At 65.7% G+C, this 56,037-nt stretch carries 57 protein-coding genes and 1 pseudogene (2 of these 58 cut by a window edge); 32 read left to right on the plus strand and 26 right to left on the minus strand.

Annotated elements, in window-relative coordinates; translation table 11 throughout:
- Positions 1–667 carry the 3' portion of a sugar porter family MFS transporter gene (locus tag O6Y00_RS15090; protein WP_353443401.1) on the plus strand. It extends 620 nt beyond the left edge of the window, so the window shows 667 of its 1,287 coding nt (coding positions 621–1,287); its start codon lies off the left edge, out of view; the stop codon is at positions 665–667.
- 162 nt (positions 668–829) lie between these two features.
- Positions 830–3,394, plus strand: coding sequence for a TonB-dependent receptor (locus tag O6Y00_RS15095; RefSeq protein ID WP_353443402.1), 2,565 nt, complete (start codon positions 830–832; stop codon positions 3,392–3,394).
- A 129-nt stretch (positions 3,395–3,523) separates the two neighbouring features.
- Here O6Y00_RS15095 and O6Y00_RS15100 read toward each other — a convergent pair whose 3' ends face one another.
- Positions 3,524–5,062, minus strand: a complete 1,539-nt coding sequence (locus O6Y00_RS15100; protein ID WP_353443404.1) for an ABC transporter permease/substrate-binding protein — start codon at positions 5,060–5,062, stop codon at positions 3,524–3,526.
- Positions 5,059–5,820, minus strand: coding sequence for an ABC transporter ATP-binding protein (locus tag O6Y00_RS15105; protein ID WP_353443405.1), 762 nt, complete (start codon positions 5,818–5,820; stop codon positions 5,059–5,061). The genes O6Y00_RS15100 and O6Y00_RS15105 overlap by 4 nt, the downstream gene beginning before the upstream one ends.
- Positions 5,821–5,887: 67 nt before the next feature.
- On the opposite strand from O6Y00_RS15105, the gene O6Y00_RS15110 reads away from it, so the two are divergent.
- A complete protein-coding gene (locus O6Y00_RS15110; protein WP_353443406.1) occupies positions 5,888–6,682 on the plus strand; it encodes an SDR family oxidoreductase in 795 nt (264 codons plus the stop codon).
- 314 nt (positions 6,683–6,996) lie between these two features.
- Here O6Y00_RS15110 and O6Y00_RS15115 read toward each other — a convergent pair whose 3' ends face one another.
- Positions 6,997–7,293: a 4a-hydroxytetrahydrobiopterin dehydratase gene (locus O6Y00_RS15115; RefSeq protein ID WP_056019031.1), complete on the minus strand. Its 297-nt coding sequence runs from the start codon at positions 7,291–7,293 to the stop codon at positions 6,997–6,999.
- A gap of 48 nt (positions 7,294–7,341) precedes the next feature.
- On the opposite strand from O6Y00_RS15115, the gene O6Y00_RS15120 reads away from it, so the two are divergent.
- From O6Y00_RS15120 to O6Y00_RS15130, 3 genes are read left to right on the plus strand one after another with little or no spacing between them, the layout of a single operon-like run.
- Positions 7,342–7,764, plus strand: coding sequence for a metallopeptidase family protein (locus tag O6Y00_RS15120; RefSeq protein ID WP_435368637.1), 423 nt, complete (start codon positions 7,342–7,344; stop codon positions 7,762–7,764).
- A gap of 26 nt (positions 7,765–7,790) precedes the next feature.
- On the plus strand, positions 7,791–8,333 hold the full coding sequence (gene ccmA / locus O6Y00_RS15125; protein ID WP_353443658.1) for a heme ABC exporter ATP-binding protein CcmA: 543 nt from the start codon (positions 7,791–7,793) through the stop codon (positions 8,331–8,333).
- Positions 8,330–8,971: a heme exporter protein CcmB gene (locus O6Y00_RS15130; RefSeq protein ID WP_353443410.1), complete on the plus strand. Its 642-nt coding sequence runs from the start codon at positions 8,330–8,332 to the stop codon at positions 8,969–8,971. Before ccmA ends, O6Y00_RS15130 begins: the two co-directional genes overlap by 4 nt.
- 124 nt (positions 8,972–9,095) lie before the next feature.
- Here O6Y00_RS15130 and O6Y00_RS15135 read toward each other — a convergent pair whose 3' ends face one another.
- A complete protein-coding gene (locus O6Y00_RS15135) occupies positions 9,096–9,221 on the minus strand; it encodes a hypothetical protein (protein ID WP_353443412.1) in 126 nt (41 codons plus the stop codon).
- Positions 9,222–9,287: 66 nt separating this feature from the next.
- On the minus strand, positions 9,288–9,701 hold the full coding sequence (locus O6Y00_RS15140; RefSeq protein ID WP_353443413.1) for a DUF1810 domain-containing protein: 414 nt from the start codon (positions 9,699–9,701) through the stop codon (positions 9,288–9,290).
- Between the two features lie 101 nt (positions 9,702–9,802).
- Between O6Y00_RS15140 and O6Y00_RS15145 the strand changes: the two genes are divergently transcribed.
- On the plus strand, positions 9,803–10,315 hold the full coding sequence (locus O6Y00_RS15145) for a hypothetical protein (protein WP_353443415.1): 513 nt from the start codon (positions 9,803–9,805) through the stop codon (positions 10,313–10,315).
- A gap of 3 nt (positions 10,316–10,318) precedes the next feature.
- Complete coding sequence (locus O6Y00_RS15150; RefSeq protein WP_353443416.1) at positions 10,319–10,936, plus strand: YbhB/YbcL family Raf kinase inhibitor-like protein; 618 nt, start codon at positions 10,319–10,321, stop codon at positions 10,934–10,936.
- A gap of 416 nt (positions 10,937–11,352) precedes the next feature.
- Here O6Y00_RS15150 and O6Y00_RS15155 read toward each other — a convergent pair whose 3' ends face one another.
- Together O6Y00_RS15155 and O6Y00_RS15160 are read right to left on the minus strand one after the other, a co-directional pair.
- Positions 11,353–12,381, minus strand: a complete 1,029-nt coding sequence (locus tag O6Y00_RS15155) for a GGDEF domain-containing protein (RefSeq protein WP_353443418.1) — start codon at positions 12,379–12,381, stop codon at positions 11,353–11,355.
- 121 nt (positions 12,382–12,502) lie between these two features.
- A complete protein-coding gene (locus O6Y00_RS15160; protein WP_353443419.1) occupies positions 12,503–13,039 on the minus strand; it encodes a peroxiredoxin in 537 nt (178 codons plus the stop codon).
- 90 nt (positions 13,040–13,129) lie between these two features.
- Between O6Y00_RS15160 and O6Y00_RS15165 the strand changes: the two genes are divergently transcribed.
- Positions 13,130–13,981 carry an inositol monophosphatase family protein gene (locus tag O6Y00_RS15165; protein WP_353443420.1) on the plus strand — a complete coding sequence of 284 codons (852 nt, stop codon included), beginning with the start codon at positions 13,130–13,132 and terminating at the stop codon, positions 13,979–13,981.
- Between the two features lie 556 nt (positions 13,982–14,537).
- Here O6Y00_RS15165 and O6Y00_RS15170 read toward each other — a convergent pair.
- Positions 14,538–16,673: an AsmA family protein gene (locus O6Y00_RS15170; RefSeq protein ID WP_353443422.1), complete on the minus strand. Its 2,136-nt coding sequence runs from the start codon at positions 16,671–16,673 to the stop codon at positions 14,538–14,540.
- A gap of 168 nt (positions 16,674–16,841) precedes the next feature.
- Here O6Y00_RS15170 and rpmI point away from each other — a divergent pair, with 168 nt between their 5' ends.
- From rpmI to O6Y00_RS15205, 7 genes are all read left to right on the plus strand, one after another.
- Positions 16,842–17,045 carry a 50S ribosomal protein L35 gene (rpmI, locus tag O6Y00_RS15175; protein ID WP_031395289.1) on the plus strand — a complete coding sequence of 68 codons (204 nt, stop codon included), beginning with the start codon at positions 16,842–16,844 and terminating at the stop codon, positions 17,043–17,045.
- Between the two features lie 19 nt (positions 17,046–17,064).
- Complete coding sequence (gene rplT, locus O6Y00_RS15180) at positions 17,065–17,430, plus strand: 50S ribosomal protein L20 (RefSeq protein WP_307087254.1); 366 nt, start codon at positions 17,065–17,067, stop codon at positions 17,428–17,430.
- Positions 17,431–17,757: 327 nt separating this feature from the next.
- Positions 17,758–18,087, plus strand: coding sequence for a GIY-YIG nuclease family protein (locus tag O6Y00_RS15185; RefSeq protein WP_353443424.1), 330 nt, complete (start codon positions 17,758–17,760; stop codon positions 18,085–18,087).
- A gap of 22 nt (positions 18,088–18,109) precedes the next feature.
- Positions 18,110–19,204 (plus strand): phenylalanine--tRNA ligase subunit alpha, encoded by a 1,095-nt coding sequence (pheS, locus tag O6Y00_RS15190; protein ID WP_435368643.1) that lies wholly within the window; start codon positions 18,110–18,112, stop codon positions 19,202–19,204.
- Positions 19,201–21,699 carry a phenylalanine--tRNA ligase subunit beta gene (gene pheT, locus O6Y00_RS15195; protein ID WP_353443427.1) on the plus strand — a complete coding sequence of 833 codons (2,499 nt, stop codon included), beginning with the start codon at positions 19,201–19,203 and terminating at the stop codon, positions 21,697–21,699. The genes pheS and pheT overlap by 4 nt, the downstream gene beginning before the upstream one ends.
- 228 nt (positions 21,700–21,927) lie before the next feature.
- Positions 21,928–22,851: an aldose 1-epimerase family protein gene (locus O6Y00_RS15200; protein ID WP_435368638.1), complete on the plus strand. Its 924-nt coding sequence runs from the start codon at positions 21,928–21,930 to the stop codon at positions 22,849–22,851.
- A 291-nt stretch (positions 22,852–23,142) separates the two neighbouring features.
- The gene (locus O6Y00_RS15205; RefSeq protein WP_353443429.1) at positions 23,143–24,711 is read left to right on the plus strand and encodes a peptide chain release factor 3; all 1,569 of its coding nucleotides are present in this window, start codon (positions 23,143–23,145) and stop codon (positions 24,709–24,711) included.
- Positions 24,712–24,720: 9 nt separating this feature from the next.
- On the opposite strand, the gene O6Y00_RS15210 is transcribed toward O6Y00_RS15205, so the two are convergent.
- From O6Y00_RS15210 to rpmF, 5 genes are all read right to left on the minus strand, one after another.
- Positions 24,721–25,107 carry a MerR family transcriptional regulator gene (locus O6Y00_RS15210; RefSeq protein WP_353443430.1) on the minus strand — a complete coding sequence of 129 codons (387 nt, stop codon included), beginning with the start codon at positions 25,105–25,107 and terminating at the stop codon, positions 24,721–24,723.
- 8 nt (positions 25,108–25,115) lie between these two features.
- Positions 25,116–25,412 (minus strand): integration host factor subunit alpha, encoded by a 297-nt coding sequence (locus tag O6Y00_RS15215; RefSeq protein ID WP_353443431.1) that lies wholly within the window; start codon positions 25,410–25,412, stop codon positions 25,116–25,118.
- 98 nt (positions 25,413–25,510) lie between these two features.
- Positions 25,511–26,479: a beta-ketoacyl-ACP synthase III gene (locus tag O6Y00_RS15220; protein WP_353443432.1), complete on the minus strand. Its 969-nt coding sequence runs from the start codon at positions 26,477–26,479 to the stop codon at positions 25,511–25,513.
- Positions 26,476–27,504, minus strand: a complete 1,029-nt coding sequence (plsX, locus tag O6Y00_RS15225; protein WP_056054397.1) for a phosphate acyltransferase PlsX — start codon at positions 27,502–27,504, stop codon at positions 26,476–26,478. Before plsX ends, O6Y00_RS15220 begins: the two co-directional genes overlap by 4 nt.
- Before the next feature lie 41 nt (positions 27,505–27,545).
- The gene (gene rpmF, locus O6Y00_RS15230; protein ID WP_056054400.1) at positions 27,546–27,725 is read right to left on the minus strand and encodes a 50S ribosomal protein L32; all 180 of its coding nucleotides are present in this window, start codon (positions 27,723–27,725) and stop codon (positions 27,546–27,548) included.
- A gap of 215 nt (positions 27,726–27,940) precedes the next feature.
- Here rpmF and O6Y00_RS15235 point away from each other — a divergent pair, with 215 nt between their 5' ends.
- Together O6Y00_RS15235 and O6Y00_RS15240 are read left to right on the plus strand one after the other, a co-directional pair.
- A complete protein-coding gene (locus O6Y00_RS15235; RefSeq protein WP_353443433.1) occupies positions 27,941–28,384 on the plus strand; it encodes an MAPEG family protein in 444 nt (147 codons plus the stop codon).
- A complete protein-coding gene (locus O6Y00_RS15240; RefSeq protein ID WP_353443434.1) occupies positions 28,381–30,006 on the plus strand; it encodes a M28 family metallopeptidase in 1,626 nt (541 codons plus the stop codon). Before O6Y00_RS15235 ends, O6Y00_RS15240 begins: the two co-directional genes overlap by 4 nt.
- Positions 30,007–30,436: 430 nt before the next feature.
- On the opposite strand, the gene O6Y00_RS15245 is transcribed toward O6Y00_RS15240, so the two are convergent.
- The 3 genes from O6Y00_RS15245 to O6Y00_RS15255 form a co-directional block, all read right to left on the minus strand.
- Entirely contained in the window at positions 30,437–31,834 is a 1,398-nt protein-coding gene (locus tag O6Y00_RS15245) for a M20/M25/M40 family metallo-hydrolase (RefSeq protein WP_353443660.1), read from the minus strand.
- 80 nt (positions 31,835–31,914) lie between these two features.
- Positions 31,915–32,868 (minus strand): aspartyl protease family protein, encoded by a 954-nt coding sequence (locus tag O6Y00_RS15250; protein WP_353443435.1) that lies wholly within the window; start codon positions 32,866–32,868, stop codon positions 31,915–31,917.
- A 182-nt stretch (positions 32,869–33,050) separates the two neighbouring features.
- The gene (locus tag O6Y00_RS15255; RefSeq protein ID WP_353443661.1) at positions 33,051–35,504 is read right to left on the minus strand and encodes a ligase-associated DNA damage response DEXH box helicase; all 2,454 of its coding nucleotides are present in this window, start codon (positions 35,502–35,504) and stop codon (positions 33,051–33,053) included.
- Between the two features lie 103 nt (positions 35,505–35,607).
- Here O6Y00_RS15255 and O6Y00_RS15260 point away from each other — a divergent pair, with 103 nt between their 5' ends.
- Both O6Y00_RS15260 and O6Y00_RS15265 read left to right on the plus strand, forming a co-directional pair.
- Positions 35,608–36,213, plus strand: a complete 606-nt coding sequence (locus tag O6Y00_RS15260; protein ID WP_353443437.1) for a hypothetical protein — start codon at positions 35,608–35,610, stop codon at positions 36,211–36,213.
- Positions 36,214–36,502: 289 nt separating this feature from the next.
- Positions 36,503–36,631: a hypothetical protein gene (locus tag O6Y00_RS15265; protein ID WP_353443439.1), complete on the plus strand. Its 129-nt coding sequence runs from the start codon at positions 36,503–36,505 to the stop codon at positions 36,629–36,631.
- A 442-nt stretch (positions 36,632–37,073) separates the two neighbouring features.
- Here O6Y00_RS15265 and O6Y00_RS15270 read toward each other — a convergent pair whose 3' ends face one another.
- From O6Y00_RS15270 to O6Y00_RS15280, 3 genes are all read right to left on the minus strand, one after another.
- Positions 37,074–37,286, minus strand: a complete 213-nt coding sequence (locus O6Y00_RS15270; RefSeq protein ID WP_353443441.1) for a hypothetical protein — start codon at positions 37,284–37,286, stop codon at positions 37,074–37,076.
- Positions 37,287–37,441: 155 nt separating this feature from the next.
- A complete protein-coding gene (locus tag O6Y00_RS15275) occupies positions 37,442–37,945 on the minus strand; it encodes a hypothetical protein (protein ID WP_353443443.1) in 504 nt (167 codons plus the stop codon).
- Positions 37,946–38,005: 60 nt separating this feature from the next.
- Entirely contained in the window at positions 38,006–38,179 is a 174-nt protein-coding gene (locus O6Y00_RS15280) for a hypothetical protein (protein WP_353443444.1), read from the minus strand.
- 315 nt (positions 38,180–38,494) lie between these two features.
- On the opposite strand from O6Y00_RS15280, the pseudogene O6Y00_RS15285 reads away from it, so the two are divergent.
- A pseudogene (locus O6Y00_RS15285) lies at positions 38,495–38,572 on the plus strand.
- A gap of 79 nt (positions 38,573–38,651) precedes the next feature.
- On the opposite strand, the gene O6Y00_RS15290 reads toward O6Y00_RS15285, so the two are convergent.
- The gene (locus O6Y00_RS15290; protein WP_353443445.1) at positions 38,652–38,996 is read right to left on the minus strand and encodes a hypothetical protein; all 345 of its coding nucleotides are present in this window, start codon (positions 38,994–38,996) and stop codon (positions 38,652–38,654) included.
- Between the two features lie 165 nt (positions 38,997–39,161).
- Here O6Y00_RS15290 and O6Y00_RS15295 point away from each other — a divergent pair, with 165 nt between their 5' ends.
- Positions 39,162–39,830 (plus strand): HAD family hydrolase, encoded by a 669-nt coding sequence (locus O6Y00_RS15295; protein WP_353443446.1) that lies wholly within the window; start codon positions 39,162–39,164, stop codon positions 39,828–39,830.
- A gap of 32 nt (positions 39,831–39,862) precedes the next feature.
- Here the strand turns inward: O6Y00_RS15295 and O6Y00_RS15300 are convergent, their stop codons facing one another.
- Positions 39,863–40,192 (minus strand): hypothetical protein, encoded by a 330-nt coding sequence (locus O6Y00_RS15300; RefSeq protein ID WP_353443447.1) that lies wholly within the window; start codon positions 40,190–40,192, stop codon positions 39,863–39,865.
- Between the two features lie 386 nt (positions 40,193–40,578).
- Between O6Y00_RS15300 and O6Y00_RS15305 the strand changes: the two genes are divergently transcribed.
- The 5 genes from O6Y00_RS15305 (at position 40,579) to O6Y00_RS15325 (ending at position 46,640) form a co-directional block, all read left to right on the plus strand.
- A complete protein-coding gene (locus O6Y00_RS15305) occupies positions 40,579–42,540 on the plus strand; it encodes an alpha/beta hydrolase family protein (protein ID WP_353443449.1) in 1,962 nt (653 codons plus the stop codon).
- Positions 42,541–42,777: 237 nt separating this feature from the next.
- Complete coding sequence (locus O6Y00_RS15310; RefSeq protein ID WP_353443450.1) at positions 42,778–43,122, plus strand: hypothetical protein; 345 nt, start codon at positions 42,778–42,780, stop codon at positions 43,120–43,122.
- Between the two features lie 80 nt (positions 43,123–43,202).
- Entirely contained in the window at positions 43,203–43,556 is a 354-nt protein-coding gene (locus tag O6Y00_RS15315; protein WP_353443451.1) for a hypothetical protein, read from the plus strand.
- Between the two features lie 228 nt (positions 43,557–43,784).
- Positions 43,785–44,795 (plus strand): ligase-associated DNA damage response exonuclease, encoded by a 1,011-nt coding sequence (locus O6Y00_RS15320; RefSeq protein ID WP_353443452.1) that lies wholly within the window; start codon positions 43,785–43,787, stop codon positions 44,793–44,795.
- 204 nt (positions 44,796–44,999) lie between these two features.
- Positions 45,000–46,640: a S10 family peptidase gene (locus O6Y00_RS15325; protein WP_353443453.1), complete on the plus strand. Its 1,641-nt coding sequence runs from the start codon at positions 45,000–45,002 to the stop codon at positions 46,638–46,640.
- 179 nt (positions 46,641–46,819) lie between these two features.
- On the opposite strand, the gene rpoN is transcribed toward O6Y00_RS15325, so the two are convergent.
- The 5 genes from rpoN to O6Y00_RS15350 all read right to left on the minus strand — a co-directional run bounded on the left by rpoN (position 46,820) and on the right by O6Y00_RS15350 (position 51,247).
- Complete coding sequence (gene rpoN, locus O6Y00_RS15330; RefSeq protein ID WP_353443454.1) at positions 46,820–48,319, minus strand: RNA polymerase factor sigma-54; 1,500 nt, start codon at positions 48,317–48,319, stop codon at positions 46,820–46,822.
- A gap of 156 nt (positions 48,320–48,475) precedes the next feature.
- Positions 48,476–49,258, minus strand: a complete 783-nt coding sequence (gene lptB, locus O6Y00_RS15335) for an LPS export ABC transporter ATP-binding protein (RefSeq protein ID WP_353443455.1) — start codon at positions 49,256–49,258, stop codon at positions 48,476–48,478.
- A 126-nt stretch (positions 49,259–49,384) separates the two neighbouring features.
- The gene (locus tag O6Y00_RS15340) at positions 49,385–49,957 is read right to left on the minus strand and encodes an LptA/OstA family protein (RefSeq protein ID WP_353443456.1); all 573 of its coding nucleotides are present in this window, start codon (positions 49,955–49,957) and stop codon (positions 49,385–49,387) included.
- Positions 49,958–49,962: 5 nt separating this feature from the next.
- The gene (gene lptC, locus O6Y00_RS15345) at positions 49,963–50,619 is read right to left on the minus strand and encodes an LPS export ABC transporter periplasmic protein LptC (RefSeq protein ID WP_353443457.1); all 657 of its coding nucleotides are present in this window, start codon (positions 50,617–50,619) and stop codon (positions 49,963–49,965) included.
- A 7-nt stretch (positions 50,620–50,626) separates the two neighbouring features.
- Entirely contained in the window at positions 50,627–51,247 is a 621-nt protein-coding gene (locus O6Y00_RS15350; RefSeq protein ID WP_353443458.1) for a ribonuclease D, read from the minus strand.
- 304 nt (positions 51,248–51,551) lie between these two features.
- On the opposite strand from O6Y00_RS15350, the gene O6Y00_RS15355 reads away from it, so the two are divergent.
- The 5 genes from O6Y00_RS15355 to O6Y00_RS15375 form a co-directional block, all read left to right on the plus strand.
- Complete coding sequence (locus O6Y00_RS15355) at positions 51,552–52,409, plus strand: cold-shock protein (protein ID WP_353443459.1); 858 nt, start codon at positions 51,552–51,554, stop codon at positions 52,407–52,409.
- Positions 52,410–52,455: 46 nt separating this feature from the next.
- The gene (locus O6Y00_RS15360; RefSeq protein WP_353443460.1) at positions 52,456–53,325 is read left to right on the plus strand and encodes a glutaminyl-peptide cyclotransferase; all 870 of its coding nucleotides are present in this window, start codon (positions 52,456–52,458) and stop codon (positions 53,323–53,325) included.
- Between the two features lie 978 nt (positions 53,326–54,303).
- Positions 54,304–54,933, plus strand: a complete 630-nt coding sequence (locus O6Y00_RS15365) for a hypothetical protein (RefSeq protein WP_353443461.1) — start codon at positions 54,304–54,306, stop codon at positions 54,931–54,933.
- A 187-nt stretch (positions 54,934–55,120) separates the two neighbouring features.
- Positions 55,121–55,972, plus strand: coding sequence for a hypothetical protein (locus tag O6Y00_RS15370; protein WP_353443462.1), 852 nt, complete (start codon positions 55,121–55,123; stop codon positions 55,970–55,972).
- A 14-nt stretch (positions 55,973–55,986) separates the two neighbouring features.
- Positions 55,987–56,037 carry the 5' portion of a hypothetical protein gene (locus tag O6Y00_RS15375; RefSeq protein WP_353443464.1) on the plus strand. The gene runs 582 nt beyond the window's last position, so the window shows 51 of its 633 coding nt (coding positions 1–51); the start codon lies at positions 55,987–55,989; the stop codon falls past the right edge of the window.

The raw sequence follows: 56,037 nt of genomic DNA on the forward strand, positions 1-56,037 counted from the left end.
GAGCCCGGACATGGCGAGGGCGGATCTCGATGCGCCTAAGGGCGACGCCAGCCTGTCGTGGACGCGGCACCGCAAGCCGATCACGCTCGCCTTCCTGGTCGCGATGTTCAACCAGTTCAGCGGCATCAACGCGTTCCTCTATTACCTCAACGACATCTTCAAGGCATCCGGCGGCAGCCTTTCGCCCGATCTGCAGGCAGTGATGATCGGCGTCGCCAACATGGTCTTCACGCTGCTCGGGATGCTGCTGATCGACCGGATCGGTCGGCGCACCCTCTTGCTTTGGGGCTCGGCCGGTATGACCGGCGCGCTCACCGTTGGCGGTCTCGCGCTGCTCGGCGTACTGCCGCACGGGCTGCTGCTGCCGTCGCTTATAGTGTTCATCATGTTCTTCGCGCCTGGGTCGGGTGCGGTGATCTGGGTGTATATCTCCGAAGTGTTCCCGCAGAACGTCCGCGCGCGCGGATCAAGCATCGGCTCGTCGAGTCACTGGGGATGGAACGCGGTGATCGCGCAACTCTTCCCGATCGCCGCGGCGTGGTCGGCAGGGCTGCCATTCCTGTTTTTCGCCGGCATGATGGCGGTGCAGTTCGTAACGGTGTTCCTCTATTTCCCCGAGACCAAGGGCGTACCCTTGGAAGAGATGGACGCCCTAATGACGCGGTAAACGGGCGACCGGCGTGACCGATGTCGGGATGAGCGCCCGCTTGCGACGAAATCGTCGATGAACGGGCACAATCCTGCGACAATTGACGGCTAGTTCGGCCCCCTGATCGACGGTCGATCATCGGGGTGGAATGGTATGCGTACTCTAGGTTTGGTTCTGGCGATGAGCGCGCCCGCGGGGGCGATTGCGCAACAGGCGCCAGCGACGCCTGCCAGCGGGGCGGTGCCACAGACAGCCGAGCAGGACGAGGCAGCGGATGCCGAAGAGATCGTCGTCACCGGATCGCGCAAACTGCCGGGGTCGGTGGTCGGCGATATTCCGCCCGACCAGACGCTGGGCCAGGCCGAGATACGCTCCTATGGAGTCAGCTCGGTCTCGGACCTGCTCAACGAACTGAGCCCCCAGACCACCAGCGGTCGCGGCAGCGGCGGTGCGCCGGTGGTGCTGCTCAACGGCCGCCGCATCTCCAGCTTCAGCGAGATACGCGACATCCCGACCGAGGCGATCCAGCGCGTCGAGATACTGCCCGAAGAGGTCGCGCTCAAATACGGCTACCGCGCCGACCAGAAGGTCGTGAACTTCGTCCTGCGCCGCCGTTTCCGCGCGGTGACCGCGGAGGCGACCGACAAGCTTCCGACCGAGGGCGGCAGCAACACGCCGCAGGGCGAGCTCGACCTGTTGACCATCGCCCGCGACCGTCGCGTGAACCTGCACGCCGAATACACGTCCACTTCGCTGCTGACCGAAGCCGAACGCGACATCACTCCGATCGGTACCGGTGCGGTCGGCGCCAACGGCGCGGCCATCGATCCCACGCCGTTCCGCAGCCTCCAGGCCGAGAGCAGGACGTTCACCGCGAACAGCGTGTATGCGCGCAACATTTTCGGCAACATTGGCGCGACGATCAACGGGCGGCTCGAATCGACCGACAGTCGCAGCCTCAACGGGCTGCCCGTCGCCGCCTTGACGCTCGCCGACGGTACCACAGTGATCAACCGAGCGCTCGACGACGACGGCTTCCTGCCGCTGACGCAGCGCACCTCGTCGATTGCGGCGCACCTCGGCGCCACGCTCAACGGCGACATCGGCACGTGGCGCTGGAACGTCACAGGCAATTACGATCGCAGCGACACGCAGACCTTCACCGAAACGGGCGTCGATGCGACCGCGTTCAACGCGCGGCTGAGAGCCGGCGATCCGACCGCGAACCCGTTCGGGCGGCTGACCGCCGGCGATATCGGGCCTGCTCCAGGCAACCGCGCCTATGCGAGCCAGAGCACTGGTGGTGTCGATGCGGTGATCAACGGCACCGTCTTCAGCCTGCCTGCGGGCGCGGTATCGACGACGATCAAGCTGGGCGCGGAAACCGCCGATTTCGACAGTCGCTCGTTCCGCTACGACCCGCGGCAGAGCGCGCTGGTGGTAGGGCGCGGCCAGGTGTCGCGCGATACCGTCAACGGGCAGGTCAATGTCGACGTGCCGATCTCCAGCCGGTCGAAGGACGTGCTGCCGTTCCTCGGCACGCTGTCCGCGAACTTCAACCTCGCCGAGGACCATCTCTCTGATTTCGGCACGCTGACGACGCTGGGCTATGGCGCGAACTGGTCGCCGATCGACGGCGTGCGGGTGATCGCGTCGGTCACCGATACCGACGAGGCGCCGACCGCGCAGCAACTCGGCAACCCGTCGATCACCACGCCCAATGTGCGGATCTTCGATTATGTGCGCGGGACGACCGCGACGGTGACCACGATCAGTGGCGGCAATCCGGGCCTCATCGCGGACAACAACCGGGTCCGGAAGATCGGGCTGACGCTGAAGCCGTGGACCGCCAAGGACCTGTCGATCACCGCCAACTATGTCGAGAGCCGGGTCGACAACCCGATCGCGGCGTTCCCGTCGGCGACCGCGGCGATCGAAGCGGCGTTTCCTGGTCGCTTCGTCCGCGACGGCACCAACACCCTCACCCAGGTCGACCGCCGACCGATCAATTTCGCGCGCAGCGATCGCTCCGAGCTGCGCTGGGGGATCAATTTCTCGGCGCCGCTCAAGTCAAAGGTCCAGAAGGAGCTCGAAGCCTATCGGGCGGGCACCGGGCCCAATCCGTTCGAGGGGATGCAGCCGCCCGGCGGGCTCCGCCGCCGTGAGGGTGGTGGGGGCGACGGTCCGCGGGGGGCAGGCGGTGGTCCAGGCGGAGGCGGCGCGCGTGGCGGGTTCGGCGGCCGGGGCGGGCAGGCTGGCGGTCGCATCCAGTTCGCGGTCTATCACACCTGGCATTTCACCGACCGGGTGCTCGTCGCACAGGGCGGCCCGAGCCTGAACCTGCTCGACGGCGACGCGATCGGCAACAATGGCGGACAGGCGCGCCACGAACTCCAGGCGCAGGCTGGCTATACCAACAACGGCCTCGGTGCGCGCCTGTCCGCCAATTACGCAACCGGCACGCGGGTCAATGGCGGGACGCTGGCGGCGCCCGAAATCCTCAATTTCGGTGGGCTGGCGACCGCGGACGTGCGGCTGTTCGCCGATCTCGGCCAGCGGCTCGAATGGGTGAAGGCGCATCCGTGGCTGCGCGGCATGCGCGTGAGCCTGTCGGTCGACAATGTGCTCAACACCCGCCAGCGGGTGACCGACGCGACCGGTGCGACGCCGAACAACTACCAGCCGAATTACCTCGATCCGCTGGGTCGCACGGTCAGGCTAAGCATCCGCAAGCTGTTCTTTTGAGGCGAGGCCTTCTCCCGCGGGGAAAGGGAGGGTAAGGGGAGTTAGGCTCGGATCATCCGCGACAACAGCCCCTTACCCTACCGTCGCCAAGCGGCTCTTCCTTCCCTCTCCCCGCAGGGGCGCGGGAGATTAAAGCCCGATCTTCGCTGCCAGCCATCGCGCAGCGGCTTCCGGCGTCTGCTTGTCGGTATCGCGGTCGACCTGATAATTCGCGGTGCGCATCGCCTCGACCGGGATCTTCCCGACCAACGGCTTCAGCGCCGCCACGAACTTCGCATCGCCGGTCCGCTTCGGCGCGACCATGAGGATCGCGTCGTATCCGGGGATCGCGCGGCGCGGATCGCTCAGCACGGTCAGCTTGTCCGCCGCGATCCGCCCGTCCGACGAGAAGGCCGAGATCACGTCGACATTTCCGCTTTCGAGTGCACGGTACATGAACGTCGGGCTGTACGGCGTCGTCCTGGCGAACCGCAGCGGATAGGCGCGCTTCACCGCCGCCCATTCCGGCCGCTCGAGAAACTCCAGGTCGCTGCCGAGAGTCATGCTCGATGATGCCCTCGCCAGATCGTCGAGGCTGGCGATCCCCTTCGCCTTCGCCGCGTCCGACTGCATCGCGAACGCATAGGCATTCTCGAAGCCGAGCGACCCGATCAGCCCGACGCCGTGCTCGCGCTTCGCCCAGGCGCCGATCGCCGCGACCATTGGTGTGCGCTCCGGCACGTCGTGGCGCTTCATCTCGTTCGCCCAGATCGTCCCGGCATAATCGACATACACGTCGATATCGCCAGTCGAGAGCGCCCCGAACACCACCGCCGAGCCCAAGCCGTCGCGGTACTGGACGGTGTAGCCGGCGCGTTCCAGCCGATCGCCGATCAGCCGCGCGAGAATATATTGCTCCGAGAAGTTCTTCGCGCCGACCACCACCGTCCGATCGCCGCCGCCCCTCGGCCACAGCGGCGCGGTCGCCACCGCGGTTCCTGCCACCAGCACCGCGGTGCAAGCGATCCACAGCCAGCGCCGCCGCGCGCGGATGCCGTATTCGATCCCGCCGATCAGTGCGTCGACCGCCAGTGCCAGCGCCGCGGCGGACATGCAGCCGGCCAGCACCAGCGCCCAGTTCTGCGTCTGCAGGCCCGCGAAGATCATATCGCCAAGGCTTGGCTGACCGACCGTCGTCGACAACGTCGCTGCGCCGATCGTCCACACCGCCGCGGTCCGAATGCCGGCAACCAGCACCGGCGCGACCAGTGGCGCCTCGACCAGCCGAAGTTTCTGCGCAGGCGTCATGCCGACCGCATCCGCGGCCTGGATCACCGCCGGGTCGATGCCGTGCAGGCCCGCCACGGCGTTCCGGATGATCGGCAGCAGCGCATACAGTGTCAGCGCGATCAGCGAGGGTAGGAACCCAAGTGCGGGAATGCCGCCGCCGACCAGCGCGGACAGGCTGAGCAACACGGGGTAGAACAGCGCAAGCAGCGCGAGGCTCGGAATCGTCTGCACTAGGCTCGCAAACCCGAGCGAGACGCGCGCGACGGCGGCGTTGCGTGCCGACCAGATCCCCAGCGGCAGGCTGATCGCGATCCCCAGCAGCAGCGCCGACGCCGACAGGAGCACGTGCGCGGCGAGCAGCGGCGGCACGCGGTCGAGCACATCGAGAAACGCGCTCACGACACCAGCGCCTGCAGGCGTTCGGCCTGTGCGCGCGGCACCTGCACCAGTGCCTGCGCATCGTCGCCGCCTTTGCCCGCGACCAGTTCGGTTGGCGTCGCATCGGCAACGATCCGGCCCGCCTTCATCACCAGCACGCGGTCCGCCAGAAGCAGCGCCTCCGCCATGTCGTGCGTGACCAGGATCGTCGTCAGCGCGAGCCGGTCGTGCAACTCGCGGATCCGCGTGCCGAGCGCATCGCGCGTCACCGGATCTAGCGCGCCGAACGCCTCGTCGAGCAGCAGCAGTTTCGCTCCCGGCGCGAGCGCTCGCGCGATCCCGACGCGTTGTCGCTGGCCGCCCGACAACGCAGCGGGCATCCGCTCGGCGATATCGCGCGGCAGGTCGACCAGGTCGAGCAGTTCGCCGACCTTGGCCTCATCGCGTCGTCCCGCGATCCGCAATCCGATTGCGATATTCTCGCCGATCGTCATGTGCGGGAACAGCCCGATATTCTGGAAGACGTAGCCGATCCGGCGGCGCAGTCCGGGCGCTGGCTCGGCGGCGACGTCGGCACCGTCGATCGTCACGCGGCCTTCGCTGGGCTCGACCAGGCGGTTGATCGTCTTAAGCAAGGTCGACTTGCCCGACCCCGACGTCCCGACCAGCGCGACGAACGCTCCGCGCGCGATCTCAAGCGAGACGTTGTCGACCGCGATTGTCGACCCGTATCGCTTGGTGACCCGTTCGAAAGCGAGCGCTGGTGAATTGTCTGGCATCTGTGCGCAGGATGCGGGAAACATACCGGAAAATCAAATGACTAGAAACGATCAGGGGAGGCCATTTGTGAGCCAGCAGAGCATTTTCATCACCGGTGGTGGATCGGGCATCGGCCGCGCCACCGCGATACTGTTCGCACGGAAAGGCTGGCGGGTCGGGCTTGCCGACGTCAACGTCGCCGGGCTTGTCGAAACCGCTGCGCTGTTGCCCGCCGGAATGGCGACCACCTACCAGATGGACGTGCGCGACCGCGACGCGTGGGTCGCCTGCCTAGACGCGTTCGTCGCCACCACCGGCGGCCGGCTCGACGTGCTGTTCAACAATGCCGGGATCGGCTCGGGTGGCGCGCTGGCGGACACCGACTTCGCCGAGATCGACCGCGTGATCGCGATCAACCTGGTCGGCGCGCTGAATGGCGCGCGGATCGGTCATGCGTATCTCAAGCGCACGCCCGGCTCTTGCCTGCTCAACACCGCGTCCGCGTCGGCAATCTACGGTTCGTCCGGCCTCGCACCCTATTCGGCGACCAAGTTCGGCATCCGCGCGATCACCGAGGCGCTCGACGGGGAATGGGCGGCGGACGGAATCAAGGTGCGCTCGATCGTGCCGAGCTTCATCGATACGCCGCTGCTGGACTCGGCCGCAGGCGGCAGTAACCGCTCGATCCGCGACACCGTGACGAGCGCGGGAATGGAACTGACCGGTGTCGACAAGGTCGCCGATGCGGCGTGGGCTGCGGTCCATGGCGACAAGGTCCACACCTATGTGGGTAAGACCGCCCACCGCATGGCGTTCGCTGCACGGTGGATGCCGGGGAGCCTCCGCAAGCGGATGCGCGCCGATCGGCATACGGAGGGGTAGGCCTTGTTGGTTGCGCCGAGGCTGACGGTCGCCCCGTCCGTGACAGGGGGGCAGGGGAGGGGCGGTCCGTTGTCTGACGATGTCATCGCCAAGCGGCCGACCAACCCCAACCCCTCCCTTTCAGGGGGGAAGAATGGAGACGCGGCTTGGTTTAGGACCATCCCGGCGGAGACCAGGGCCCAATGGGAAAGGCCGCAGTAACTGCGTGCTGCCTTAAGTCAGCAACGTTCCCCAACTCGGCCCCGGCCTCTGCCGGGGAGGTGCGTCAGGGGCGGGCGCATCTTGGGGCGACCGACCTGACTTTAACGCTTTCCTCAAGCATCGCCGACGATCGCGTCGATCGCCTCCGCCATCTCGATGTCTCGCGGGCTGAGGCCGCCTGCGTCATGCGTCGTCAGCAGGATTTCCACCCGGTTCCAGACGTTCTTCCATTCAGGGTGATGGTTCGCACGCTCGGCGATCAGCGCGACCTGCGTCATGAACCCGAACGCCTCGACGAAATCGGCGAATACGATCGTGCGGGTGATCGCGTCGCGCGCATCGTCGTAATCCCACTCGTCCAGGCCATCGAGCGCCTCGGCTCGCTCGGTTTCGTTCAGCGCTTCGATCATCCGCATGTCCCTTGCCGCTATCCTCCGCCACCGCGTATGGCTGCGCGCATGAGCGGGCAAGCGACATTCTACGGCGAAGCACCCGATGCCGACGCGATCGAGGCGATCGGCCGCGCGACGATCGCCCGACTGCCGGTGCAGTTCGCGGAACATCTCAGCGACATCGTGTTCGCGGTTGAGGAATTCGCCGACGACCAGACGCTCGCCGAACTCGGTCTGGAGCACCCGCTCGATCTGTCCGGCCTCTACCATGGCCGGCCGCTCGGCGAGAAATCGTCGATGGACTCCGGCGCGATGCCCGACCGCATCGTCCTTTATCGTCGCGCCATCCTCGAAGAGTGGATCGAGACCGGCGTCCGCCTAGACGACCTCGTCGCGCACGTGACGATCCACGAAATCGGCCATCATTTCGGTCTCAGCGACGACGACATGCACGCCCTTGAAGAATCCGCCGGAGACGCGGCGCCGTGAGCCTTCGCTTCGAGGACGTGGCATGCATGCGCAGCGGAAGATTGCTCTTCTCGAAACTATCGTTCGATCTCGCACCCGGCGACGCTGCCATCGTCACCGGCGCCAACGGCATCGGCAAGTCGAGCCTGATCCGTCTCGCCGGCGGCCTGCTCGTACCGTTCGAGGGATCCGTGACCTGCGCCACGGACAAGGCACTGCTCACCGAAGCCAGCTCGCTCGACATCGACCGAACGCTCGCCGCCGCGCTTCGCTTCTGGGCCAGTCTCGACCGCGCGCCTGATCCCGAGGCCCGTGTTGCCCGCGCCTTGACCGCGCTCGATCTCGACGCTTTGGCCGATATCCCCGTCCGCCTCCTCTCCACCGGCCAGCGCCGCCGCGCCTCGATCGCGCGCGTTGCCTCCAGCGAAGCGCCGGTCTGGTTGCTCGACGAACCCGCCAACGGGCTGGACGCGGTGTCGGTCACGCGCTTGGCGACCCTGATCGCGCACCACCGGGCCGGCGGCGGTATCGCCCTCGTCGCCACGCACCTGCCGCTGGCAATGCTCGATGCGCAGGAGATCGCCCTGTGATCGCGATCATCCGCCGCGACCTTCGCCGCAGCGTGGCGAGCGGCGGTGCCACTTTGGTCGTCGCATTCTTCCTGCTGGTCGCCGTGCTGTTTCCGTTCGCGATCGGCCCCGACGCGGCGTTGCTCGCACGGATCGGTGGCGGGGTGATCTGGACCGCGGCGTTGCTCGCGGCGCTGCTCCCGGTCGAACGCCTGATCGGACCGGACCTGGAGACGGGGATCTTCGACCAATTCGCCGTCCGCGGACTGTCGATGACCTCGGTCGCGTTGGCCAAGACGATCGCGCACTGGCTGAGCTTCGGCCCCCCGCTGATGCTCGCCGCGGTGATCGCCGCCGGTTTGCTCAATCTGTCCGCCGAAACGCTGTTGCGGGTCGAGCTCGGCCTGTTGATCGGCACGCCAGGTCTTGCGGCGCTGGCCGTCGTCACCAGCGCGCTCGTCGCGGGCGTTCGCGGCGGCGGTGCAGTCACCGGACTGGTGATGCTCCCGCTTGCGGTGCCGCTACTGATCTTCGGAGCGGGCGCGCTCGATGTGGCAAGCGGCGCCGGTGCGTTGAAACTGCTCGCATCGGTCAGCCTGGTGCTGGTCGCAGGCGCCCCGTTTATTGCCGCCGCAGCGATTCGCGCAAGCTTCGACTGACACGACGACGAACATAATCCCCGCGAAGACGAAAGCCCTGACCGGGCTGCCGTCTTCGCGCGAGAATAAGGATCATCCGCTACACATCGGTCCGATCGTTACGATCGGCCCATGCCCGCTTGCCTCAGTTGAGCGTCGTCATATCCACGGGCTTGCCCTTGCTGGTCGGGTTCGACGCATTTGCCTTGGGCGCCTTTTCGGCCTTGGGCTTGCGGACTTCCTTGTTCGTCTTTTTCTGGCTCTTGGCCATGTCGTCACCTCGCGAGGCGGGAAGCCTCGGGAGCTTGATATACCGTTGTTGGCGCGTACGCCCGTCTTATCGCAGCAAGCGTATCGTCGCCTGGTCCGCAACCCCGTCGAAGAACCGATCAAGTGCCGCGTTGAACGGCGTCGGGTCATCCGCCACCGCGGCGAACAGCGTCATCGACGATCGCAGTTTCACCGCATCGATGCCGCCCATGATGACGTCGGCCGGACCTTGCGCGGCGATGATTGCGTTCGTCGCTTCGATCAGCCGCGGCCCGAGCACCGGATGCGCGAGATAGGCCTGTACCTCGTCCGTGTCGCGGATCGCATAGGTCCGTGCCATCTCGCTGTGACCGAGACCGGCGATCTGCGGAAACACGAACCACATCCAGTGGCTGCGTTTCGAACCGGCGCGCAGTTCGGCGAGCGCCTGTGGATATACGCCGGCCTGCGCAACGACGAAGCGGTCGAGATCATGCATCATCGTCACCAGATGGTCGCGGCCTGCCGGGCTCGCAACCGCGCTACGCGCAACCGGGGCGGGGGGCGGTGCGTTGCACCCGTAACGACCGAGGAGACTGGACGATGAAGACGATGATCGCGGTCGCGCTGCTGGCGACATCGCTGAGTCTGGGAGCGTGCAGCCGCAACGACGATCCGACCAACACTGCGTCGCCGGACGGCTTCAAGCCGCCCGAGACGCGCGCGCCGACCCCGATACCGGGGCAGGCCCAGACCACGCCGATCACCGCCTATGTCGGCAAATATCCGCATGATGCGTTGGCGGGCGTGGACTTCTACGACCGCACCGACGTCGCCACCGGCTTGGTGAACGCCGTCGGCGATGCCAAGTTGCGCGAGACGATCCGCGGACGGTCTGGACCGGAAACACCGATCTTCAGGCTTGGGGAACGGGTCGTCGCCTGGGGCTGCGAGGAGCATAACTGCGGCGATCACAACTGGGCTGTGCTTGTCGATCCCAAGCGTGGCAAGACCCAGGTCTGCTACCATGACGCAGCCAAGATGGGTCCGCAGAGCGACTGGTATGATGGCGCGGCTCCTGCGCGTCGTGCCGAAACCTGCCCGTCGGAAGGATAAGTCATGCTCGAACATATTCCCGCTTGGCTCGGCCAAGCGATGAGCGGCCTGCGCGCTGGGATGGACAAGCTTGCGATCGTCCAGTTGGGCGAAAACTTCGAGACGTTGACCCTGACCAGTCCAGCGTTCGCGCACGAAGCACGCATGCCGCCGCGCTTCACTGCGGACGGGGAGGGCGTGTCGCCACCGCTCGTTTGGAGCGAACCGCCGGCAGGGACTGAGCGCATGGTACTGATCGTCGAGGATGCCGATGCTCCGGCGCCGCAACCCTTGGTCCACGCGATCATTTGGGGACTCGAAGCAGATGCGGGGCAGCTAGCCGAAGGCGCGATCGCTGCGGACGGTGGGGGCGACGCGAAAGGTCGCGATGTCGGTCGCAATTCCTATCTGCGCGAAGGCTGGCTGCCGCCCGATCCGCCCAGCGGACACGGCGAGCATCGCTATGCGTTCCAGGTCTTCGCGATCGGCGCGGGGGCAGGGGATGTCGGCGCGACGCCCGGCCGCTCGGCGGTGATCGAGGCCATCACCGGGCATGTGCTGGCAGCGGGGCTGTTGATCGGGACCTATTCTCGCGAAGAAAAGGCCCCCGTAGGGCCGGCGGGACTGGCTTCGCCCGCCTGACCGTGAAGCTCGGCAGGCGCCTCGTCGTTCAGGCGAGTGCGCCGCCGGTCTGTGTTGCGATCAGCAGGATCGTGGTGGAAAAGGCAATGAGGCCGATAAGGATGCTGCGGTTCATGATGATGGGTGTCTTGCTCAGGCGATGGGGATGATCGGGACGGCGGTGCCGACTGCGATGGCTGCGAAGAACAGTGCTCCGACGAGCGAGAAGGCAATGCGCTGGGCGGTTTCGAAACGGATCGACATGGGATAGTCCTTCGATGGTCGGGCGCCGGACCATCCGGCTGCCGATATCGAATGAATTGCATGGCGCGTGCCAGTTTCGTACATTGTTGAAAACGCTGGCTAATCTTGATCCCGGGCGATGGAGTTGGGAAAACTCACCATGGCGCGGTCGCAAATTACGCCAATTGCCGGGATCAGCCCGTACAAACCCGATCGCGGCCATTCGACTTGGCGGTATAGAGCAGACGATCGGCACGTTGGAATGCAGTGTCGACCGTTTCGTCTGCATGCACGGCAGTGACGCCGGCCGACACGGTGATGACGCCAAGCGCGGTGTCGGTCTCGCGATTGCGAAAGCGCTTGGCAGCAACGGTCGCGCGAGCCGAGTCGAGCACCGCCGCGGCGTCGACCAGGTCGACGCCGCGTAGCAGCATCGCGAACTCCTCGCCGCCGTGTCGCACGACGAGGTGCGGCGCACAGGCATCGGCCATCGCCTGGCCGATCGCGACGAGCACGCGATCGCCGACCGCGTGGCCATGCACATCGTTGACGCGCTTGAACCGGTCGACGTCGCACAACGCAATGCAATAGGGTCCGGCATCCTGATCGCGCGCCGCGAAAGCCTCCTCGAACGCGCGTCGATTGGGCAGGCCGGTCAATACGTCGCGCCGTGCCGTGTCACGCGCCTCGGCCAATTTCGACCGCAGCAAATCCGTTTCCGCCGTTGCCGCCGCCAAGCGGACTTCGCTGTCATGGATGCGCTGGATCATCGCGCTCGTGATCTCGGCAACGCCGTCGATTTCGGCCAATTGGGTGATCGCTGCCGCGCTGTCGGCCAGGTCGCGCCCGAAACCGTACGTCTCTTCGCGTATCGTTCGGACGATCTGCGCGAAGCCGTCGACCTGCTGTTGCGTCTCGATCACCAACGCTACGGCGGTGTCCGGCAACGTATCCGCCCCGGCCCGCTTCTTATCGCCCGCGCGATGTGGCAGTGCGAGTGGAGGGCCATCTACGACCGTTCCGCCAAGTTGCTCGATATCCGACCGGGTCATCCGGACGCCGTTGCTCGTTATCCGTTCGACAGCCTCTGCGAGGACACCGTTGGGGGTCGATAGCACGGCGAACGCGAACGCGTAATGAGCGGGGTCCGGACTGAGCTTCTGCTCGTGCAGGAACAGTCCAATTTGCTCGAAAAGCGCGCCGTTCGGTTCCGCGTTCGACAACGAGCCTGCTATTTTAACACCGCGCATCTCATCCCCCGCGTCCTCGCCGAAGCGATAGACCCGAAAGCGTTAGCATAAGGTCACCGGACCGGCAGGTATTTGCCGGTCCGGTTTCGATCGATTACTTACCCGTCAGCTTCTGGACCGCAGCAAGCGTCGTCGAAACATGCGCCTCCGGGTTCATCTCGTCATGCACGAACGCGATGCGGCCGTTCTTGGCGATGACGTAGCTGGTGCGCTTGGTGATATCGCGCCCCGCCATCTGCTTGCCGAGCGCGACGTCGTAGCCCTTGACGACATTAGGTCCGGCGCTGGCGACCGCGAACTTGCCCGCGCACTTCTCGGCGGAGAACTTGCTGAGCGTCTCGACATTGTCGGCCGACATGCCGATCACGGTCGCGCCCGCCTTGGTGAACGCCGGGATTGCTTCCGCAAACGCATGCGCCTCGGCATTGCAGCCGCCGGTGTAGGCCGCCGGGAAGAAGTAGAGCACGACCGGGCCTTTCTTGAGCTGCTCGGCGAGGTGGACGGTGAACACCTTGCCGGCGATGGCCCCTCGCGTCGTAAAGTCGGGCGCCTTCGCACCGGGCGCGAGCGCCGCAAAGGCCGGCGTGGCGGCGAGCAGGGCAGCGGCGGCAAAAGTCGAGACGAGGCGCATGGATGATACTCCGGTTGGATTGCAATGACCTACGCTGGCACGAACGATCCGTCCATTGCCCGTGACGCTCGCGCTCGATAGGCTGGAAATATGCCAGTAACCCAAGCCGATATCGATCTCGCGCACCGCCTCGCGGATGCCGCAAGCCACGTCATCCGACCGTATTTTCGCCACGAGCACGGCGTCGAGATCAAGGACGACCAATCTCCCGTCACCCGCGCCGACCGCGAGGCCGAATCGGCGATGCGCCGGCTGCTCGACGCCGAGCGCTCGGGCGACGGCATCGTCGGCGAGGAGTTTGGCGAGAAGGCGGGCGTCACCAACCGCAAATGGGTGCTCGATCCGATCGACGGCACGCGCAGCTTCACGGTGGGACGCGCGATCTTCGGCACGTTGATCGCGCTGGTCGAGGATGGCTGGCCGGTGCTCGGGATCATCGACCAGCCGATCCAGCGCGAGCGCTGGGTCGGTGTAGCGGGGCGTCCGACCACTTTGAACGGCGTTCCCGTTCGCACGCGTACCTGCCGCGAACTCGCCGGATCAACGATCGCCACCACCAGCCCGCACCTCTTCGACGACGTCGATGTGCCGCACTATTTGGCTCTCGTTGCGGCGATCTCGGGCGGCAACCCGCGGCAAGGTCCCGTATATGGCGGCGACTGCTATAACTACGGATTGCTCGCGAGCGGCCATCTCGACGTGGTCTGCGAGTCAGGCCTGAAGCTTTACGACTTTGCGGCTTTGGTGCCGGTAGTCGAAGGCGCGGGCGGCCGGATGTGCGACTGGAACGGCGACCCGCTGACCGCGGACAGCGAGGGCCATGTGCTCGCGATCGGCGACCCCGCGCGCATGGACGACGTGCTCGAGGCGATGCACCGGTTGCAGGATGACGGGCACGATCACGACGGTCACGACGATCACGGCGGTCACACCCACGGGTAAAATTTCCCCTCCCGCCTGCGGGAGGGGCTAGGGGAGGGCACGACGTACGTACTGGCGTCCGGTACGCGATCATTTCTCCCCAAACCCGTAAGCGGGAGGGGGCACAAAAGCTGTATCGCAAACCGCAAAGCCCCACATCACTACCCCCATCCGTCATCCCGGCGGACGCCGGGATCCGCGGACGCGGAGCGCTAGCCGTCAGAGGGGACCCAACCATGGGCCCCGGCGTCCGCCGGGGTGACGGGTTTGGTGTGGTAAGGAGTAAATGCTTAGCGACGGCAGCGTCGTGGCCAAGCCGCGATGCAAATCGAACGCCGCGATCCAGTCCTAACAGTGCATGTACTTCGCACCGACTTGCGACAACCGGCCACGGGCAACAACCAACCCGCACGTCCACCATCAAGTCTCGCTCACACCCGATCCTTCATCCCGGCGGACGCCGGGACCTATGGACGCAGAACGCTAGCCATATACGCGCCCAACCATTCGCAACGGTAACCGGTTGACGCCAGGATGAGCGAACTAGGGAGGCGACCGTACAGTTCGCCTCATTCTCTCAGAAGATCCCTAGAAACTTCTTCTTCTGTCCCTTCTTCTCCGCAGCATTCGTCTTCCCGTCCTCGGCCTTGGCGGTCGTCCCATGCCCCACGTCGTCCCGCGGCTGGCCCTTGGTGGTCCGTTGCGCCGCCGCCGTAGCCCCGGAGAGCACCGGCCCGCACGCGGTAGACTTCGCATCGCCGACATCGACGAACGCGAGAATTCCCGCGACCGGCGTCGCCACCAACGCCAGCCCGAGTCCGCTACCGACCCGCGCGAGCAGATCCTTCGAGATCACGTTCAGCTTAGGCGCCGCGAACATCCCGCCGACCCCGACCGGCGATTGCCCTGCGAACAGGCTGAACTTCTTCGAATCGGCGCGGAAGGCCAAGTCGAGCGCTTCATTGCGGAAGCTGAACCCGCCGCGGCCGACGATAACGTTCTTGCGCGTGTCGATCAGGATCGGGTCCGCCGCCGCGACGCCGCCGCGCACGGTGAAGCCGATGAGCCCGCAATTCATCTGCACCGGCTCGTCCAGCTTCCCCTGGAACATCCGCTGCGCGAACGTGCCGATATCGAGTTCGGCGAGCTGCACGTTGCGGACCGACAGTGCGCCCGACGGCAGCACGAACGCGATCCGCCCGCGCGAGGAGGCGAGCGAGTCGTGGATCGAGTCGCCTCGGCCATCAAGCTTGATGCGACCCTTGACGGTTCCAGTCGTTCCAGCCTCGGTCAGCCCATAGCCCTTGAGAAGCCGCCCCAGCGGCGTCGGCGCGAGGCGGATGTCGTACGAGACCGCGCTCGGCCGTGCGCGCGTATCGAAGATCACGTCCGAAGCCACGTTGCCGCGCGCCATCGAGAAGGTCAGCGGCGACAGCGCGAGCCGCCCGCGTTCCAGGTCGAGTGTCAGGTCGACGTTGGAGATCGGCAGGTTGCGCGACTTCACCACGCCGATCGTCCATTTGAGGTCGGCATCGAAGATCTGCATCGTCGCGACCGGCAGGTTTCCGTCCGGCAACAGGCGTTGCGGTGCTGCGCCCGTCGCGGCGGCCGCCGCTACCGCACCCTTCGACTCGACGATGTCGGGATTGAAGCCGATGAACGGGGCAGCATCGATGATGTCCAGACTCTTGGTCGTGAGCACCGAATCGAGATGGATGCGCGCGCCGTTGACGATCGTTAGTTTCCCCGCGAGATCGGTCCGGCCCGCAAAGCCGCGCAGGTGCGTGAAGGCGTATTCGTCGCCCTGCTTGATGAGCTGCGCACGCAGTTTGTAGGTCCGCGTGTTCGGGATCGCGACGTCGATCACGCCCAGCAGCGTCGACAGATTGGCGCCGCGAGCAGTAACCGCGAGCGGCACGTTCTCGACATCGGCGATGCTCGGCAGTGTCCCTGCGACGTCGATGACGTTCCCCGCCGCCCGCGCCCGCGCGACCAGCTTGTTCTGCCCGCGATTGGCGGTCGCATCCGGTGACAGCAACTGCGCGGTCACGGTGAACGGCGTCTCGCGCAACCGCCCCTTGCCGGTCAGCCCCACCGCGCGGCCGATCGTCGCGTCGACCGAGCGGATGTCGGCGACCTTGAGGTCCGCCAGCACGCGCATCCGCGGATCGAGATAGCGCACCGTCGTACCTGTCACCGTCGCCACGTCGATCCGCGGGAACTCGAGCGGCTTGCCACCCTTCTTGTTCGAGAACGTCCAGGTGTTGGCCGAGTGCGCCGCGTTCCACTCGAGATCGACCGCGCCGTTGACGAGATCGAGCCAGTAAAGCCGCCGCTTGCCGAAGATCAGCGACAGCGGCGCGATCCGCGTGTCGAGCTTGTCCGCTTGGAACAGGTTCGGCTTGCTCGCCCAATCGGGGTTCGAGAGCGTGAAGTTTTCCGCGTACAGCTTGATGCGGAACGGCGCGAAATAGAGCTGGAAATCGCCGCGCACGGTCAGCGTCCGGTGCGTGAGCGACCCGACGACGCGCTCGAACGGATGCTTCAGGAAGCGCCCCTTGGTGATATACAGCACCAGCCAGATAGCGACGATGACCGCGACGATCCCGAGCAGGATGTTGCGCAGTATCCGCCGCTTGCGACGTTTTTGCGCCTCGACCGGCGCAGGGGCCGGGGGAGGGGTCTCGATCGGCTGCGTCGGGCTGTCGTCCATGCTTGGCCTATCGCACGACAGCCGCGTCAGTTCCACAGCGGTTGATATGCCGCATTAATGCGTCTATGCGGCCCGCTTCCTCGAAGGGAACGCGTTCGACGAATCGCCCGGCCAGTGTGGGCTGCCGCGGCGATTTCAGCGTCCTCCTTCGTAACCGAAAGGATAAAAATGCCCAAGCTGAAGACCAAGAGCGGCGTCAAGAAACGCTTCAAGCTCACCGCCACCGGCCTGCTCAAGCACGGCGTCGCCGGCAAGCGTCACCGTCTGGCGCATCACAACGGCAAGTACATCCGTCAGAACCGCGGCACCAAGCTGCTGTCGAAGGCCGATACCGCAGCAGTGAAGGCCTGGGCGCCTTACGGCCTGCGTTGAGCTGAGAAGGAATTAGACAATGGCACGCGTAAAACGGGGTGTTACCACCCGCGCCAAGCACAAGCGTATTTTGGTTCAGGCGAAGGGCTATTATGGCCGTCGCAAGAACACCATCCGCATCGCCCGTCAGGCCGTCGAGAAGGCCGGACAGTACGCTTACCGCGACCGCAAGGTTAAGAAGCGCACGTTCCGTGGCCTGTGGATCCAGCGCATCAACGCCGGCGTCCGCGCTGAGGGTTTGACGTATTCGCAGTTCATGCACGGCGTAAAGCTTGCGGGGATTCAGCTCGACCGGAAGGTTTTGGCCGACATCGCCATGCACGAGGGCGCTGCGTTCAGCGCGATCGTCGCCCAGGTGAAGGCGGCTTTGCCACAGGCCGCGTAATTTCGCGGTTGAGGTGAGTTTCGGGAGGGCGTCGGTGGGAGACCACCGGCGCCCTCTTTGCGTTTTGGGCGGAGTGAACACTCGATCGCTAAAAGCCTCACAAGCGTTAGAAGCTTATCGAACTACCTAAGTCCCCCCAACCTCCGTAGTCCCCAACCCCCTATCCGTCATCCCGGCGAACGCCGGGACCCATGGTTACGGCGGACCCGGCGATAACGTGCTACTATCACCCGGCCCGCGACCGTGGGTCCCGGCGTCCGCCGGGATGACGGGAGTGTTGATGATGGATCAAAAAGATCCGGCACGCGGGCAAAAGGGGAGCACGAAATGCGCGAAACCTTCCAGCCGTGCGTCTACATCTTCCACTCCCGCCGCCACGGCACGCTCTACATCGGCGTCACCTCGAACTTGCTCGCAAGGCTGGTTCAGCACCGAGAGGGGTTGATCCCCGGCTTCACTCGCCGGTACGGCATCAAGCGTCTCGCCTGTTACGAGATGTTCGACACGATGGAGGCCGCGATCGTTCGCGAGAAGCGGCTGAAGGACTGGCGAAGGGCGTGGAAGATCGACCTGATCGAAGCGCGCAACGAAAATTGGGACGATCTGGGTATCGGCCTCGGGCTGCCCCGCCTAAGCGAACCCGCCCTGGGAGTATGACGTGACCGAAGACCTGAACCAGATGCGCGATCACATGCTGACGGCGATCGCCGCCGCATCCGGGCTCGACGCGCTCGATGCGTGCCGGGTCGAGGCGCTCGGCAAGCAGGGCACGATCACCGCGCTGTTGAAGACGCTCGGCAAGATGACCCCGGACGAGCGCCTCGTGCAGGGCCCGCTGATCCAGGGCCTCCGCGAAGCCGTCGCCAACGGCATCGCCGAGCGCAAGGCCACGCTCGAACGCGCCGCACTCGACGCGCGTCTCGCCAGCGAAACGCTCGACATGACGCTCCCCGCGGACGCGACGCCCTCCGGCACGATCCACCCGGTCAGCCAGGTCATGGACGAACTCGCTGAGATCTTCGCCGACTTGGGCTTCGCGGTCGCGACCGGTCCCGAGATCGAGACCGACTGGCACAATTTCACCGCGCTCAACATCCCCGAGACGCACCCTGCGCGGGCGATGCACGACACTTTCTATCTCCAGCAGGGGATCGACGCGAAGGCCGCCGGCACCGCCGACGAGAAGACGACCTTCTCGCTGCTCCGCACGCATACCTCGCCGGTCCAGATCCGCACGATGTTGAGCCAGAAGCCGCCGATCCGCATCATCGCCCCCGGCCGCACCTACCGCTCGGACTCCGACGCGACGCACACGCCGATGTTCCACCAGGTCGAGGGCCTCGTGATCGACAAGGGCATCACGCTCGGCCACCTGAAGTGGACGCTCGAGACGTTCGTGAAGGCGTTCTTCGAGCGCGACGACATCGTGCTCCGCCTGCGCCCCAGCTACTTCCCCTTCACCGAGCCGTCGGTCGAGATCGACGTCGGCTACACGCTGGTGAAGGGCAAGCGCGTCGTCGGTGGCGCCGAACCCGACGGCTGGCTCGAGATTCTCGGCTCTGGCATGGTCCATCGGAAAGTGATCGAAGCGTGCGGGCTCGACCCCGACGAATGGCAGGGCTTCGCGTTCGGCTGCGGGATCGACCGCCTTGCCATGCTCAAATACGGCATGGACGACCTCCGCCCGTTCTTCGACGGCGATATCCGCTGGCTCAAGCATTACGGTTTTTCGAGCCTCGACGTCCCCACCTTGTCCGGCGGAGTCGGCGCATGAAGTTCACCCTCAGCTGGCTCAAGCAGCACCTCGAAACCACCGCCACGCTCGACCAGATCGTCGAAGCGCTGACCCGCATCGGCCTCGAGGTCGAAGGCGTCGAGAACCCCGGCGAGAAGCTCGCCGCGTTCAAGATCGCAAAGGTCCTCAGCGCCGAACGCCATCCGCAAGCCGACAAGCTCCAGATCCTGTCGGTCGATGCCGGTAACGGTCCGCTCCAGGTCGTCTGCGGCGCCCCCAACGCGCGCGCCGGGCTGGTCGGCGTGTTCGGCGCACCCGGTGCCTACGTCCCCGGCCTCGACGTCACGCTCAAGCTCGCGAGCATTCGCGGAGTCGAATCCAACGGCATGATGTGCTCGACGCGCGAACTGGAACTCGGCGAAGATCACGACGGCATCATCGAACTGCCCGCGGATGCCCCGATCGGCACCGCGTACCCCGACTATGCCGGCCTTACCGACCCGGTCATCGACGTCGCGATCACGCCCAACCGCCAGGACTGCATGGGCGTCCGCGGCATCGCGCGAGACCTCGCCGCCGCCGGCCTCGGCACGCTCACGCCGCTGACCATCCCCACCCCCCCCGTCATCCCGGCGGACGCCGGGACCCAAGGTGCGGCAGGGGCAAACGGCGAACTCGATCCCCGCCGTAGCGACAATGACGGAACAGGGACTGGACACGGACCCGATGTCGCGACGCTAGACCCCGAAGGCTGCCCCGCCTTCTTCGCCCAGACCGTCACCGGTGTGACTAACGGCGACTCCCCCGAGTGGATGCGCCGCAGCCTGCTCGCGATCGGCCAGAAGCCGATCTCCGCGCTCGTCGATATCACCAACTATCTGATGATCGACCTCGGCCGCCCCTTGCACGTCTACGACCGCGCCAAACTCTCCGGCGGCCTCGTCGCGCGGAAGGCCAAGGACGGCGAGCAGGTCGTCGCGCTCAACGGCAAGACCTACACGCTCGACGCGACCATGACCGTCATCGCCGACGACGCGGCCGTGCACGACATCGGCGGCATCATGGGCGGCGAGCATTCGGGCGTCTCGGCGGACACCACCGACGTGCTGGTCGAATGCGCGTATTTCGATCCCGACCACATCGCGCGGACCGGCCAGAAGCTCACGCTCACCTCCGACGCGCGCAGCCGCTTCGAACGCGGCGTCGATCCGGCGTTCCTCGACGACGGCCTCGCGATCGCCACCGCGCTCGTGCTCCACATCTGCGGCGGCACGGCCAGCGACGTCACGCGCTCGGGCGAACCCCCGCTAGACCCCCGCGTGATCCACTACGATCCGCGCTTGAGCGCAGACCTCGGTGGCCTCCACGTCGCCCCCGAACGCCAGGCGCGGACATTGTTGTCGCTCGGCTTCACGATCGGCGCGATCACGTCCGCCGATGCGTTCAGCGATGCGCTGTTCTCGACGATCGAGGGCAAATGGCCGGTCACGGTCCCGACCTGGCGGCGCGACGTCGACGGTCCCGCCGACCTCGTCGAGGAAGTCGTCCGCATCGAGGGCATCGACACTATCCCCTCGACGCCGCTCCCCCGCATGCCCGGCGTCGCCAAGCCGACCGCGACCCCGGAGCAAAAGCTCGAACGCCGCGCGCGCCGCGCCGCCGCTGCCCGAGGGCTCGACGAAGCGGTAACGTGGAGCTTCCTTTCCGACGCTGAAGCCGCGCCTTTCGGTGGCGGCGCGTGGACGCTCGCCAACCCGATCAGCGAAGACCTGAAAGTCATGCGCCCGTCGCTGCTTCCCGGCCTGCTCGCAGCGACCGGCCGCAACCTCAAGCGTGGCCAGCAGAGCGTCCGCCTGTTCGAGATCGGCCGCCGCTATCTGGCGGACGCCGAACGCGCGACACTCGGCGTAGTCCTCGCCGGCGACCGCCGCCCCCGCGGCTGGCGCGATGGGAAAGCGGCGACCTTCGACGCGTATGACGCGAAGGCCGAAGCCTTGGCCCTTCTCGCGGCCTCGGGTGCGCCGGTCGATAATTTGCAGGTGATGGGCGAGGCCGGCGACGCATGGCACCCTGGGCAGTCGGGCATGCTTCGCCTCGGGCCGAAGACGGTGCTGGCGAGCTTCGGCATGCTTCATCCGTCTGTGCTAAAGGCGTTCGATCTCGACGGTGCGGTCGCCGCGGTAGAAGTCTACCTCGACGCGATCCCGCCCAAGCGTGCGTCTGGCTTCGCGCGTCCGGCCTACACGCCGCCGGCGCTGCAAGCCGTCCGCCGCGACTTCGCGTTCCTCGTGCCGGCGGCGCTCGCCACCGACACGCTGGTCCGCGCGGTCAAGGGCGCCGACAAGGTCGCGATCGTCTCGGCCCGCGTATTCGACGTGTTCACCGGGGCAGGGGTCGAGGACGGCCACAAGTCGGTCGCGGTCGAGATCGTCCTGCAACCGACCGCCAAGAGCTTCACCGACGAAGAGATCAAGGCGATCGCCGACAAGGTGGTCGCGGCGGCGGCCAAGCAGGGCGCGAGCCTGCGCGTTTAAACGTACCCTCACCCTTCCCACGGCCAAGCGGCCGCGGGCCCCTTCCCTCTCCCCCGAGGGGAGAGGGAGAGACGCCGAAGGCGGCGAGGGTGAGGGCACGCGCGGGCGGCCTTCTCAAAGAATCACCCTTCTTTCGTCATCCCCGCGGAGGCGGGGATCCAGACGGGCTAACCAAGCGATTCCATCGACAGCGTCGCCACTCTGGATCCCCGCCTCCGCGGGGATGACATGAAGGGCATAGACCGTTCGACCGTCACGGAGACAGAGATGACCGACCTGATCACGATCGCCAACGACCATCTCACCGCGCAGATCAACCCGCACGGTGCCGAGCTCACCCACCTCCACGACGCCGACGGCCGCGAACTGATGACCAACGCCGACCCGGCCTTCTGGACCGGTCACGCCCCGATCCTCTTCCCCGTCGTCGGCGTCGTCAACGAAGGCGTCATCCGCCTCGACGGCCAAGCCTACCCGATGCAGAAGCACGGCTTCGCGCGCCATTCGACGTTCGACGTCGTCGCGCAGTCGGAAAGCTCCGCCACCTTCCGCCTCACCGACAGCGAGGAAACCCGGAAGGCCTACCCGTTCGCGTTCGCGCTCGATATCGTCTTCACGTTAGACGGCGCGACGCTGACGCTCGAGGCGCACATCCACAACCGCACCGACGCCGCGATGCCGGCTAGCTTCGGGTTCCACCCCGCCTTCGCCTGGCCGCTGCCGTACGGCGAGCCCCGCGCGGACCACCGCATCACGTTCGACGCCGACGAGCCCGGCAAGCTCAAGGCAATCAGCGCGGACGGCCAGATCGCGGTCGACGAGCGCCCCTCGCCGGTCGAGGACCGCGTGATCGCCCTGCGCGACGAGCTGTTCGCCAAGGACGCGCTGGTCTGGGACCCGATCCACTCCGACGCCGTCACCTATGGCGCCGAGACCGGCCCGCAGTTGAAGATCGCCTTCCCCGACACGCCGAAGCTCGGCATCTGGACCAAGCCCGGTGCGGCCTATGTCTGCGTCGAACCCTGGCACGGCATCGCCGACCCCGAAGGCTATACCGGCGACTACCGCGACAAACCCGGCGTGTTCGAGATCGCTGCGGGCGGCACGAAGCGCATCGAAATGAGCGTGACGCTGGTGACTACCACCATTTGAACCAAACGCATCGGACCCTCCGCGATCCTCCCCCGCTAGGGGGAGGTGGCTGGCTCTTGCCAGACGGAGGGGGAGGTAAGGAGCAACCTCCGTTCCGTATCCTCCCCCTCCGACGCTTCGCGCCACCTCCCCCTGGCGGGGGAGGATCGAACATCGGTCCCAACCGGAGAGGATGACTAATGTCTCCCCTCTGTCCTCGACGCGCTGCATCTGCCAAGAGCAGCGGCATGACCGCCGGTATTCCGGCTCACCCTATCTACCGAGCCCAGACTCGGCGCACCGGACCTTATCATGACCCAATTCCCCCGCCGCACCTTCGCGATCATCTCGCATCCCGACGCCGGCAAGACCACGCTGACCGAGAAGCTTCTCTATTTCGGCGGCGCAATCCATCTCGCCGGCGAGGTGAAGGCGCGCGGCCAGACCCGCCGCGCCCGCTCCGACTGGATGAAGATCGAGCAGCAGCGCGGCATCTCGGTCACCTCGTCGGTGATGACCTTCGAGCGCCAGGGCATCACCTTCAACCTGCTCGACACGCCGGGCCACGAAGACTTCTCCGAAGACACGTATCGCACGCTGACCGCGGTCGACTCGGCGGTCATGGTGATCGACGCCGCCAAGGGCATCGAGCCGCAGACGCGAAAACTGTTCGAGGTCTGCCGCCTGCGCAACGTGCCGATCATCACCTTCGTCAACAAGGTCGACCGCGAGGGCCGCGATCCGTTCTCGCTGCTCGACGAGGTGGCCGAGATGCTCCAGCTCGACGTGTGTCCGATGAGCTGGCCGGTCGGCATGGGCGGCGAGTTCGAGGGCGTCTACGATCTCTACGCCAACACGCTGAGCCGCCCCGAGGGCGACAGCCGCGAATTCATAGGCAAGGCGATCCCGTTCACCGGCATCGACGATCCCGAACTCGCGAAGATCCTCAGCCCCGAAGCGATGATCCGCCTGAACGACGAAGCCGAACTCGCACAGGGCGGCTATTCGAGCTTCGACCCCGAGGCGTATCGCGCGGGCAATCTGACCCCCGTCTATTTCGGGTCGGCCCTCAAGGACTTTGGCGTCGCCGAACTGATCGCCGCGCTCGCCGATTACGCCCCGCCACCGCGCGCGCAACCGGCCGAGCCCGCGCCTGTGTCCCCGGATGAGCCCGAAGTCACCGGCTTCGTGTTCAAGGTGCAGGCGAACATGGACCCCAACCACCGCGACCGGATCGCGTTCATGCGGCTGTGCTCGGGCGTGTTCAAGCGCGGCATGAAGCTTACGCCCACCGGGCACGGCAAGCCGATCGCCGTCCACTCCCCGATCCTGTTCTTCGCGCAGAACCGCGAGCTAGCGGACGAGGCATTCCCCGGCGACATCATCGGCATCCCCAACCACGGCACGCTCCGGGTCGGCGACACGCTCAGCGAAAAGGCGGCGATCCGCTTCACCGGCCTGCCGAACTTCGCGCCCGAAATCCTGCGCCGCGTCGTGCTGAAGGACTTCACCAAGACCAAGCAGTTGCGCAAAGCCTTGGACGACATGGCCGAGGAGGGGGTCACGCAGGTGTTCTACCCCGACATCGGCTCGAACTGGATCATCGGCGTCGTCGGGCAGCTCCAGCTCGAAGTGCTGCTCTCGCGCCTCGACGCCGAGTACAAGGTCGCGGCGGGGCTCGAGCCTGCCCCCTACGAGACCGCCCGCTGGATCACGGCGGAAGACCCGCTCGAACTGAAGACCTTCGCCGAGATCAATCGCGGCGCGATGGCCAAGGACCGCGACGGCAACCCCGTCTTCCTCGCCAAGAGCGCGTGGGAAGTGAACTACATCGCCGAGCGCTACGCCAAGATCCGCTTCGCCGCGACGCGCGAGCGCTAGGGGCGGGGATCAGTCCGCGGCGAGCGCTTCGGCGAGCATGGCGCGGATCGCGCGCAGGGCGGTCATCGGCGACTCGGCCTGCGCGACGATCTCGGCGGGGCCGGGGATCGCGGGCGCGCCCTTCTCCGCCGCCAGCAGTTGCTGGACGCCGCGGACGGTATAGCCCTCGCGGTTGAGATACTGGTCAATCCGGCGGACCAGCGCGATGTCTTCGGCGCGGTAATAGCGGCGGTTGCCGGCGCGCTGCAGCGGCTTCAGCTGGGGAAAGCGCGTTTCCCAATAGCGCAGGATGTGCTGGGGCAGGCCGGTGTCGCGCGACAGTTCGCCGATCGTCCGAAACGCCGCACTGGCCTTTTGCCCCCCGGCATCCGGCAGTGCGTCGTCGGTATCGGGCATGGCGAGCGTCAGTCCGCCTCGACGATGCGTTCCCGCATCATCTGGCTCGCGCGGAACGTCAGGACGCGGCGCGGTGCGATCGGCACCTCGATGCCGGTCTTGGGGTTGCGGCCGACGCGCTCGCCCTTGTCGCGGAGCACGAACGTACCGAACCCCGAAATCTTCACGTTCTCGCCCTCGGACAGCGCCCCGCACATCTCGGCGAGGATCTGCTCGACGATCTTGGAGGAGTCCGAGCGCGACAGCCCGACCTCCTTGTGGAGCGATTCAGCCAGGTCGGCCCGCGTCAAAGTACCCGTCGTCATGATCTTCAAGCTCCCACACTCGGCGAACTACCTACACAAGCGGACAGGCGACCGGAAGAACTTTTGTTCTGGGCGCCAACCGATCGATTAGGCAGGCTTTAGAAGCGGATAACCGCCGCTCCCCAGGTGAAGCCGCCACCCATCGCCTCGAGCACGACGATCTGACCCTGCTGGATGCGCCCGTCACGCACCGCGACGTCCAGGGCGAGCGGCACCGAGGCGGCCGAGGTGTTGGCATGCTGGTCGACGGTGACGACGACTTTCCCCGGCGCGAGGCCCAGTTTCCGCGCAGTCGCATCGAGAATGCGAGCGTTCGCCTGGTGCGGCACGACCCAGTCGACCTGGTCCGACGACAGCCCGGCCATCGCCAGCGATTCGGTCATCACCGACGCCAGGTTGGTCACCGCATGCCGAAACACCTCGCGGCCCTTCATGCGGAGCTTGCCGACGGTGCCGGTCGTCGAGACGCCGCCATCGACATAGAGAAGTTCGTTGTGGCGGCCATCGGCGTGCAGCTTGGTCGTCAGGATGCCGCGACCGCCTTCGTCCGCGGTGTCCTGTGCCTCCAGCACGATCGCGCCGGCGCCGTCGCCGAACAGCACGCAGGTCGTCCGGTCTTCCCAGTCGAGGATGCGGCTGAACGTCTCCGCGCCGATCACCAGCGCGCGCTTGGCGACGCCGCTGCGGATCATGCTGTCGACCACCTGCACCGCGTACAGGAAGCCCGAGCAGACCGCCGCGACGTCGAACGCGACGCAATCGTTGATGCCAAGCATCGCCTGCACCTTGGTGGCGCTGGCGGGGAAGGTCTGGTCGGGTGTTGCGGTGGCGAGCACGATCAGGTCGATGCTGTCGGCTTCGATCCCAGCCGCGGTCAAAGCCGCGCGGCACGCGTCGGCGGCGAGCGTCGCGGTCGTCTCGCCTTCGCCGGCAATGTGGCGGAAGCGAATGCCGGTGCGTTCGACGATCCACTCGTCGCTGGTGTCGACCTGTTCTGCGAGTTCTGCGTTGGAGACGCGACGCGCAGGCAGGGCGGAGCCGGTGCCGATGACGACCGAACGGATCATGCCGCCTTCTCCACGCTGCCAAGATCATCGGCGATGCGCCGAACCAGGTCGTTGCGGACCATCTTCGCGGCATTGCCGATCGCGGTCGCGACGCCGCGCTCGGTGGCGCCGCCGTGGCTCTTCACCACGATGCCGTTGAGGCCGAGAAACACCGCGCCGTTATGATTGTTCGGATCGAGATGATCGCGCAGCAATTCGGTCGCCGGGCGAGAGATCAGGAAGCCGAGCTTCGACCGCACCGAACTGCGGAACGCGCGCTTGAGCAGGTCGGCGACGAATCGCGCGGTGCCCTCGGCGGTCTTCAGCGCGATGTTGCCGGAGAACCCGTCGCATACGACCACGTCGACCTCGCCGCGCGACAGGCGGTCGCCTTCGATGAAGCCGTTGAACTGCATGTCCACGGCCGGCGTCGCGCGCAGTTGGGCCGCTGCGTCGCGGATCTCGTCCGTGCCCTTCATGTCCTCGCTGCCGATATTCAGCAGCGCGACGCGTGGATGCGGGATGTCGAGCGCGGTGCGTGCATAGGCGGCGCCCATGATCGCGAACTGGACGAGGTTGCGCGCGTCGCACTCGGTGTTCGCGCCGAGGTCGAGCATCACCATGTCGGTATCGCCGAGCGTCGGCAGACGCGCGGCGAGCGCCGGCCGGTCGATCCCGGGCAGCATCCGCAACGACAGCTTCGCCATCGCCATCAGCGCGCCGGTATTGCCCGACGACACCGCGGCGGCGGCGCGACCCTGTTTCACCAGGTCGATCGCGATGCCCATCGAGGTCTTCTTGGCGCGACGAATCGCCTGGGTCGGCTTGTCGCTCGACCCGACGACTTCCGGCGCGTGGACGATCTCCGAATGCTGCGACAGGTTCGGATGAGCCTTCAGCCCCTCGCGAATCGCAGCTTCGTCGCCGACCAGCAGGAAGCGCATGCCCTCGAATTGATGACGCGCGCGGGCGACACCGGCGAGCATCACTGCCAGCCCGTCATCGCCACCCATCGCATCGACCGCGATCCAGCCGCTGTCGGGCATCGCTTATCCTTCGTTCAAGTTAGAGGTTCCGGACGGAAGCCTCAGCCCTCGATCGAGAGGATTTCACGACCGTTATAATGACCGCACGAACCGCACAGGTTGTGCGGACGCTTCAGCTCGCCACAGTTCGGGCATTCCTGGAACGACGCGATCGTGAGCGAGTCGTGACCACGGCGCATGCCGCGCTTGGAGGGCGAGGTTTTTCTTTTGGGGACGGCCATTTCGGCACCTTGTTCAATCTAAAGGTCGGGGCTCCGAGTACGTCCGGACACGGGACACAGGCAACCGACAAGAATGCCGGCCGCCTGAAGCAACCCATGCGGCCTGACGCTCGCGAAGCGTGGCGCTATAGCGAATTCACCCCGCGTTGCAAGCTTCCGCCCGGAGTGGCAGGGCATGCATCGGACAAAAGACCTGATATTCGAGGGGCAACGCCGTGATATTACCCGTAACGCTGACGATCGCCGCGGCTGCCGCCGTCGTCAACCTGTGGCTCGCCTACCGAATCGTGCCGATGCGACTGAAGGAAAGCGTGCTGATCGGCGACGACGGCAACCAGCGCCTGCAGGCGCGGATGCGCGCGCACGCCAACTTCACCGAATACGCGCCGTTCATCCTGATCCTGATGGGACTGATCGAGCTCGCGGGTGGATCGACGCTGTGGCTGTGGATCGCCGGTGCAGTCTTCGTGATCGCGCGAGTCGCGCACGCGTTCGGGATGGACCGGACGACGTCGAGCGCACCGCGGGCGGGGGGTGCACTGGCGACGTGGGCGCTGATGGCGGTGCTGGCCGGGTGGGCGCTGACGATCGCGTATCAGGCGAACGCGGTACCCGCCACCAAGACCTTCCAGGTCGTGCCGTCGGGTGGCCGGGCATGAGCGCGCTTCGTCTATTGGGTGCCGCCACCCTGTTGGCCGCATCGCCCGCCGCCGCGCAGGTCTCGCCCGAGCGACTGTCCGCCGACGTGAAGACGCTCGCCTCCGACTCGTTCGAGGGCCGTTCGCCTGGAACGCCGGGTGAGACCAAGACGATCGCGTGGCTGATCGCGCAGTTCAAGGCGATGAAGGCGCAACCCGGCGGCCCGAACGGCAGCTGGACGCAGCCGGTGCCGCTCGTCCACACCCGGATGGGCTCGGGCACCGTCCGCGCCGGCGATACCGCGCTGGTGCAGGGGCGTGATGTCTATCTGAGCACGGTCCGCGGCGTCGACCGTGTCGCCATCGCCAACGCGCCGATGGTGTTCGTCGGCTACGGCGTGACCGCGCCGGAACGCGGCTGGGATGACTTCAAGGGTCTCGATCTCAAGGGCAAGGTGGCCGTGTTCCTCGTCAACGATCCCGATTTCGAGGCGGCTGCAGGTGACGATGCGAAGGGCAAGTTCGGCGATCGTCGGATGACCTATTACGGCCGCTGGACGTACAAATACGAAGAAGCCGCGCGACGTGGTGCGGTCGGCGCGCTGATCGTCCACGACACGGCGGGCGCCGGGTATGGCTGGAACACCGTCACCGCCCCCGCCGGCGAGAATTACGACATCGTCCGGAAAGATCCGGAATCACGGGTGATGTTGCAAGGCTGGCTGGAAGGCGGCGCGGCGACCCGGTTGTTTGCGGCCTCGGGCCTCGACCTGGCGGCGTTACGGAAAGCGGCGCGGCGGAGCGACTTCCGCCCGGTCGCGCTGAAGCAGGCGTTCACCACCGACCTGCCGGTCAAGCATGACACCGCCGTAAGCCAGAACGTGCTCGCCAAGCTGCCGGGCACGAAGCACGCGGACGAAATCGTGATGTTCGGCGCGCATTGGGACGCCTACGGCATCGGCGCGCCCGATGCGCAGGGGCGCACGATCCGGCCCGGCGCCAACGACGACGGCCTAGGCGTGGCGGGCGTCCTCGAACTCGCGCGCAATTTCGCCAAGGCGCCACGGACCGACCGCAGCCTCGTCTTCGCGCTGTGGAGCGGCGAGGAGCGCGGGTTGCTCGGTTCGGAGACCTATGCGGTGAACCCGGTCTATCCGGCCGCCAAGACGGTTGCCAACCTGACGCTCGACATCCTCCAGACGGCGGGGCCGGCGAAGGACGTCATGCTGGTCGGCGCCGGACAGAACAGCCTCGAGGACATGCTCGGCGATGCCGCCAAGGCGCAAGGCCGCGTCGTGACGCCGGAAGCGCTCCCCGAACGCGGGTTGTTCTACCGCGCCGACCATTTCTCGGTCGCGCGGCGCGGCGTGCCGACGCTGCTGCTGATGGCGATCAGCGGGGCGCCCGACCTGGTCAAAGGTGGCCGGACCGCGGGGCAGGCTTGGCTCGACGGCTATATGAAATGCTATCACCAGACGTGCGATGCGTGGGGGCCGGACTGGGACCTGCGCGGCGCGGCGCAGGACGTGGACCTGTTCAGGACGATCGGCACGACGCTGGCGAACAGTCGCACGTGGCCGGAGTGGCGTGCCGGGTCCGAGTTCAAGTCGGTGAGGGCGGAGACGGCGGGGGAGCGGAACTAGGCCTGTCCGCCGAGCACCACATCGCCTTGCACCATTCCGGTGGAGGCCGGGGCCCAACCGGGGGACGGCGCTGGCTGACGGGGCGTCCCGTTACTGCAGCGTTCCCGATTGGGTCCCGGCCTCCGCCGGGGTGGGTGCTGGCGTAGGATAGGTGTTGGAGCGAGGTCGTCATTCCCGAGGCGGCGGGAACTCCTATCGGGATGACGTCGCGCCAAGATCCCAGGATCTTTGAGGATATGGATCCCCGCCTGCGCGGGAATGACGAAGTTCGGGCGGGATAGATTCCTCCCCCGCCAGGGGGAGGTGGCGCCGAAGGTGACGGAGGGGGCGGACACGCAACCGCCGTTTCGCTTTCCTCCCCCTCCGTCTGGCAAACGCCAGCCACCTCCCCCTGGCGGGGGAGAATTTCACCGACAACGATGACCTGTGTTTACCCTGCGAACGCCTTGACGAGGTCGAACAGGTAATCGCGGCCGTCGTAGAGCGAGGTGATGCGGATGCGTTCGTTGAGGCCGTGGATGCCGCCCATGTCCTTGTCGATGAACACGCCCGGCGCGCCGTAGACCGGGATGCCTATCGCCTCGAAGAAGATGCCGTCGGTCGCGCCGGTCGACATCAGCGGCAGGATCGGGATGCCGGGGAAATGCTTCGCCGCGACCTTGGTCACCGGACCCATGATCCTGGGGTCGAGCGTCGGCGGGATCGCGGTCGGGCGGACCGGCTGGTTGGCGCTGACCGTCACCTTGGCGCCGGCAAGTTCCTTCAGCTTGGCGAGCGTGCCGTCGACCGTCTCGCCGGGGAAGATCCGGCAGTTGATGTTCGCGGTCGCGCGCTGCGGCAGCGCGTTCTCGGCATGCCCCGCGCTCAGCAGCGTCGCCACGCAGGTCGTCCTGAGCGTCGAGTGCATCGCCTTGTCGCGGCTGACGATCGCATCCGCGGCCTTGTCCTCGGGGTTCGCGAGCAGCTTGGTGATCGCATCCCCCATCTCGCCCGGCATCGCCTTGGCGCTGGCCGCGAAGAACGCCTTGGTGGTGTCGGTGAACTTCACCGGGAACTCGTACCCCTGCACCGCCTTCACCGCATCGGCGAGCGCGTAGATCGCGTTCTCGGGGGTCGGCTGCGAGCTGTGCCCGCCCGGGTTGGTGGCGAGGAACGTGTAGTTCTGCGCGGCCTTCTCGCCGACCTGGATCGCGAGCAGCTGGCGCTTGCCGTTATCGTCGGTGCGGCCGCCGCCGCCCTCGTTCAGCGCGAATTCGGCGGCGATCAGGTCTGGCTTCGACTTTGCGAGATACTGCGCGCCGTTCCATGCGAACGTGGTCTCCTCGCCGCAGGTGAGCGCGAGCTTGATCGTCCGCTTGGGCTTGTAGCCGGACGTCTTGAAGCGGATCATCGCGTCGGACCAGATCGCCGCCTGCGCCTTGTCGTCGACGGTGCCGCGCGCGTAATAATAGCCGCCCTCCTCGATCAGCGTGAACGGATCGCGCACCCAATCCTCGCGCTTGGCCTCGACCACGTCGAGATGCGCGAGCAGCAGCATCGGCTTGATCGACGCGTCGGAGCCCTTCAGCACCGCGACCAGCCCGCCATCCTTGGGATGCTCGGGCACCGAGAAATAGGTGATGTCGGCATCGGCATAGCCCGCCGTCTTGAGCCGCGCACCGATCTGCGCTGCCGCCTGCGTGCAGCTGCCGGCGGACAGCGTCGTGTTGGTCTCGACCAGTTCCTTGTAGAGTCCGAAGAACGCCTTCTGGTCGGGCCGGGACTGCGCCTGTGCCGCAACCGGTGTCGTCAGTATCGCCGCCGTGAGCAGCCAGCCGGTCGCGCGCATGTTCATCCCCTTGATCGTTTATGCCCAGAGAGTTGCAGCGATCACGCGGTTACGCAACCGCGCGATCGAAGACCTGCGCTTCAGTGGCGGAGCTTGCGGGGGAGGGCGAGGCGCACTTCGCGGTTGGCGAAGTCGATATCGACGTGGCGGAACAGTTGCAGCGCGTCCATCCCGAGCAGCATCGCCGGCTTGTTCTCCAGCCCGAACTGGCGGAACGGCGGCGCGTCCTCGAGCGTGAAGGCGACCGGCAGATCGCCGATCGTCAGGCTGCCGATCGTCACCCGGTCGATCGTGGTATAGTCGGCGCCGACGGTCTGGCCGGTCACGCCGGTCAGCGAGATGCGCTGCGTCCGAGTCGACTTGCGCATCACCTTGCGGCGCAGGGCGGCGTTGCCCATGCTGACCGACGATCCGGTATCGAGGATCACGCGGACGCGGATGCCGTTGCAATAGGCGTCGGTGACGACCAGCTGGCCGAACAGGCTGCGCGCGCGGACGACGATCTCGTCGCGGTCGGCGCTGTCGCGCAGGCGGCGCTTGCGCGACGGGGTGACGGTCATCGTCCGGGTATCGAAATCGAGGCCGACCGCATGGCCCTGCAACGTATCGATCCCGAGCAGGCCGGGCGCGCCGAGATAGAGGGCGGCGATCGCCGGTGCCTCGATCGGCAGGCTGCCGATGACGCTGACCTTCAGCGACGGGATCAGCACCGTGGCGATGCTGTCCGACCCGGTCATGCCGGTGACCCGGACGACGCGCCCGGGCGCCAGACGCAGCGTGCTCGCGAGTTCGCGCGAGATGACGGTCCGCTGCGCGCCGGTGTCGACGATGAAGGGGTAGGGGCCGGCGCGGGCGATCGTCACGGGCACCGTCATGCGCGACCCGTCGTCGCCGAACAGCATCGCGGTGGAGTCGCCCTGGGCAGGCGATGCTGCACTGTCCACGGGTGCAGCATTCGGCGGCGCGGGCGCAGTATTCTGCGGATTTGCCGGGGCGGCGGCGACGAGGAGGAACGGGACGAGCCACGTGTGCATGCTGCAAATGCTGCGCTTGATTTCGTGCGTGCGCAACTGTCGTTCCGTCGATCCTCCCGCGCCAGGGGGAGGTGTCATCGCAGGTGACGGAGGGAGGACACGGAACTTCTGTTTCGCCTGCCTCCCCCTCCGTCTGGCAAGTGCCAGCCACCTCCCCCTGGCGGGGGAGGATCTAGAGAGCGTCAATCCGGCCGCATCGCTTCGGCCGCCAGTGCTTCGGCCTCGATCAGCAGTGCGTCGTCGGACGAGTGCGTCGCCACCTTCTCGCGACCGATCAGCGTCAGTACCGGGACCGCGAGCGGCGTCACGCGGTCGAGATCGACGTGCAGCATCGTGTCCGCCGCGCGCTCCAGCAGCGAGGCCAGCCGCCCGACATCGGTCATCCGCGCGCGCGCGTCCGCCCAGGCCGCCTCAAGCAGCAGGTGGGTCGGCTCGTATTTGCGGAGCACGTCATAGATCAGGTCGGTCGAGAAGGTGACCTGCTTGCCGGTCTTGCGCTTGCCCGGATGCTGGCGCTCGACCAGCCCGCCGATCACCGCGACCTCGCGGAACGCACGTTTCAGCAGATGCGATTGCTGCACCCAGTCGACGAACTCGTGTTCGAGGATGTCCGCGGAGAACAGCGAGGCGGGATCGACGATCTTCTCCAGCCCGTACACCGCGATCGCATAATCGTTGGCGACGAAGCCGAGCGGTTTCAGCCCCTGCGTCTCCATCCGCCGGGTGATCAGCATGCCGAGCGACTGGTGCGCGTTCCAGCCCTCGAAGCTGTAGGCGACCATATAGTGGCGGCCCTCGCGTGGGAACGTCTCGACCAGCAGCTGGCCGGGCTCGGGCAGCACCGAGCGGAACCGCTGGAATTCGAGCCATTCGCGGACATCGTCGGGAAAGCGCGCCCACTCGCCGGGATGCGCGAGAAACCCGCGCACGCGGGCCGCGAGGTTGGTCGACAACGGCATGCGGCTGCCGCCATAGGTCGGGATCCGCGCCGGTTTCGCGGTCGCGCGGACGACCAGATCCTCGGTGTCGATCTTCATCACCTCGAGGCTGAGCCCGGCGAAGAAGAAGGTGTCGCCGTGCGACAGGCTGGCGGCGAACCCTTCCTCGACCTTGCCGAGCTGGCGGCCGTTGGCGAACCGCACCGTCAGCATCGTCGCCTCGACGATGATCCCCGCGTTCAGCCGGTGCTGACCGATGAATTTCGGGTGGCTGACGCGCCAGCGGCCGTCCGTATCCTTGGTCAGCCGCTTGAACTTGTCATAGGCTTTCAGCGAATAGCCACCGTCGCTGATGAAGCCGAGCACGCGCGCGAACGTCTCGGTCGGCAGCGCCGAATAGGGCAGCGCGGAGCGCACTTCGTCGAGCAGTTCCGCCTCGTGGAACGGCGCCGCGCACGCACACGCCATGACGTGCTGCGCGAGCACGTCGAGCGCGCCCTCGCGGAAGACGTCGGCATCGAGTTCGCCCGCCTCGACCGCGTCGAGCGCGGCACGCGCCTCGAGATATTCGAACCGGTTGCCGGGAACGACGATCGCCTCCGACGCCTCGTCGAGCCGGTGGTTGGCGCGGCCGATCCGCTGCAGCAGCCGCGACGAGCCCTTCGGCGCGCCCATCTGGATCACGCAGTCGACATCGCCCCAGTCGACCCCGAGATCGAGGCTGGCGGTGGCGACCAGCGCGCGCAGTCGCCCCTCGGCCATCGCGCCCTCGACCTTCTGTCGCGCTTCCCTGGCGAGGCTGCCGTGGTGGACACCGATCGGCAGGTTGTCGGTATTCACCTTCCACAGATCCTGGAAGATCAGCTCGGCGAGACTGCGCGTGTTGCAGAACACGATCGAGGTGCGATGCGCGGTGATCTCCGCCATCACCTGTTCGGCGGCATAGCGCCCCGAATGGCCCGACCACGGCACGCGGCCCTGGGGCAACAGGATCGCGATGTTCGGATCGGCACCGGGTTCGCCCTGGATGCTGGCGACCTGATCGATATCGCCGTCGGGCGCGAGCCAGGCGCGGTAGCCATCGGCGTCCGCCACGGTCGCCGACAGCGCGACGCGGCGCAGGCCGGGCGAGATCCGCTGCAACCGCGCCATGCAGAGCGACAGCAGGTCGCCGCGCTTGCCGGTGGCGAACGCGTGGACCTCGTCGACGACGATCGTCCGGATCCCCTCGAACATCGTGATGCTGTCGGGATAACTGAGCAGCAGCGACAGCGATTCAGGCGTCGTCAGCAGGATCTGCGGCGGCTTGATCCGTTGCCGTGCCTTCTTGTCGCTCGAGGTGTCGCCGGTCCGCGTCTCGACCCGGATGTCGAGCCCCATCTCCTCGATCGGCGTCAGCAGGTTGCGCTGCACGTCGACCGCGAGCGCCTTCAGCGGCGACACGTAGAGCGTGTGCAAGCCCTCTATGGGGTCCTCGACCAGTTCGGCGAGCGTCGGCAGGAATCCGGCGAGCGTCTTCCCCGCGCCGGTCGCCGCAACCAGCAGGGCATGATGCCCGGCGCGGCCTTCCGCCAGCATCTCCAGCTGGTGACGCCGCGGCCGCCAGCCGCGATCCGCGAACCAGGTGGCGATCGCATCCGGCAGGGGCGGCGGCGGGGGCGGGGGGAGGGGGAGGTCGCTCACGGCCTGTTCACGCATCGTCGTCATATGGGGGCAACGCGCCGCACCGCTATGGACCGCGCGGCCGGGTCCGGCGATTTGGCGCACGCTTCCTTTTGCGCCCCCTCGAGAAAGACCGATCGTGTCGTTGTTCCGCTATCTGCTTCCGCTACCGCTGCTCGTGCTGCTGCCGTTCGCCACCGCGACCGCCGCGACCAAATCCTTCATCGGTGCCGGCGGCATGGTGCGGCTGTCGCATCCGTCGAGCGTATCGCCGACCCGCACCTTCGCCGGTCGCGCGCTGATGAACAGCGGCTGGCGGCAGATGTGGGACGGCACGCCGGTCGGCCGCGGCGTCGGTGTCGTCCGCTTCTGGCAGATCGCCCGGCCGCGCGACGGGCAGGGGCAGGTGACCGAGATGCTCCAGGTCGGCTTCAGCCGGAGCGCGGCGGTGGTCGCGACCTGCGGCACCGCGGGCATGACGTCGGGCAATGGCCGCCGCCTGCCGAACCGGATGCTCGGCGGCCACCGCTGGACGGCGTACGCCAATGGCGATGCGGGGATGAGCCAGAGCGTCGCCGCGATCAACCTGCGCACCGTGGTCAACGGCACCTGCTACACGGTCGACCGCATCACCTACGCGGTGAAGGCCGCCGCCCCGCCGAGCCGCAACGCGCCCGACCAGGCCACCGCCGCCGCGACGATGGACGCGATCCTGGCGACGATCCACGTCGGCGGGCGGCGCTGAGACGATTCGCGTCGGGCCGAGGCGGAGGTGGACCGACGACGCCCCGTCGCGCGCGGCGTGCGGCGTGATGAGGAGAAGCCCTGCGTATCGAACGACGGAGCGTGACCGGGTATCGCGCGCCGACGAATCCGCGGCCGATGCGCGCGTCCGTGTCGATGCGGCAGGGGCGGGCATCTTTCGCGGGGGTGTGACGCGTTGTCGGGAAGCCGCGCGGGGATGTTAGCACTCGCTTGCAGGCATCGGTATGATCGTTAACCGTCAGCCAATCGAGGTACGAGGGGAGTTAACGATGCGCTACGAGACGGACCATCGCAGTCGAACGCGCGCTATTGCGGTGTATGGCGCGATTGTTTGCGTTGGGGCGGCGCTGGGCTTTCTGGTAAGGGCGGGCGTCATCACCGAGCACATCCTCTGGTAACAATTGCCAACGATCGCAAGACGACATTGCTCGCCAAAGCAGCCGTTCCGCTAATGCCCAATAGCGGACGCTTGGGTTGCAAATCGGGGCTTCCGAAAGCAGCCATTTGTTAAAGGGCGTTCTTTCCCACTCCGTATCCAAAATACCAAAGTTTTTGCATCGACATCCATGACAAAAAGCAGGTGCACTGCGCTTGACAAGGCCGGTCGAAATGAAGCGTGGGCTGGCTTACAAGGCGGTCGTTCGTCGCCTAGTTTGATCGGGTTCAAGGAACCCGAATGAAGACGGCAACATCACAAGTGCTTCACATGATGCATAAATCTATTACATCGATGGGGACAATGCCTGGCGAAAAAAAATGGCATGTAACCTACGATATCCTTAAACTACGGGTTTCCCGATCGAGCGCCCTCGTCTTCTTGACGCCATTCGCGCTCAAGGATCAGCGTTTCAGCCCGCTCATCTGACGCCAACGATATCCCAGTAAGCTAAGCACGACACTTATTGCCGTCAGCACCCACAGCGTGGTCGATCCCGCAAGCGCGGCGATCAGACCCGAGCCGAGGGGAGCCGCGGCTAAGATGATTGGTAGCAGCCAAAGCGCCCATGACTTCCACTCGGCCGCAAATAAAACCCAAATCACGATTGGCATCATCAATAGCCAGTAGACCGGGTTGCTTCTCTGCTCAATAAAGCCTGGCTCTACGATTCTACTAATTACAGCCGCTGTGAGCATTACACCCGTGCCGAAGCCCGCAAGTACAGCGAGATTAGCCGGTCGGTCCCCGCGCAAGTCAACTGGAAAATTGCTCACGAGCCGCTATGTGCCGTTGGGTAGACGATCCAGACCACCAACTGGTGAAGGGCGCCGTTATAGGTACTGACGCCTGTTCCGTAGGCGGCTCCCAGTGCATCTAGAAGCTTAAACTTTAGAGTGAGGTTGATAGCCGCAGCGGTCGCTCGCTTGTTGCCTGCCAATTCAAGAGACTCAGTCAATCTCCGGCGCTGGGGGCGGCTTAGCTGGCCCAATCCCTCGCGCACAGTAACATTAGCCGTTCGCATCTTCCGTACCATCTTTACGGTTTGTACTGCCGTCGTCGCTGCACCCGCGAGACCAATAATGTCCAAGCTGGTGTTCGCGATACTATACCAGAATTGATTATCCAGCCAGTCAACCGTACGGGCCTTGCCCGCGTAGACCGCGATGATACGGCCGGCCGAATTTAGCACTTGAACTGTCGAGCTCACCGCACCGCCCCACATAAGACCCGTGACAATCAGCGATCCGCCTACCGTCTCGGGTGCCGCCGCCACTGAGCCCGCAACCCCAATCCAAGCAACGGTTGCCCCGGTCAGGTTGAGGCCGAGGCTGATCTACTCGTCTTTCAATGAGACCTTGATGGGCGTCTTGGCAGGCTGCTTATTGGGAACGTCGCGCTGCTGGATCACGACAAATGGCTTCTCGTGACCACTGGGCCGCAAAATCTGTTTGCGTCCGTGGTCCACGAGCAACACACCCATACCCTTGGTCTGCGGCAGGCTATCCACTGCGGCACCAGCCGTCGCTGGTACACGGCGGATGAAACTGGCCGGTTTCCTATAGGGCGCCCCGTTCGGCTAGCTGAAGGCGATGTTGCCTTAGTCGCTGGTTTTGCCATCCCGCGTCCTTGATTGCCTGCGGGAGCTTCATACGCACGGGGACAGCCATGCCACAAGCCAAGCTGACAGCGGTGTTTATATTACGAAGAGATATTCCATTCCGGCCATTCCGCTTCCGCCTAAACATTGCCATTCCACCAGCGAGCTCCGCCACCCGAAACCGGACATTGCGTAACGACGGGATTTGCCCGAACATTGTGCGTGCCAGCGTGACGGAATTGGTAGACGTATCGCTACAGCGATCCCGGCGACGGGTGCGGGTTCGATCCCCTGCCGTTGGAAACTTCGCTCAGTTCCGGTCAGTTGGGCTGCTTGCTTGTCTCGATACGCCGCATGAGCATGCAGATTTAGGCGTCGCCGATCAGTAGTAGTAGAACTTAGTTTTTGCTTTGCCGCCCGCGTCTAGCGAAAGCGTAAAAGAAGTCCATTCCCCTCCCGTATGACATTTCATCAACCCCCGAAGCTTCGTGCAAAGCTCGGCATTGTCGATCGCATATCCAGCCGCAGTATCTGGATATTTCTGCGTCCCATGTTGTATGACTGAAAGCGAACTGCTGACAGTGCTGTAACGTTCTACATATTCGTATTCACACGTTATAAATTCGTAAGGGCCCTCGACCTGATCAAGCATCAGCTGAGCCAGTTCCGTCATTATCTCGGCCTGCTTCTCTATTGGGTTCATTTCCAAGCTCCGCTTTTGCATCATCCGCTACCAAACCGCGTGAACCTTGGTATCCTAGCGATGCAAACCTAACGCATCCCGACCGAATAAGGGGGGTGTTTTTGACGATCCCGAGCCCAGAGCCGCCCGTCCGCTTTCCTTCCCTGAGCGGACCTTGCTGATGATCGCTCGGCGTGGTGTGATCATGGCATGCAGCGCAAGGCAATCATGGTCGATGTGGATGGTGTTCTCATCGCGCACCCGAATGCGCGAGGGTGGAGCGCCAATCTGGAGCGCGACCTGGGTATTGCAGTCCCGGCCCTGCAAAGAGTTTTCTTCGAGCAGCACTGGGATGACGTGGTGCATGGGCGCGCCGCACTGCGAGACCGTCTCGCGCCGGCGCTCGCGGAAGTATCGCCTTCGGTTTCTTGCGACGCCTTCATCGATTACTGGTTTCGCAACGATGCGCACATCGATCACCGCTTGCTTGCTGAACTACAGGCGCTGCGTTGCGAAGGCATCGAAGTCCATCTCGCGACGGTGCAGGAACATGAGCGGGCGGCGTATCTTTGGGACCGGCTCGACCTCCGCAGCAAATTCGATGGCCTGCATTACGCCGCTGCGCTGGGTTGTTCCAAACCAGACCCAGCCTTTTACCGATCCGTGGAAGCCGCCGTCGATCTCAAATCAGAGGCGATCTTCTTTGTCGACGACAAGGTCCTCAACGTCGCTGGAGCGCAAGATTGCGGGTGGACGGCGGCTTTGTGGACTGGCCAACAAACGCTGCGAGAGCTGATGGATCAGCAGCATTGGAGCGGCGGCCGACACCCAGGAATTGGTGTTCGCGATCGACGCACGCCTCTTCTCATACGCATATGACGCGTTTCGAGAAGCTGCCGTTGGTCAATCAATCAAAACCCGTATAGCTTTCGAACCATGTGGACGCGCATAATGGCGCTAGCTCCGAAGATCAGCATGACGATCAGGGCCATGCCGAAACGTCGGCTCGGCTTATCGTCAGAGCTGGAAGCCATTTCTAGAATGCTTGAAACGGCAACAGAAGCACATACGGTTGCCATACCAATGTATCCGAACAGGTATGCAGCCGTACTTTCCGCCTGGTGAGCTCGAACCGGATGATTAACTGCACCGTACAGGTCGACAACATGCGGAACATGCTCATAAACCCAGACAGAATATATCCAAAGCGCGGTGCAGGCCAAGGCGAACGGTGCGGCCACGATCCAGCGCCTATTCGGACTCTGTTCCATCACGATCGTTTAACACTGCTCGAGACCGTGCGCTATCACCAGACCTTCGACCGAAAGCCGCCGGTCCGCTGTCCTCTCCTTCCGGCTATTTCGCTTGCGCCCGGTTGCGGCCGCTCGGGCGGGCAAGCCGAGGCCCGAGATTGGCCATGCGTTCGGCGCTGACATCCCTGCGTCTCGATCGTCGCGTCGCGGCAGTGGGGCGGTGCAATCCGGAGCAGGTGTCGTGACGGCGGAGGACGCCGATCGATCGCCTGGCGGTCACGGCCGAAGTCGGTTGCGTCAGGTCAATCCAGCGATACAACCTGATCGAGCGGCCGAAATCCAAAATGGTTCGGCAGCTGCGGGGGGATGGTAGGATGAAAAGGGGTATTGCGGCGGTCGCTTTGGCGATCTCTGTCGGGGCCAATGCGCAAACGGTTGCGGAAGATGCGCGGGCATTCGGTGCCCGCCCCGCTGTCGAGGACATCAGCCTTTCGCCCGACGGGCAGCGGATCGCGTTCGTCGCACCGGGCAGCGGGCAGTCTTCGACCTTGTATACGGTCGCGGTTGGCGATGGTGCGGAACCGAAGGGGGCGCTGGCGGTGAGTGGCGCGCCCGACAGGCTGTCCGCGTGTCGCTTCGTCGCCAGCGCGCGGCTGGTGTGCACGATCTGGGGAGCGTTCAAGGCGCCGGACTATACCCGGCCGATGCTCTATACACGCGTCGTCGCGACGGATGCGACGGGCAGCAATCAGAAGATGTTGACCGGTCGTCAAGTCAACCAGCGGGACGCGACCTATTATGGCGGGTCGGTGCGCGATTGGTTGCCGGGCGAGGACGGCCAGGTGCTGATGGATCGCGACTATAGTCGCACCGATACGATCGACACCAATATCGGCACGCTCCGCTCGGGTACCGGCGTCGACAGGGTCGATACCCGGACGGGGCAGCACCGCAACGTCGAGCCGCCAAAACCCAACGTCGCCGAGTATATTTCCGACGGACGCGGGACGATCCGCATCGCCGGCTACCAGATGGTGGCGGGCACCGGGCAGTTCGATGGGCGGATCACCTATCGCTATCGCAAGGCTGGGTCGACCGACTGGCTCGATTTCGGCATCTACGACATGATCAAGCGGGAGGGGTTCAACCCGTACGGTATCGATCCGGTCGCCAACGTCGTCTATGGCTTGCGCAAGACAGGGGGACGGCAGGCGCTATTTGCGCGGGCGCTGGATGGCAGCGATGCCGAAACTCTCGTTCTTTCGCGACCCGACGTCGACATCGACGGCCTGATCCGCATCGGCCGTGACGGGCACATCGTCGGCGCCACCTACGCTACCGACAAGCGTACCGCCGTATACTTCGACCCGGCCGTGAAATCCGACATTACGATGCTTCACAAGGCGTTGCCCTTGCTGCCGATCATCGATGTCGTCGATTCGAGCAGCGATGGAAAGCAGCTCCTGGTGCACGCGGCGGCGGACAACGATCCTGGCCGCTATTATCTATTCGACAAGGCTACGAAGAAGCTTCGGATCCTGATGCAGGATCGCCCACAGCTCGACGGGCGCAAACTCGCCAATGTCCAGGCCATCACATACCCGGCGCAGGACGGCACGATGATTCCTGCCTATCTGACGATGCCGCCGACCGGCCCGGCAAAGGGCCTGCACGCGATCGTCATGCCGCACGGCGGCCCGAGCGCGCGTGACGAATGGGGCTTCGACTGGCTGGCGCAGTTCTATGCAGCGCGTGGTTATGCGGTCATCCAACCCAATTATCGCGGCTCGTCGGGATATGGCGACGCCTACCGCATGGAAAATGGTTTTCGGTCCTGGCGCAAAGCGGTGGGTGACACCAGCGATGCAGGTCGCTGGCTGGTAAAGCAGGGCATCGCCGATCCCCGCAAGCTGGCCATCGTTGGCTGGTCCTACGGGGGCTATGCAGCGTTGGAAGCTGGTGTCCTCGACCCTCAGCTATTCAAGGCCATCGTCGCAATTGCACCGGTCACGGATCCCGCTAGCCTGAGCGAACAATTACGCGGCTACCAATACTACCGAATGACCAAAGACTATTTGGGCGCGCTCGAGCCAGAGGCATCGCCTGCCAAAAACGCGCAACGGATAGCTGCGCCCGTGCTGCTGTTTCACGGAAATCTGGATAGCAATGTGTCCTACAGTCAATCCACTCTGATGGAATCCCGGCTGAAGTCCGCGGGCAAGCCGGTCGAGTTGGTGACGTTCGATGGCCTGGACCATCAGATCTACGATTCGACGGCACGCGAACAAATTCTGGAGAAATCCGATGCGTTTCTACGCGCATCGACGGGAGGATGAGGCGATCGGCGTCGGCGCAAAGTCGCGGTCGTGACCCCGCGCAAACGCGACAATAGACGACGGCAGAAGCGTGTGTGTCCCGGCGGCCGCGTCGAGGCCGCGCTGCTTGTCCTGGCGGGGGCAGTGCCCTGTTGGGAACAAACAGCGCGGGCGGGAGGTCGCGGCATCTCCGCGGATACACGCTTGCAACCTATCGACGCTTCCGTCAGTTTCCTCGGTACGATCGGGAGATGTTCGATGCTGAAGATACTTGCTGCGTTCGGTCTCGCCTCTTGTGCGACGGTCGCCCCCGCCCAGTTCATTTTCATCAGCCCGAACGCGAACCCGACGACCGGGTCGACGTTCGGTGCCGCGCTTCCCCGGATCGACCCGATCGGTGGGCAAGTGGGCATTTTCGACAACAGCATAACGCCGACGATGCGCCGCGAGCGGCAGGAGAGGATCGCCAGAACGCTCAGGTTCATCGCATCGGCGCCCGACAAATGGACGTCGAGCAACCCGCGGGAAGCCCGCCGCCTCTACGTAAAGGCCGAGACCGCCGCCAAATGGGCACAGGTCAACGCCGATGGCGGCAGCATGTAGCTGGTGAAGATTGCCCCGTATTCTACCCTATAGAGATCGCAGCGGGCGGTATGTTTCGTGCAACGTCGTGGAGGACGGATATGAAGATCATGATTGCCGCGTTGATCGCGACTGGCGCAACTTCGCCGGCCTTTGCGCAGAGTTCGCCGTACCAGGGCTCGCCGACGCCTACCCTCAGTCCGTCACAACTCCCCTCGCCCGAGGCCGGAACACGCTCTGCCGATTACCTGTCGCGAAGTTCGCTCGAAACGCCGACGATGCGCCGGCAAAAACGCGAGCGAGCAATTGCGCTGCGAGAGGAGGCGTTGCAACTTCAGGCGCAGGATGGCGGGACGCTCTCCAAGAATCATCAGCTGTATATTCAACGCAAGTCCGCTGAAATCCTCGCCTATAGTAATCAGACGCCGCCCGGTTTGCTTCAGCCTGCACGATAGGCCGCGGTAAGGCGCGTTCCGAACGATCGCCATTCCACGTCCGGTGGCGATCGGTTGCCGCTGCCGTTCCGGCATCTCAATGCTTGGCGGCGTAAGAAGACCCGCGAGGAATCCGGCGGGCTGTCCTCCTATCCCGGCCATCAGCCGGTCGCGAGGGCTGCGACCGAGCACGACGCGACCGGTGTGGCATGCACGGCACCGCGGTGGCGGTTCGCGCGTACTAGCGTCATGGCAAAACTCGGCGACTGGCTCGAACCGCATCCGCACGGCATCCTCGTCAAGCCGATCGACGCATGGATAGATCCGTCGGTGCCGAGCGCGAAGGCCCTCGTCACGCACGGTCATGCCGATCACGCGCGCGGCGGGCATGCGGCGGTGTGGGCGACACCCGAGACGCTGGCGATCATGGATGCGCGCTATGGCCCGCAGGCCGGCAACCCGGTGGCGTATGGCGAGACGATCCGGATGGGAGACGGCGACGATGCAGTCGATATCGGCTTCGTCCCGGCCGGTCACGTGCTGGGCTCTGCGCAAATCGTGCTCGACTATCGCGGCGAGCGGATCGTCGTGTCGGGCGACTACAAGCGCCGCTCGGACCCGACCTGCACGCCGTTCGAGCCGGTCAAATGCGATGTGTTCATCACCGAGGCGACGTTCGGCCTGCCGGTGTTTCGCCACCCCGACACCGGCGACGAAATCGACAAGCTGATCGCCGCGCTGCATGCCAACCCCGATCGCTGCGTGGTCGTCGGGGCCTATGCGCTGGGCAAGGCGCAGCGGGTGATCGCCGAACTGCGCGAACGGGGGCATTCGGCGCCGATCTACATCCACGGCGCATTGCAGAAGCTGTGCGACCTGTATGCCGAGCACGGCGTGCGGCTCGGCGAGCTGCTGCCCGTGGCGGACGCGAAGAAGGCGGACATGGCGGGGCATGTCGTGATGTGCCCGCCCGGCGCGCTCAACGATCGCTGGTCGCGGCGGCTACCCGATCCGATCACGGCGATGGCGAGCGGGTGGATGCGGGTGCGGGGGCGCGCGCGCCAGAAGAACGTCGAACTGCCGCTGATCCTGAGCGATCACGCCGATTGGGACGAACTGACCGCGACGCTGACCGAGATCGCACCGAAGGAGGTGTGGGTGACGCATGGGCGCGAGGACGCGCTGGTCCATTGGTGCATGACGCGGCAGATCAAGGCGCGCGCGCTGGCGTTGGTGGGGTTCGAGGACGAGGACGACTGAACCCCTGATCCTGTCCCGCCCGGGGGGAGGTGGCCGGCGCTTGCCGATCGGAGGGGGAAGAAAGGGAAAACCTCCGTTCCGTGTCCTCCCCCTCCGTCGCCTCGCGCCACCTCCCCCCGGCGGGGGAGGATTGCGGATACCGAGGCTTGCGCTTTGTGGAAGTCCCGGCAGGATAGGGCATCGCTTCTGTCGCAAGGATATTCCGTGGCCCGTTCGACCAAGTTCGCCGCTCTGTTGCTGCTATCGCTTTCCACGACCGCCATCGCGCAGGATGCGCCGAAGAAGGAAAAGTCGGAGTCCAACGCGGACCGGATGAAGGCCGAGGCGGAGGCGGATTACGCGAACGCGCCCGTCGCCGAGCAGGAGGTCAAGTCGAAGGGTCGCGTCACCGTCGGCGGCCGGTCGCTCGGCTATACCGCGACCGTCGGCACGCTGACGCTGCGCGATACCGAGGGCAAGCCGACCGCGAGCATGTTCTACACCGGCTACACGCTCGACGGCGTGAAGCCGGGTACCAAGCGCCCGGTGACCTTCTTCTACAATGGTGGCCCGGGGTCCCCCAGTTTCTGGCTGCACATGGGCTCGTTCGCGCCGGTCCGGCTGCGCACCGCCAATCCCGAATACATCAAGCCCGCGCCGTACGACTTCGGGCCCAACCCCGACACGCTGCTCGACAAGACCGACATGGTGTTCATCGACGCGGTCGGCACGGGCTATTCGCGACCGCTCGGCGATACCAAGCCGTCCGCCTTCTACGGCGTCGACGAGGATGCCGACGCGTTCGCCAAGGGCATCTTGCGCTACGCCACCAAATATGGCCGCTGGAACAGCCCGAAGTTCCTGTTCGGCGAGAGCTACGGCACCACCCGGTCGGGCGCGCTCGCCTATCAGTTGCAGGATCGCGGGATGGCGCTGAACGGCGTCGTGCTGCTGTCGTCGATCATGAACTACGGGTACCGCCAGCCGGGGCTCGACGAGATCTACCTCAACTACCTGCCGAGCTATGCGGCGAGCGCCTGGTATCACAACCGCCTGCAGAACCGCCCCGCCGACGTCGCGACGATCGTCGCCGAGGCCCGCGCGTTCGCGACCGGTCCGTATGCGGCGGCGCTGTCGAAGGGGCAGACGATCCCGGATGCGGAACGCGATGCGGTCGCCAACCGGATGAGCCAGCTGATCGGGATTTCGCCCGACTTCATCAAGCGCGCCAACCTCCGCATCGATCTCGCGCGCTTCCAGAAGGAGTTGCTGCGCGACCAGCGCCTCACGCTCGGGCGGTTCGATTCGCGCTACACCGGCGTCGACAGCGATGCGGCGGGCGAGCGGCCCGAGACCGACGCGTCGGACACCGCGATCGCCGGCGCGTTCATCGCGACGTTCAACGACTATGTGACGCACACGCTCGGCTACAAGACCGAGATGCCGTACCGCCTGAGCGCGCGCGATGCGCCGGGCTGGACGTGGAACTGGAAGCACGACGCGCCGGGGCGTGGTGGCCAGTCGCAGAACAATCCGAACACCGCGGTCGACCTCGCCGCGGCGATGCGCGAGAATCCGTATCTCAATGTGCTGTCGATGAATGGCTATTACGACATGGCGACGCCGTTCTTCGGGACGGAGAACGACCTCGGGCACATGATGCTTGACCCGTCGCGGCAGCGGAACCTGGCGTACCGCTATTATCCCGCCGGGCACATGACGTATCTCAATCCGGAGGCGCTGCACCAGATGAAGGCGGATTTGTCGCGCTGGTACGACGTTGCCGTCGGCGAGGCGCGGAGTGCGACGCCGCCGGGTGGCGCGAGTGTCTCGGGGGCTGACGGGGCGGGGCGGGTGCCGAACTAAATCCTGACGTCAGACCAGATCATTGCGTGATGCCCATGCGATCCTCCCCTGCCAGGGGGAGGTGGCGCCGAAGGCGACGGAGGGGGAGGACACGGAACAAGCGTTGCTCCTTCCTCCCCCTCCGTCTGGCAAGGGCCAGCCACCTCCCCCTGGCGGGGGAGGATCGCGAGGGAGCGCGCCTACCTTGCTCCCTCCAGCGCCTTCGCCCGGCGGCGTTGTACGGAACTGCCGATCCCGAGCGCCTCGCGGTACTTCGCCACCGTCCTGCGCGCGATGTCGAAGCCCTTGGCGTTGAGCAGGTCGACCAGCGTGTCGTCCGACAGGATTTTGGCGCCCTCGGTGTCGATCAGCGCCTTGATCGCCGATTTCACCGCCTGCGCCGACACCGCCTCGCCGCCGTCCGCGGACTGGATCGCGCTCGTGAAAAAGTATTTCAGCTCGTAGAGCCCGCGCGCGCACGAGACGTATTTGTTGCTCGTCACGCGGCTGACGGTCGATTCGTGCATCTCGATCGCGTCCGCCACCTGGCGCAGCGTCAGCGGGCGGAGATGCGCGACGCCCTTGAGGAAGAACGCCTCCTGCTGCTTCACGATCTCGGTCGCGACCTTGATGATCGTCCGCTGGCGCTGGTCGAGCGCCTTGACCAGCCAGTTCGCGCTGGCGAGGCAGTCCGACAGCCACGCCTTCGATGCCTTGTCCTGCTGCCCGCCCGACAGTTCGGTGTAGTAGCTGCGGTTGACCAGCACGCGCGGCAGGGTGGTGGCGTTGATCTCGATCGCCCACCCGGCCTTGGTGCGCGCGACGAACAGGTCGGGGGTGACCGATTGCGCAGGCTCGCCGCCGAAACGACAGCCGGGCTTCGGATCATAGCCGCGCAGTTCGCGGATCATGTCGGCCATGTCCTCGTCGTCGACGTCGCACATCCGCTTCAGCCGCGTCAGTTCGCCGCGTGCGAGCAGGTCGAGATTGTCGATCAGCCGCGCCATGCACGGATCGTAGCGATCCGCCTCCTTCGCCTGCAGCGTCAGGCACTCGGCGAGATCGCGCGCGCCGACGCCGGTCGGGTCGAAGGTCTGGATCGTCGCCAGCACGCCCTCGACGCGGACCAGCGGCACGCCGAGCCGGTTGGCGATGTCGAGCAACGATACGGTCAGATAGCCCGCCTCGTCGATCTGGTCGATCAGGTGCGCGGCGATGAACGCGTCCTCGTGGGGGATTGCGGGGCCGGCCTGTGCGAGCAGGTGATCGGCGAGGCTGAGGCTGGTATCGGCGAACGCGTCGAGATCGGGGCCGTCCTCGCCGCCGGCACCGCCTGCGCTCGCGCCGGTCATTGACAGCGCACCGTCCATACCGCTGCCGCCGTCGGCGACGCTGTCCTGCTGGTGGCTTTCGGTGGCGTAGTCGACGTCGAGCGTCGGTTCGTCGCCGCTACCCGTGCCCGCGACGAGTTCGTCGGCCGCCACGCGTTCGTCGCGCACTTCGGGGGCGGGCTCGCGGTCGGGGGCGTCGTTGTCCTCGGCGGCCGTCGCTTCGAGGAGAGGGTTGCGCTCGACTTCCTCGGCGATGAACCCCTCGATTTCCAGGTTCGACAGCGCCAGCAGCTTGATCGCCTGCTGGAGCTGCGGGGTCATCACCAACGATTGCGACTGGCGGATGTCCAGGCGAGGGGCGAGGCTCATGACGCGGAGGTGAGTTCCAATCCTCCCCCGCAAGGGGGAGGTGGCAGGCACAGCCTGACGGAGGGGGAGGTAAGAGCCAACCGGTGTTTCATGTCCTCCCCCTCCGACGCCTTTGGCGCCACCTCCCCCTTGCGGGGGAGGATCGTAAGCAATGAATTAAAGCGAGAAGCCTTCGCCGAGATACAGGCGACGCACGTTGGCATCGGCGACCAGTTCTTCCGGCGAGCCGGAGAACAGCACGCGGCCGTCGTAGATGATGTACGCGCGGTCGACGATTTCGAGCGTCTCGCGGACGTTGTGGTCAGTGATCAGCACGCCGATATCGCGGCGCTTGAGATCCTTCACGAGATCGCGGATGTCGGCGATCGAGATCGGATCGATGCCCGCGAACGGCTCGTCGAGCAGCATGATCGACGGATCGGCCGCAAGTGCGCGGGCGATTTCGGCGCGCCGCCGCTCGCCGCCCGACAATGCCATCGCCGGTGCCGCGCGAAGCCGGGTGAGCCCGAACTCCTCGAGCAGCGTATCGAGTTTGCGTTGCCGCGCCGCCTTGTCCGGCTCGGACAGCTCGAGCACGGTCAGGATGTTCTTCTCGATCGTCAGCCCGCGGAAGATCGACGTTTCCTGCGGTAGATAGCCAAGGCCGAGGATCGCGCGCCGGTACATCGGCAGCTTCGTGATGTCCTCGCCGTCGAGCATGATGCGACCCGAATCGGGCTTCACCAGGCCCATCACCGAATAGAAGCACGTCGTCTTGCCGGCGCCGTTGGGACCGAGCAGCCCGACCACCTCGCCGCGCCCGACCGATACCGACACGTCGGTAAGCACGACGCGCTTGTCGTAGGACTTGGCGATCGAGACGACCTGGAGCCCGTCGCTGATCGGCGGCTCGGCAATCGGCTCTACCGCTTCGATCGGGGGCAGCGTGGTGGCGTCCATGGGATCATGCCTCGCAGGAATAGAGTGCCGAACGCTTTACGCGGGGCCGGATTGGCAGGAAACATGCATGGAAGGAAACATGCATGAGGTTGCGCGCGGTGGAAAGCCCCGGCGTGATGGACTGGATCAGTTGCGCTTGGGAACCGAGAAGGTGCCGGTCACGCGACCGCCCGACTGTGTCACCGTACCGCCACTGCTGGTCGCGCCGCTGCTGCCGCCGACCGACGAGCCGTCGATCACCGCGCGGCCGGTGTCGAGGTTCATCGTCAGCCGCCCGCCATTCACGGTATTGCCCTGCTGCGTCAGCGTGACCGCGCCGAGCATCGTGATGACGCGCTTGTTGAGATCGTAGATCGCGTACTGGCTCTTCGCGGTCTGATCGGGGCGCCTCACCGTCACGCCGCCCGACGCATCGAGCCGCGAGACCTGCGGATTGCCGCCGATCACCTCGCCGGTGTACGCGACCGTCATCCGCGCCGAGTTCAGCGTCATCTCCGCCTGCTTGACGGAGACGTTGCCCGACAGCACCGCGCGGTTCGCCTTGTCCTGCAGTTCGATGTGATCCGCGCCGAAATTGATCGGGGCGTTCGAGTTGTGCGCCTGCTGCGCGACCGCAGCCGTGGACAACGACAGGGCGGCCAGCGAGAGCGTGGACAGCGACAGGGCGGATAGCCCGGCGAGGATGGGGGTGGCGCGCATGGCGGCTATTTCGGCCCTCTGGGCACGATCCGCAAGCGGGCATTGCCGTCGAGCGTCACGGTGCGTGCTTCCAGGTTGGCGCGCAGCTTGTTCGCGCTGAACGTCCCCTGCTGGACCGTGCCGGTCGCAGCCCCGCCGCTCTCGAGCGTCCGCGCCTTCATGTCGATCGTCGCGTTGGTGGTCTTGAGGTCGTAGCCGCCCGCCGCGGTGGCGTTGAGCGGCCCGAACAGCTGCACCTTCTCGGTGTCCATGTCGTAGCGGCCGGTGTTCGCCTTGATGTCGGCGGGGCCATCGGTGAGCTGAATCCGCGCGGCGAGCGTGTTGAGCTGGACGATCGGCTCGGCGGAACTCTTCTGGATCGCCGAGGCGGCGTCGAGCGTAAACGCCTGGCCCTTCGAATCCTCGCCGCGATACTGCGCCGACTGGATCTTCATCCGCTCCTGCGCGACGTCGACCTTGTTCTTGTCGAGCAGGAACGACACGTCGCCGCCCGCGGTCAGCGGCGCCATCACCAGGAACGCCGCGAGCACGCCGATCGCGGTCGGCAGGCCGAGCCGCGCGATCGCCACCAGCCGATCGTGACTGCCACCGGGCGCGGCCCAGTCCTGCCGCGCGGTGCGCACGCGGCGGGCGGTCGGGGAAGGCGGCGGAACGTCGATCATGCGGCGATCATGCGTGCGCGAAAATGTCGATCTCGGGCCAGCCGGCGAGATCGAGGGCGGCGCGGGTCGGCAGGAAGTCGAAGCACGCCTGCGCCAGTTCCATGCGGCCCTCGCGAATCAGCCGCTTGTCGAGCTCGGTGCGCAGCCGGTGGAGGAAGCGGACGTCGGAGGCCGCATAATCCTTCTGCGCCTCCGACAGTTCGGGGCTGCCCCAGTCGGACGATTGCTGCTGCTTCGAGATATCCTGGCCGAGCAGTTCGCGGACTAGCTCCTTCAGGCCGTGGCGATCGGTATAGGTGCGGACCAGCCGTGAGGCGATCTTGGTGCAATAGACCGGCGCCGCGACAATTCCGAGATAATGCTGGACCGCGGCGATATCGAATCGACCGAAATGATAGAGCTTCACGCGGCCCGGATCGCCAAGCAGCGCCTTCAGATTGGGTGCGTCGTAGCCGGCGCCGGCGGCGAAACGGACGAGATGCTCGTCGGGGCCGCCATCCGACAGCTGGACGAGGCACAGCCGGTCGCGCGGGGTGATGAGCCCCATCGTCTCGGTATCGACGGCGATCGCGGCGCCGGCCGCGAACAGATCGGCGGGGATGTCGCCTTCGTGGAGATAAACTGTCATGGCACCGGCCGTAGCGGCCCGCGGCTGAACGCTCAATGGCCGTGTCGCCCGACGCGACCGCGAATCGGGCGAAGTTGTGGCCCGTCATGGCGCAATGCGACGAGTCGTGGCCTGCAAGCGACACCTGCGCCACTTTCGGTCCAAATCGATCGGCTGCGGATCAGAATCTATTCGCGACGCCTTGTAATTTGCGCTACGGGTAGTCTCAAGGCGCAAAAGGTTTCGCGCTGGAAAACCCGCGTTCGTCGTCCGGCACAAGGGTTTTGAGAAATTTGCGGGCGAACCGGGAAGACGAACAGAGCTTATGGGTTTCGATAAAGGTGGCCGCGGGAACCGTGGCGGGCGTGGCCGCGACAAGCGCGACAGCTTCGGCGGCGGCGATAACGAGTTCGGCGGCGGCAGCAGCTTCGGCGGCGGTGGCGATCGGTTCGGCGGCGGCGGCAGCAGCTATGGCGGCGGCGGTGGCTCGAGCTACGGCGGCGGTGGCAGCAGCTACGGCGGCGGCAGCAGCTTCGGTGGCGGCAGCGGCGGCGGCGGCGGTGGTTACCGCGGCGGCGGCGGTGGCGGCGGCTTCTCGGGCGGTGGCGGCGGCGGCGGTGGTCGCGGCATGCCTCCCCAGGTCGTCGGCGAAGGCACCGGCGTCGTAAAGTTCTTCAACGCGCAGAAGGGCTTCGGCTTCGTCGTTCGCGATGACGGCGGCGAGGACGTGTTCGTCCACATCAGCGCCGTCGAGCAGGCCGGCATGGTCGCGCTTGCCGAGGGTCAGCCGCTCGGCTTCACGCTCGTCGACCGCGGTGGCCGTATCTCGGCAACCGACCTCAAGATCGACGGCGAGCCGATGGCCGTCACCGATCGCGGCCCGCCGCGTGACCGCGATGCCGGCCCGGGCGCGCCCCGTGGTGGCGATCGTGACGGTGGTGCAGGTGGCGCACAGCGCCAGCTGACCGGCGAGAAGGCGACCGGTACGGTCAAGTTCTTCAACGCGATGAAGGGCTTCGGCTTCATCCAGCGCGACGACGGACAGCCCGACGCATTCGTCCACATCTCGGCCGTAGAGCGCGCCGGCATGGCGACGCTGAACGAGGGCGACAAGCTCGAGTTCGAGCTCGAAGTCGATCGTCGCGGCAAGTATGCAGCGGTGAACCTGAGCGCAGGCGGCTGATCGCTGTCCGACTCAGAACGCTGATCGTACCGTGTTCGGTAGGATAATGATCGCGGCCGGTCTCGCTTTGGCGGGGCCGGCCGTTTTCGTGTCGTCGTCGCAGATGTCGTCGGCGACTCCGGCGCAGGCGCGGGCTACGCGGGTGCCAACTGGCCCGGCACAGGCCAAGGCCGCCACGGCCCCCCCTGCGCCGGAGGCGCGCGTGCCGGTGTTGGCGGCGACGATCGTCGCGCGCTATCCGCACGATCGCACCGCGTTCACCGAAGGGCTGCTGTGGCACGACGGCGCGCTGTACGAGAGCACCGGGCAGGAGCGGCAATCCGATGTCCGCCGGGTGTCGCTCGCCGATGGCAAGATCCTCGCCAGGGTGCGAATCGATCCCGCGCAGTTCGGCGAGGGGCTGGCGCTGTGGAAAGACCAGCTCGTCAGCCTGACCTGGCATGACGGGATCGCGCATCGCTGGGACGTCCGCACGCTGAAGGCGAAGGGCGAGAACCGCTACACCGGGGAGGGCTGGGGCCTGACCAGCGACGGTGTTTCGCTGATCCAGTCCGACGGCAGCCCCGACATTATCTTCCGCGATCCGCTGACGCTGGCCGAGCGCCGCCGGGTGGCGGTGACGTTCGACGGCCGCCCGCTGCGCGACATCAACGAGCTCGAATATGTCGGCGGTTCCGGTGGCGGCGCCTTGCTTGCGAACGTCTGGCACACCGGCTTCCTGGTCCGCATCGATCCGGCGTCGGGCAAGGTGACGGCGGTCGTCGATCTCCGCCCGCTGGTCGCCGAAGTCGGCGCGACCGACCCGGAAGCCGTGCTCAACGGCATCGCCTGGGACGCGAAGGCGGGGCGTTTGTTCGTGACCGGCAAATACTGGCCCACGCTGTTCGAAATCCGGATCGCCGCACCGGCGCGCTGAGCGAACGCCTGCGCGCTGCATCGCCGGCGGAGGGTCGCCAAGCCGTCCCTCGCCGCTCTGGCCATGGCAGGCGATCGCACCGGGCACCGGCGGAACGATTGAAATTGCCCGATAGCGGACGTCACCGGTTTGACATAAGCCGTACGATAGCGATCACAGTCGCGAACGCGATCACGGCCCATCCGCCTCGGCGTTGGAGCTGCCGGCTATCCTTCAGCGCCAGCCAGCGGACCCAAGTGGGTACCGGATCCAGTTGATTTCGGGTCAACGTCGGCGTCGACGCCGCGCGCAAGAGTACCATCGCGCCGAACGCAATCATACACGCCGGAAAGACTAAACCTTCGGACGCGAAGCGCTCAAACCACTGCATGGTTCTGGTTAGCATAACCCAGCTCCCGGCCGCCAACCTTCCCAAAGCGGCCATTCCGATTACCCCCATTTTCGCACGCTACGGGCCTTCCGCCCGCACCCGCACGGAGGCCGGGCGCCAGCCAAGACGAACCGCGCGCCTCAGCCTAAGCCGAGCTCGATGGATCGTGCCGAGCGGGAAGCCACCGAATTATGGCAGAGCATCCGTGCCGCCTGTGATCGTTGAACCAAGCCGGTCGCCTCGCAACGCCCTACCGTGCGGCACCGTCCCCCCGCCGGAACTCGCTCGGCACCCATATTGGGCAAGCAGGCTGTAGCGGTTGCCCGAGACGTGACGGAGGCGCGGTTGCGCGCAATCATGCCCACCGCCGGGGCACGCACAGCCCGTTTCATCGGCCCGCTCAGTCCGGCTATGCGCGCGCATGGCATTGACACCAACGCGCGCCGAGCAGCTGGCCGAGCCTCAAACCGCAGCCGACAGCGCGGGCAGGTTCTGGGCGTCGAACGGCCTGAACGGCGCACCCAAACTGTGTTGGCGCGGGCACAATTCGACGGCATATCTTCCACCGTCAACGGTGGCGATCACGGGAGTGCGGAACGATAGGCAGCATGTCAAAGAGCGTCAGGAGCCTGGCAGCCGGCGGAGGACTGATCGCGCTGGCATCAATCGCGGGATGTGGCTCGTCCAAGGACGCCCGCGCAGGCGACGAAGCGTCCGGCGCCGCGTCGGCGGGAACGGCAACGGTGGCGCCGGTCCCGGTTACAGCCAACGCGGTCGTCGCAGACGACGCCACTTACCCGACGCCGCCCGTCCCCAGCGCTAGCGAGGCCGCGCGCGCGGGCGACACGCTGTGCGAGGCTGGCGAAACGCCCTTATTTTCCTGCGAGATCGGTGCCAAGCGCGTGTCGGTCTGCGGCAGTGGTTCGGGTGCGGTCTATCGCTACGGATCGCCCGGCAAGGTGGAGTTGACCTCGCGCAGCCTGACCTTCGCCAACCGTGGCTATTCGGGAGGATGGGAATCGCAGATCACCGCCAAAAATGGTGATTACACCTACACCGTCTACGATAGTACGGTGCGCACCGCTTTCGGGGACGGCGGCAACGATCCGGCATTCTCCAGCGGACTGGTCGTGTCTCGCGGGGAGCGCACGATCTCGTCCAAGATGTGCAAGGCGGAGTCGTCGATAGACGCGGCTGCGGAACAGTCGCTGCCGGCTGGCCGCTTCGCCGAGCACTAAGCCGGGTGGTCATTGGTCAGCGCGCACAAGACGCTGAGCCGCGACTGCTCTCCTGAAACCAATATTCCGGGAAGAACGCTACGGCCTGACGGGCGTAACCATCGGGCGGCGCTGGACATCGATGCGGTGTCGCGTACGTTGACGTGTGTCGGCGCGTTGCCAACGCGGCATGGACCAGGGGAAAGGCATGAGCGACCAACACTGGCCGGATATGCTGGGGCGAATACATACTGGCAACAGTGCCGGCGTATATTACAATTATTACGCCGATACGGGTGGAGCACATAGAGTCAGCCAGCAAGCGCCTGGGTATAAAGCCAGCCTGAGCATCATGGCTTCGTCGAAGAGAAAAGTCCTCGTCACCCTGAATTTCTTCGCGATATCCGGCTACGGATTCTCCTCGACCGCAGGCGAGATGCAGAGAGCCAAGGATAATCTGGTCGATCAGGTCCGGTCGCTGTGGAACCAGCGCAGGTTGAGAATGATACTGTTCGTGCTGGACGATCGAGGTCGACCCACCGGAGTCTCGCGCAACCTCGATGTCGAGTTTCGGATCAGATGGACTCAATCGATGGCGAGCGCCGATTACGTCTTGTGCGTGTATCCGACACAGAACGATCTTCCCATGGTCCCGGGCAGGACCGACCGGCCGCCGTTCGTCATGTCCGGCGCCTGGACTCAATCGCACAGGATCGAGATGCACATCGCGGCAACCGAACCGGCGTGGACGTTCAGTCACGAATTCGGTCACTGCATCGGACTACCCGACGAATACAGCCACCCCGGTGTCGGCTATTTGAAACCGGAGGGGCGCGAGGGCCTTTTGCTCCAACGACCGGACGCCTTCATCCCCGCCAATCGGCAGGGCGGTGTCGTGGCGGGCCGCCGCAGTCCAGATCTCAGGACGGGGATGAGTACGAACCCCAACAACAACCTCCTGCCACGACATTTGTGGCCGACCGCGATCGAGGTCAGAAGGCTGGTCAATCGATTGTCGAAGAGCACCAAATTTGGTGTCGATGTGAATTTTTCACGATGAAGGACGCACCTGCAATGAAGGTCTTCCTGCTGTGCATGATCGCGCTCACGGCGTGCGGTTCCTCC

Source organism: Sphingomonas faeni (assembly GCF_040407565.1).
Taxonomy (GTDB): domain Bacteria; phylum Pseudomonadota; class Alphaproteobacteria; order Sphingomonadales; family Sphingomonadaceae; genus Sphingomonas; species Sphingomonas faeni_F.

Coding starts and splice junctions, on each gene's coding strand:
- O6Y00_RS15095 (WP_353443402.1), top strand. CDS start 830: ATGAGCGCGCCCGCGGGGGCGATTGCGCAACAGGCGCCAGCGACGCCT.
- O6Y00_RS15105 (WP_353443405.1), bottom strand. CDS start 5,820: ATGCCAGACAATTCACCAGCGCTCGCTTTCGAACGGGTCACCAAGCGA.
- O6Y00_RS15115 (WP_056019031.1), bottom strand. CDS start 7,293: ATGATCGAAGCGCTGAACGAAACCGAGCGAGCCGAGGCGCTCGATGGC.
- O6Y00_RS15120 (WP_435368637.1), top strand. CDS start 7,342: ATGAGCGGGCAAGCGACATTCTACGGCGAAGCACCCGATGCCGACGCG.
- ccmA (WP_353443658.1), top strand. CDS start 7,791: ATGCGCAGCGGAAGATTGCTCTTCTCGAAACTATCGTTCGATCTCGCA.
- O6Y00_RS15135 (WP_353443412.1), bottom strand. CDS start 9,221: ATGGCCAAGAGCCAGAAAAAGACGAACAAGGAAGTCCGCAAGCCCAAG.
- O6Y00_RS15140 (WP_353443413.1), bottom strand. CDS start 9,701: ATGATGCATGATCTCGACCGCTTCGTCGTTGCGCAGGCCGGCGTATAT.
- O6Y00_RS15145 (WP_353443415.1), top strand. CDS start 9,803: ATGAAGACGATGATCGCGGTCGCGCTGCTGGCGACATCGCTGAGTCTG.
- O6Y00_RS15150 (WP_353443416.1), top strand. CDS start 10,319: ATGCTCGAACATATTCCCGCTTGGCTCGGCCAAGCGATGAGCGGCCTG.
- O6Y00_RS15160 (WP_353443419.1), bottom strand. CDS start 13,039: ATGCGCCTCGTCTCGACTTTTGCCGCCGCTGCCCTGCTCGCCGCCACG.
- O6Y00_RS15165 (WP_353443420.1), top strand. CDS start 13,130: ATGCCAGTAACCCAAGCCGATATCGATCTCGCGCACCGCCTCGCGGAT.
- O6Y00_RS15170 (WP_353443422.1), bottom strand. CDS start 16,673: ATGGACGACAGCCCGACGCAGCCGATCGAGACCCCTCCCCCGGCCCCT.
- rpmI (WP_031395289.1), top strand. CDS start 16,842: ATGCCCAAGCTGAAGACCAAGAGCGGCGTCAAGAAACGCTTCAAGCTC.
- rplT (WP_307087254.1), top strand. CDS start 17,065: ATGGCACGCGTAAAACGGGGTGTTACCACCCGCGCCAAGCACAAGCGT.
- O6Y00_RS15185 (WP_353443424.1), top strand. CDS start 17,758: ATGCGCGAAACCTTCCAGCCGTGCGTCTACATCTTCCACTCCCGCCGC.
- pheS (WP_435368643.1), top strand. CDS start 18,110: ATGCGCGATCACATGCTGACGGCGATCGCCGCCGCATCCGGGCTCGAC.
- pheT (WP_353443427.1), top strand. CDS start 19,201: ATGAAGTTCACCCTCAGCTGGCTCAAGCAGCACCTCGAAACCACCGCC.
- O6Y00_RS15200 (WP_435368638.1), top strand. CDS start 21,928: ATGAAGGGCATAGACCGTTCGACCGTCACGGAGACAGAGATGACCGAC.
- O6Y00_RS15205 (WP_353443429.1), top strand. CDS start 23,143: ATGACCCAATTCCCCCGCCGCACCTTCGCGATCATCTCGCATCCCGAC.
- O6Y00_RS15210 (WP_353443430.1), bottom strand. CDS start 25,107: ATGCCCGATACCGACGACGCACTGCCGGATGCCGGGGGGCAAAAGGCC.
- O6Y00_RS15215 (WP_353443431.1), bottom strand. CDS start 25,412: ATGACGACGGGTACTTTGACGCGGGCCGACCTGGCTGAATCGCTCCAC.
- O6Y00_RS15220 (WP_353443432.1), bottom strand. CDS start 26,479: ATGATCCGTTCGGTCGTCATCGGCACCGGCTCCGCCCTGCCTGCGCGT.
- plsX (WP_056054397.1), bottom strand. CDS start 27,504: ATGCCCGACAGCGGCTGGATCGCGGTCGATGCGATGGGTGGCGATGAC.
- rpmF (WP_056054400.1), bottom strand. CDS start 27,725: ATGGCCGTCCCCAAAAGAAAAACCTCGCCCTCCAAGCGCGGCATGCGC.
- O6Y00_RS15240 (WP_353443434.1), top strand. CDS start 28,381: ATGAGCGCGCTTCGTCTATTGGGTGCCGCCACCCTGTTGGCCGCATCG.
- O6Y00_RS15245 (WP_353443660.1), bottom strand. CDS start 31,834: ATGCGCGCGACCGGCTGGCTGCTCACGGCGGCGATACTGACGACACCG.
- O6Y00_RS15250 (WP_353443435.1), bottom strand. CDS start 32,868: ATGCACACGTGGCTCGTCCCGTTCCTCCTCGTCGCCGCCGCCCCGGCA.
- O6Y00_RS15255 (WP_353443661.1), bottom strand. CDS start 35,504: ATGCGTGAACAGGCCGTGAGCGACCTCCCCCTCCCCCCGCCCCCGCCG.
- O6Y00_RS15265 (WP_353443439.1), top strand. CDS start 36,503: ATGCGCTACGAGACGGACCATCGCAGTCGAACGCGCGCTATTGCGGTG.
- O6Y00_RS15270 (WP_353443441.1), bottom strand. CDS start 37,286: ATGATGCCAATCGTGATTTGGGTTTTATTTGCGGCCGAGTGGAAGTCA.
- O6Y00_RS15290 (WP_353443445.1), bottom strand. CDS start 38,996: ATGATGCAAAAGCGGAGCTTGGAAATGAACCCAATAGAGAAGCAGGCC.
- O6Y00_RS15295 (WP_353443446.1), top strand. CDS start 39,162: ATGCAGCGCAAGGCAATCATGGTCGATGTGGATGGTGTTCTCATCGCG.
- O6Y00_RS15305 (WP_353443449.1), top strand. CDS start 40,579: ATGAAAAGGGGTATTGCGGCGGTCGCTTTGGCGATCTCTGTCGGGGCC.
- O6Y00_RS15310 (WP_353443450.1), top strand. CDS start 42,778: ATGCTGAAGATACTTGCTGCGTTCGGTCTCGCCTCTTGTGCGACGGTC.
- O6Y00_RS15315 (WP_353443451.1), top strand. CDS start 43,203: ATGAAGATCATGATTGCCGCGTTGATCGCGACTGGCGCAACTTCGCCG.
- O6Y00_RS15320 (WP_353443452.1), top strand. CDS start 43,785: ATGGCAAAACTCGGCGACTGGCTCGAACCGCATCCGCACGGCATCCTC.
- rpoN (WP_353443454.1), bottom strand. CDS start 48,319: ATGAGCCTCGCCCCTCGCCTGGACATCCGCCAGTCGCAATCGTTGGTG.
- lptB (WP_353443455.1), bottom strand. CDS start 49,258: ATGGACGCCACCACGCTGCCCCCGATCGAAGCGGTAGAGCCGATTGCC.
- O6Y00_RS15340 (WP_353443456.1), bottom strand. CDS start 49,957: ATGCGCGCCACCCCCATCCTCGCCGGGCTATCCGCCCTGTCGCTGTCC.
- lptC (WP_353443457.1), bottom strand. CDS start 50,619: ATGATCGACGTTCCGCCGCCTTCCCCGACCGCCCGCCGCGTGCGCACC.
- O6Y00_RS15350 (WP_353443458.1), bottom strand. CDS start 51,247: ATGACAGTTTATCTCCACGAAGGCGACATCCCCGCCGATCTGTTCGCG.
- O6Y00_RS15355 (WP_353443459.1), top strand. CDS start 51,552: ATGGGTTTCGATAAAGGTGGCCGCGGGAACCGTGGCGGGCGTGGCCGC.
- O6Y00_RS15360 (WP_353443460.1), top strand. CDS start 52,456: ATGATCGCGGCCGGTCTCGCTTTGGCGGGGCCGGCCGTTTTCGTGTCG.
- O6Y00_RS15365 (WP_353443461.1), top strand. CDS start 54,304: ATGTCAAAGAGCGTCAGGAGCCTGGCAGCCGGCGGAGGACTGATCGCG.
- O6Y00_RS15370 (WP_353443462.1), top strand. CDS start 55,121: ATGAGCGACCAACACTGGCCGGATATGCTGGGGCGAATACATACTGGC.